51 protein-coding genes, 7 tRNA genes, 1 riboswitch and 1 other annotated feature are annotated in these 50,003 nt (G+C 59.9%); of the genes, 51 read left to right on the forward strand and 7 right to left on the reverse strand.

All coding sequences use genetic code 11. The features are described 5' to 3' along the window. Window positions 1-117: 117 nt before the first annotated feature. From rpmG to HMPREF7215_RS07475, 21 genes are all read left to right on the forward strand, one after another. Window positions 118-267, forward strand: a complete 150-nt coding sequence (gene rpmG / locus HMPREF7215_RS07375; protein WP_009165154.1) for a 50S ribosomal protein L33 — start codon at window positions 118-120, stop codon at window positions 265-267. A 21-nt stretch (window positions 268-288) separates the two neighbouring features. Continuing rightward, window positions 289-365, forward strand: a tRNA-Trp gene (locus tag HMPREF7215_RS07380). 42 nt (window positions 366-407) lie between these two features. Continuing rightward, the gene (gene secE, locus HMPREF7215_RS07385; protein WP_009165155.1) at window positions 408-590 is read left to right on the forward strand and encodes a preprotein translocase subunit SecE; all 183 of its coding nucleotides are present in this window, start codon (window positions 408-410) and stop codon (window positions 588-590) included. A 75-nt stretch (window positions 591-665) separates the two neighbouring features. Further along, the gene (gene nusG / locus HMPREF7215_RS07390; RefSeq protein ID WP_009165156.1) at window positions 666-1,211 is read left to right on the forward strand and encodes a transcription termination/antitermination protein NusG; all 546 of its coding nucleotides are present in this window, start codon (window positions 666-668) and stop codon (window positions 1,209-1,211) included. A 78-nt stretch (window positions 1,212-1,289) separates the two neighbouring features. Next, window positions 1,290-1,715 carry a 50S ribosomal protein L11 gene (gene rplK, locus HMPREF7215_RS07395; RefSeq protein ID WP_009165157.1) on the forward strand — a complete coding sequence of 142 codons (426 nt, stop codon included), beginning with the start codon at window positions 1,290-1,292 and terminating at the stop codon, window positions 1,713-1,715. Between the two features lie 60 nt (window positions 1,716-1,775). Then, window positions 1,776-2,492, forward strand: a complete 717-nt coding sequence (gene rplA, locus HMPREF7215_RS07400) for a 50S ribosomal protein L1 (RefSeq protein WP_009165158.1) — start codon at window positions 1,776-1,778, stop codon at window positions 2,490-2,492. Between the two features lie 62 nt (window positions 2,493-2,554). Then, window positions 2,555-2,719, forward strand: a sequence feature (ribosomal protein L10 leader region). Window positions 2,720-2,730: 11 nt separating this feature from the next. Continuing rightward, window positions 2,731-3,261, forward strand: coding sequence for a 50S ribosomal protein L10 (gene rplJ, locus HMPREF7215_RS07405; protein ID WP_009165159.1), 531 nt, complete (start codon window positions 2,731-2,733; stop codon window positions 3,259-3,261). A 93-nt stretch (window positions 3,262-3,354) separates the two neighbouring features. Beyond that, entirely contained in the window at window positions 3,355-3,732 is a 378-nt protein-coding gene (gene rplL / locus HMPREF7215_RS07410; RefSeq protein WP_009165160.1) for a 50S ribosomal protein L7/L12, read from the forward strand. 104 nt (window positions 3,733-3,836) lie between these two features. Beyond that, window positions 3,837-4,688, forward strand: a complete 852-nt coding sequence (locus HMPREF7215_RS07415; protein ID WP_009165162.1) for an amidohydrolase family protein — start codon at window positions 3,837-3,839, stop codon at window positions 4,686-4,688. Between the two features lie 94 nt (window positions 4,689-4,782). Further along, window positions 4,783-4,857: transfer RNA gene (locus HMPREF7215_RS07420), tRNA-Val, on the forward strand. A 7-nt stretch (window positions 4,858-4,864) separates the two neighbouring features. Continuing rightward, window positions 4,865-4,941, forward strand: a tRNA-Asp gene (locus HMPREF7215_RS07425). Between the two features lie 5 nt (window positions 4,942-4,946). Then, window positions 4,947-5,022, forward strand: a tRNA-Phe gene (locus HMPREF7215_RS07430). Window positions 5,023-5,028: 6 nt separating this feature from the next. Next, window positions 5,029-5,103: transfer RNA gene (locus tag HMPREF7215_RS07435), tRNA-Gly, on the forward strand. Window positions 5,104-5,122: 19 nt separating this feature from the next. After that, window positions 5,123-5,196, forward strand: a tRNA-Cys gene (locus HMPREF7215_RS07440). Between the two features lie 6 nt (window positions 5,197-5,202). After that, window positions 5,203-5,278: transfer RNA gene (locus HMPREF7215_RS07445), tRNA-Asn, on the forward strand. Between the two features lie 208 nt (window positions 5,279-5,486). Then, window positions 5,487-6,323, forward strand: a complete 837-nt coding sequence (locus HMPREF7215_RS07450; RefSeq protein ID WP_009165164.1) for a transporter substrate-binding domain-containing protein — start codon at window positions 5,487-5,489, stop codon at window positions 6,321-6,323. Between the two features lie 35 nt (window positions 6,324-6,358). Then, window positions 6,359-7,177 carry a transporter substrate-binding domain-containing protein gene (locus HMPREF7215_RS07455; protein WP_040550888.1) on the forward strand — a complete coding sequence of 273 codons (819 nt, stop codon included), beginning with the start codon at window positions 6,359-6,361 and terminating at the stop codon, window positions 7,175-7,177. A gap of 99 nt (window positions 7,178-7,276) precedes the next feature. After that, window positions 7,277-7,957 (forward strand): amino acid ABC transporter permease, encoded by a 681-nt coding sequence (locus HMPREF7215_RS07460; RefSeq protein WP_050768890.1) that lies wholly within the window; start codon window positions 7,277-7,279, stop codon window positions 7,955-7,957. Continuing rightward, the gene (locus HMPREF7215_RS07465; protein ID WP_009165167.1) at window positions 7,958-8,704 is read left to right on the forward strand and encodes an amino acid ABC transporter ATP-binding protein; all 747 of its coding nucleotides are present in this window, start codon (window positions 7,958-7,960) and stop codon (window positions 8,702-8,704) included. A 66-nt stretch (window positions 8,705-8,770) separates the two neighbouring features. Beyond that, the gene (locus HMPREF7215_RS07470; RefSeq protein ID WP_050768891.1) at window positions 8,771-9,724 is read left to right on the forward strand and encodes a radical SAM protein; all 954 of its coding nucleotides are present in this window, start codon (window positions 8,771-8,773) and stop codon (window positions 9,722-9,724) included. Window positions 9,725-10,039: 315 nt separating this feature from the next. Further along, window positions 10,040-11,392 (forward strand): sodium-dependent transporter, encoded by a 1,353-nt coding sequence (locus HMPREF7215_RS07475; RefSeq protein ID WP_009165170.1) that lies wholly within the window; start codon window positions 10,040-10,042, stop codon window positions 11,390-11,392. A gap of 194 nt (window positions 11,393-11,586) precedes the next feature. On the opposite strand, the gene hypE is transcribed toward HMPREF7215_RS07475, so the two are convergent. The 3 genes from hypE to HMPREF7215_RS07490 are packed head-to-tail and all read right to left on the reverse strand — an operon-like array spanning window position 11,587 to window position 13,884. Continuing rightward, window positions 11,587-12,582 carry a hydrogenase expression/formation protein HypE gene (gene hypE, locus HMPREF7215_RS07480; protein ID WP_009165172.1) on the reverse strand — a complete coding sequence of 332 codons (996 nt, stop codon included), beginning with the start codon at window positions 12,580-12,582 and terminating at the stop codon, window positions 11,587-11,589. Beyond that, a complete protein-coding gene (gene hypD, locus HMPREF7215_RS07485) occupies window positions 12,579-13,661 on the reverse strand; it encodes a hydrogenase formation protein HypD (protein ID WP_009165173.1) in 1,083 nt (360 codons plus the stop codon). Before hypD ends, hypE begins: the two co-directional genes overlap by 4 nt. After that, a complete protein-coding gene (locus tag HMPREF7215_RS07490) occupies window positions 13,639-13,884 on the reverse strand; it encodes a HypC/HybG/HupF family hydrogenase formation chaperone (RefSeq protein WP_009165174.1) in 246 nt (81 codons plus the stop codon). The genes hypD and HMPREF7215_RS07490 overlap by 23 nt, the downstream gene beginning before the upstream one ends. 239 nt (window positions 13,885-14,123) lie before the next feature. Here HMPREF7215_RS07490 and HMPREF7215_RS07495 point away from each other — a divergent pair, with 239 nt between their 5' ends. The 12 genes from HMPREF7215_RS07495 to HMPREF7215_RS07555 all read left to right on the forward strand — a co-directional run bounded on the left by HMPREF7215_RS07495 (window position 14,124) and on the right by HMPREF7215_RS07555 (window position 25,161). Further along, window positions 14,124-14,450: a thioredoxin family protein gene (locus HMPREF7215_RS07495; protein ID WP_009165176.1), complete on the forward strand. Its 327-nt coding sequence runs from the start codon at window positions 14,124-14,126 to the stop codon at window positions 14,448-14,450. Window positions 14,451-14,798: 348 nt separating this feature from the next. Then, a riboswitch (glycine riboswitch) is annotated at window positions 14,799-14,913 on the forward strand. A gap of 63 nt (window positions 14,914-14,976) precedes the next feature. After that, window positions 14,977-15,366, forward strand: a complete 390-nt coding sequence (locus HMPREF7215_RS07500; protein WP_009165178.1) for a GrdX family protein — start codon at window positions 14,977-14,979, stop codon at window positions 15,364-15,366. Between the two features lie 157 nt (window positions 15,367-15,523). Continuing rightward, entirely contained in the window at window positions 15,524-16,816 is a 1,293-nt protein-coding gene (locus HMPREF7215_RS07505; RefSeq protein ID WP_009165180.1) for a glycine/sarcosine/betaine reductase component B subunit, read from the forward strand. Window positions 16,817-16,875: 59 nt separating this feature from the next. Further along, complete coding sequence (gene grdB, locus HMPREF7215_RS07510; protein WP_083798296.1) at window positions 16,876-18,186, forward strand: glycine reductase complex selenoprotein B; 1,311 nt, start codon at window positions 16,876-16,878, stop codon at window positions 18,184-18,186. Between the two features lie 132 nt (window positions 18,187-18,318). Next, the gene (locus tag HMPREF7215_RS07520; RefSeq protein WP_415752559.1) at window positions 18,319-19,389 is read left to right on the forward strand and encodes an AI-2E family transporter; all 1,071 of its coding nucleotides are present in this window, start codon (window positions 18,319-18,321) and stop codon (window positions 19,387-19,389) included. A gap of 165 nt (window positions 19,390-19,554) precedes the next feature. After that, window positions 19,555-20,124: a HutP family protein gene (locus tag HMPREF7215_RS07525; protein ID WP_009165184.1), complete on the forward strand. Its 570-nt coding sequence runs from the start codon at window positions 19,555-19,557 to the stop codon at window positions 20,122-20,124. Between the two features lie 123 nt (window positions 20,125-20,247). Next, entirely contained in the window at window positions 20,248-20,481 is a 234-nt protein-coding gene (rpmE, locus tag HMPREF7215_RS07530; protein ID WP_009165185.1) for a 50S ribosomal protein L31, read from the forward strand. 129 nt (window positions 20,482-20,610) lie between these two features. After that, on the forward strand, window positions 20,611-21,255 hold the full coding sequence (gene thyX / locus HMPREF7215_RS07535; RefSeq protein ID WP_009165186.1) for an FAD-dependent thymidylate synthase: 645 nt from the start codon (window positions 20,611-20,613) through the stop codon (window positions 21,253-21,255). Then, complete coding sequence (locus HMPREF7215_RS07540; protein WP_009165187.1) at window positions 21,252-22,220, forward strand: DUF1385 domain-containing protein; 969 nt, start codon at window positions 21,252-21,254, stop codon at window positions 22,218-22,220. The genes thyX and HMPREF7215_RS07540 overlap by 4 nt, the downstream gene beginning before the upstream one ends. After that, a complete protein-coding gene (prfA, locus tag HMPREF7215_RS07545) occupies window positions 22,217-23,293 on the forward strand; it encodes a peptide chain release factor 1 (protein WP_009165188.1) in 1,077 nt (358 codons plus the stop codon). Before HMPREF7215_RS07540 ends, prfA begins: the two co-directional genes overlap by 4 nt. Further along, on the forward strand, window positions 23,283-24,143 hold the full coding sequence (gene prmC, locus HMPREF7215_RS07550; protein ID WP_009165189.1) for a peptide chain release factor N(5)-glutamine methyltransferase: 861 nt from the start codon (window positions 23,283-23,285) through the stop codon (window positions 24,141-24,143). Before prfA ends, prmC begins: the two co-directional genes overlap by 11 nt. Before the next feature lie 94 nt (window positions 24,144-24,237). After that, window positions 24,238-25,161 carry an NAD(P)/FAD-dependent oxidoreductase gene (locus tag HMPREF7215_RS07555; RefSeq protein WP_009165190.1) on the forward strand — a complete coding sequence of 308 codons (924 nt, stop codon included), beginning with the start codon at window positions 24,238-24,240 and terminating at the stop codon, window positions 25,159-25,161. A gap of 692 nt (window positions 25,162-25,853) precedes the next feature. On the opposite strand, the gene HMPREF7215_RS07560 is transcribed toward HMPREF7215_RS07555, so the two are convergent. The 4 genes from HMPREF7215_RS07560 to HMPREF7215_RS07575 form a co-directional block, all read right to left on the reverse strand. Next, window positions 25,854-27,320 carry a Na+/H+ antiporter NhaC family protein gene (locus tag HMPREF7215_RS07560; protein ID WP_009165192.1) on the reverse strand — a complete coding sequence of 489 codons (1,467 nt, stop codon included), beginning with the start codon at window positions 27,318-27,320 and terminating at the stop codon, window positions 25,854-25,856. 155 nt (window positions 27,321-27,475) lie between these two features. Continuing rightward, entirely contained in the window at window positions 27,476-28,468 is a 993-nt protein-coding gene (locus HMPREF7215_RS07565) for a pyridoxal-phosphate dependent enzyme (RefSeq protein ID WP_009165193.1), read from the reverse strand. A 7-nt stretch (window positions 28,469-28,475) separates the two neighbouring features. Continuing rightward, the gene (locus HMPREF7215_RS07570; protein ID WP_040550881.1) at window positions 28,476-28,859 is read right to left on the reverse strand and encodes a RidA family protein; all 384 of its coding nucleotides are present in this window, start codon (window positions 28,857-28,859) and stop codon (window positions 28,476-28,478) included. Between the two features lie 248 nt (window positions 28,860-29,107). Further along, the gene (locus HMPREF7215_RS07575; protein WP_009165195.1) at window positions 29,108-29,779 is read right to left on the reverse strand and encodes a helix-turn-helix transcriptional regulator; all 672 of its coding nucleotides are present in this window, start codon (window positions 29,777-29,779) and stop codon (window positions 29,108-29,110) included. Window positions 29,780-30,618: 839 nt separating this feature from the next. Between HMPREF7215_RS07575 and hrcA the strand changes: the two genes are divergently transcribed. The 18 genes from hrcA to HMPREF7215_RS07665 all read left to right on the forward strand — a co-directional run bounded on the left by hrcA (window position 30,619) and on the right by HMPREF7215_RS07665 (window position 49,899). Next, a complete protein-coding gene (gene hrcA / locus HMPREF7215_RS07580; protein WP_009165198.1) occupies window positions 30,619-31,659 on the forward strand; it encodes a heat-inducible transcriptional repressor HrcA in 1,041 nt (346 codons plus the stop codon). 1 nt (window position 31,660) lies between these two features. Continuing rightward, on the forward strand, window positions 31,661-32,248 hold the full coding sequence (locus tag HMPREF7215_RS07585; RefSeq protein ID WP_009165199.1) for a nucleotide exchange factor GrpE: 588 nt from the start codon (window positions 31,661-31,663) through the stop codon (window positions 32,246-32,248). A gap of 71 nt (window positions 32,249-32,319) precedes the next feature. After that, a complete protein-coding gene (gene dnaK / locus HMPREF7215_RS07590) occupies window positions 32,320-34,155 on the forward strand; it encodes a molecular chaperone DnaK (protein ID WP_009165200.1) in 1,836 nt (611 codons plus the stop codon). Window positions 34,156-34,168: 13 nt separating this feature from the next. Beyond that, the gene (dnaJ, locus tag HMPREF7215_RS07595) at window positions 34,169-35,326 is read left to right on the forward strand and encodes a molecular chaperone DnaJ (protein ID WP_009165201.1); all 1,158 of its coding nucleotides are present in this window, start codon (window positions 34,169-34,171) and stop codon (window positions 35,324-35,326) included. A gap of 153 nt (window positions 35,327-35,479) precedes the next feature. Beyond that, window positions 35,480-36,349 (forward strand): 50S ribosomal protein L11 methyltransferase, encoded by an 870-nt coding sequence (locus HMPREF7215_RS07600; protein ID WP_009165202.1) that lies wholly within the window; start codon window positions 35,480-35,482, stop codon window positions 36,347-36,349. Further along, window positions 36,330-37,640, forward strand: coding sequence for a MiaB/RimO family radical SAM methylthiotransferase (locus HMPREF7215_RS07605; RefSeq protein WP_009165203.1), 1,311 nt, complete (start codon window positions 36,330-36,332; stop codon window positions 37,638-37,640). The genes HMPREF7215_RS07600 and HMPREF7215_RS07605 overlap by 20 nt, the downstream gene beginning before the upstream one ends. Before the next feature lie 85 nt (window positions 37,641-37,725). Then, complete coding sequence (locus tag HMPREF7215_RS07610) at window positions 37,726-38,061, forward strand: histidine triad nucleotide-binding protein (protein WP_009165204.1); 336 nt, start codon at window positions 37,726-37,728, stop codon at window positions 38,059-38,061. 38 nt (window positions 38,062-38,099) lie between these two features. Continuing rightward, window positions 38,100-38,279 carry a 30S ribosomal protein S21 gene (gene rpsU / locus HMPREF7215_RS07615; protein ID WP_009165205.1) on the forward strand — a complete coding sequence of 60 codons (180 nt, stop codon included), beginning with the start codon at window positions 38,100-38,102 and terminating at the stop codon, window positions 38,277-38,279. Between the two features lie 6 nt (window positions 38,280-38,285). Next, the gene (locus HMPREF7215_RS07620; RefSeq protein WP_009165206.1) at window positions 38,286-38,741 is read left to right on the forward strand and encodes a GatB/YqeY domain-containing protein; all 456 of its coding nucleotides are present in this window, start codon (window positions 38,286-38,288) and stop codon (window positions 38,739-38,741) included. 104 nt (window positions 38,742-38,845) lie between these two features. Continuing rightward, window positions 38,846-39,358 carry a transcriptional regulator NrdR gene (gene nrdR / locus HMPREF7215_RS07625; RefSeq protein ID WP_040550884.1) on the forward strand — a complete coding sequence of 171 codons (513 nt, stop codon included), beginning with the start codon at window positions 38,846-38,848 and terminating at the stop codon, window positions 39,356-39,358. A 115-nt stretch (window positions 39,359-39,473) separates the two neighbouring features. After that, window positions 39,474-40,046 (forward strand): CDP-diacylglycerol--glycerol-3-phosphate 3-phosphatidyltransferase, encoded by a 573-nt coding sequence (gene pgsA / locus HMPREF7215_RS07630; protein ID WP_009165208.1) that lies wholly within the window; start codon window positions 39,474-39,476, stop codon window positions 40,044-40,046. Window positions 40,047-40,139: 93 nt separating this feature from the next. Further along, window positions 40,140-42,929, forward strand: coding sequence for a preprotein translocase subunit SecA (gene secA, locus HMPREF7215_RS07635; RefSeq protein WP_009165209.1), 2,790 nt, complete (start codon window positions 40,140-40,142; stop codon window positions 42,927-42,929). 9 nt (window positions 42,930-42,938) lie between these two features. Further along, window positions 42,939-44,756, forward strand: coding sequence for a hypothetical protein (locus HMPREF7215_RS07640; protein ID WP_009165210.1), 1,818 nt, complete (start codon window positions 42,939-42,941; stop codon window positions 44,754-44,756). Between the two features lie 35 nt (window positions 44,757-44,791). Next, complete coding sequence (argS, locus tag HMPREF7215_RS07645; protein ID WP_009165211.1) at window positions 44,792-46,471, forward strand: arginine--tRNA ligase; 1,680 nt, start codon at window positions 44,792-44,794, stop codon at window positions 46,469-46,471. A 2-nt stretch (window positions 46,472-46,473) separates the two neighbouring features. Further along, entirely contained in the window at window positions 46,474-46,782 is a 309-nt protein-coding gene (locus tag HMPREF7215_RS07650) for a hypothetical protein (RefSeq protein ID WP_009165212.1), read from the forward strand. 374 nt (window positions 46,783-47,156) lie between these two features. Then, window positions 47,157-48,476 carry an amidohydrolase gene (locus HMPREF7215_RS07655; RefSeq protein ID WP_040550905.1) on the forward strand — a complete coding sequence of 440 codons (1,320 nt, stop codon included), beginning with the start codon at window positions 47,157-47,159 and terminating at the stop codon, window positions 48,474-48,476. 42 nt (window positions 48,477-48,518) lie between these two features. Then, complete coding sequence (locus tag HMPREF7215_RS07660) at window positions 48,519-49,394, forward strand: DUF3100 domain-containing protein (protein WP_040550886.1); 876 nt, start codon at window positions 48,519-48,521, stop codon at window positions 49,392-49,394. Between the two features lie 13 nt (window positions 49,395-49,407). Then, window positions 49,408-49,899 (forward strand): hypothetical protein, encoded by a 492-nt coding sequence (locus HMPREF7215_RS07665; RefSeq protein WP_009165215.1) that lies wholly within the window; start codon window positions 49,408-49,410, stop codon window positions 49,897-49,899. Window positions 49,900-50,003 lie beyond the last annotated feature (104 nt).

Below are 50,003 nucleotides of genomic sequence, written 5' to 3' on the forward strand. Positions count from 1 at the left end.
TTTCCCTGCGTCTTGAAGTCTTTAATAGGTAAGAACTTTTAAAGAAAAAATCCTCCTGCTCTGAACGGCGGGAGGATTTTTCCCGGAATTTTTTTTCATTGAGAGGGGGTGCACGTCATGGCAGACGAGATCGGCCTTACATGCACTGAATGCAAAAACCGCAACTACGTGACCTTCATCAACAAGAAGAACATGGACGGCAAACTTCAGCTGAACAAGTACTGCAAGCACTGCAGAAAGCACACCTTGCACAAAGAGAGCAAGTAGTGTATAATTCCAGGTTGTCGCAGGTCCGTAGCTCCAATTGGTAGAGCGTCGGTCTCCAAAACCGAGGGTTGAAGGTTCGAATCCTTCCGGGCCTGCCATTTATATTGTGACCAAAACAAAAAGAATAGGGGGCCAAGGTTGTGGATAAGCTCAAAAACACGCTTCGCGAAGCGCGCGCCGAACTCAACAAGATCACTTGGCCTGGCAAACAGCAAGTCTGGTATTCTACTCTGGTCGTGATCTTTGTAACGCTCCTTGTGGCGACGTATCTCGGGATCGTCGATCTGATCCTGACGGGAGTTTTTTCAAAGATTCTTGGATAGGATCTTTTTGCCGGGCATCCAATTCCATTGCAGGGAGGTTCAGGGGGCCGATGTTTTTCGGGTCCCTTTTTTACTATGACCGAAAAAAAACACGAATGGTTCACTGTCCAGACCTATTCTGGATATGAAAACAAGGTCAAAGCCAACCTGGACCAGCGGATTGCTTCGATGGGCATGGAGAACAAGATCTTCCGCGTTCTCGTGCCGACGGAAGAACGAGTCGTTGTCAAGGATGGAAAGTCGCGACGCATTTCCCATAAACTCTTCCCCAGCTACGTGCTGGTGGAGATGATCATGGACGAGCAGTCGTGGTATGTCGTGCGTCACACGCCCGGCGTGACGGGGTTCATCGGCGCCGGCAACCATCCGCTGCCGATCACCGACAGCGAGATCGACGAAATCCTCGTCAAGATCGGCGAGAAAGAGGCCGCGCCGGCGCCCAAGGTCGAGATCGACTGCGAAATCGGCGACCGCGTCCGCGTGGCGACCGGTCCTCTGACCGGCATGGAGGGGCCCGTGACGGAGATCTCGCCCGGCAAGGGCAAGGTGAAATTCAGCGCCAACGTCTTCGGGCACGACACTGAAATCGAAATGGATTATGCAGAGCTGGAAAAGCTCTGATAAATAAGTCCGCCGCCGTCCCTTGGGGATGGAAACGGGCTCACTAAATCTGCGCGTTAGCGAGAGGAGTCTTTAAGTATGGCAAAGAAAGTCATTGGCGTGGTCAAACTCCAGCTGCCCGCTGGCAAAGCCACACCTGCGCCGCCCGTGGGACCCGCGCTTGGCCAGTACGGTGTGAACATCATGGAGTTCGTGAAGCAGTTCAACGCGAAAACGGCGTCTCAGCCGGGGATGATCATCCCCGCCGTGCTGACCGTTTACGCGGACAGAAGCTTCTCCTTCATCCTCAAGACACCGCCTGCAAGCGTTCTGATCCGTAAGGCTGCGGGAATCGAAAAGGGATCGGGCGCGCCGAACAAGAGCAAGGTCGCGAAGCTGACGATGGCCCAGGTCATGGAGATCGCCAAGGTCAAGCTGCCCGACATGAACGCCAACGACGTGGAAGCCGCCGCCGCCATGGTGGCCGGCACCGCCCGTTCGATGGGCGTCGACGTCACCGAGTAGCCGCTGCAAAGCGCATCGTGGAAGGCGAAAGCCGTTATCACCACAAGGAGGAAAAACACAATGGCAAAGATTGGCAAGAGACGCGCCGAGCTTCTCAAGAAGCTGGAGCCCCTCAAAGCGTACGGCCTCGAGGAAGGCATTGAGCTGGCCCTTTCGGCCGCGAACGCGAAGTTCGACGAGAGCGTGGAAATCCACGTCCGTCTGAACGTCGATCCCCGTCAGGCGGATCAGCAGGTCCGCAGCACCGTCGGCCTGCCCAACGGCACCGGCAAGACGAAACGCGTCGTCGTCCTGACTTCCACCGACAAGAACGTGGAAGCCCAGGAAGCGGGCGCCGATTACGTCGGCAGCACCGATCTGGTCGACAAGATCAAGGGCGGCTGGATGGACTTCGAAGCCGTCGTCGCGACGCCCGAGATGATGAAGTTCATCGGGCCTCTCGGCAAAGTGCTCGGCCCCCGCGGGCTGATGCCCAGCGCCAAAGCCGGCACGGTCACGGCCAACGTCGGCTCGACCGTCAAGGAGATCAAGGCCGGCCGCGTCGAGTATCGCGTCGACAAGTTCGGCATCCTGCACAACGCCATCGGCAAGGCCAGCTTCGGCAAGGACAAGATCCTCGAGAACGTCAAGGCCTATTACGCCGCGGTGCTCAAATCCCGTCCCGTCGCCGTCAAGGGCGCTTACGTGAAGTCCCTGACGCTGTCCACGTCCATGGGATTGGGCGTGCGCATCGACGCCGCCGACGCGGAAAAAATCTGCGCGGCTGTCGCCGAATAAGGTTGCGCCCTTCGTCAACCCCTCGCGAAAGCGAGGGGTTGATTTTTTTTATCCCTTCGGGTATAATCCACAACTGTGAACTTAAGACAGTGGGTACCTTCGGGTACAAAGGCTTGCCGCCCACCGAGGTTCGGAATGTAAAACGACTTCATGCCGCGCCGCGCGCGCGTATTTGGGCGTTCAATCTTCCCTGCCTGCGGAGGCGGGGAAGATTTTTTATTTGAGGAGGTGAATCGATTTGCCCGCACAGTATAAAGTCGATCAGGTTGCCGAACTGAAAGAGCTGTTCAACGGCGCCGAGGCGGTTTTCGTCGCCGAATACCGCGGTCTGACGGTGGCTCAGGCTTCCGCGCTCCGCAAGGCGATCCGCGCCGCCGGCGGCCAGGCCAAAGTTGCCCGCAACCGGCTTGCCGAGATCGCTCTCGACGAAGTGGGACTGGCCAAGGACGTGAAGATGATGAAAGGGCCCAACCTGTACGTCGTCGCCGCCGCCAACAGTCCCGCCGTCGCCAAGGCCATCAAGGATTTCAGCGAAGTGAAGGAAAACGCCGCGTTCGTCATCAAGGGCGGCGTGATGGGAAAGAACCTGCTGGGGCTCGACAACGTCAAGGCTCTGGCCTCCATGCCCTCCCGCGAAGAACTCGTCGCCAAGGCGGTCGGCTCCATCGCCAGCCCGCTTCGCGGCCTTGTTACCGTTCTGTCCGGCCTGCCCCGCGGCCTCGTTACCGCGCTGTCCGCGATCGCCGACAAGAAAAAGGAAGCCGCATAAACGCAGCGTAAGCGCGTTTTGCGCGCGAACGATTGAAAAACCGGCGGCTTGATGAAAGCCGTCTGAACAAATTTCCCGAGGAGGAAAATTATTATGACCAAAGATGAGATCATTTCCGCGATTGAAAGCATGTCCGTTCTTGACCTGGCTGACCTTGTGAAGGCCCTCGAAGAGAAGTTCGGCGTTTCCGCCGCCGCTCCCGTGATGATGGCCGCCGGCGCCGCCGCTCCGGGCGCCGCCGCTCCCGCCGCCGAGGAGAAGACCGAGTTCGACGTGGTGCTGAAGGAAGTCGGCGCCCAGAAGCTCCAGGTCATCAAGGTCGTCCGCGAAGTCACCGGCCTTGGCCTCAAGGACGCCAAGGATTTTGTCGAGAACCCCGGCAAGCCCATCAAGGAAGGCCTGTCCAAGGAAGACGCCGAAGCTCTCGTCAAGCAGTTCGAAGGCACCGGCGCGACCGTCGTGCTCGCTTAATCGTCCGCTGCGAAAAAAAATACGTCTGAAAAACGGGATCCCGCTGCTGGCGGGATCCCGTTTTTTTTGTTATGATGCGGGCGAAACGGCGAGGAGGAATGCTCATGAGCCCGGTAATCGACGTGCACGTTCACGTGTACCCCGAACAGTTTGTCAGAGATCGGGAACTGATCTCGAAAAAAGAGCCTCACTTCGATCTGCTCACCCACAACAAGGTCCATAAATGGGGCACGGCGGAGCAATTGATCCAGCGCATGGACGAAACGGGCGTCGATCAGTCGTGGATCTTCGGCTTCGCGTTCCGCGACCCGGGACTGTGCGCGATCTGCAACGATTACGTGATCGACGCCGTGCGCCGCTACCCCGGCCGCCTGAAGGGCTTCGCCTCGATCTCGCCGCTGACGCGGGGCTTTGCCGCCGAAGCGGAGCGCTGCGCCGACGCCGGGCTGATCGGCGTCGGCGAACTGTTCCCGCAGGGGCAGAATTTCGACCTCGGCGACCGGCGGCAGACGTGGCGGCTGGCCGCCGTGCTGGAGGAACGCGGGCTGCTGCTCAACGTCCATACCGCCGAACCGGTGGGGCACGATTACGACGGCAAGGGCAACGTCGGGCCGAAAGAGGCGGCGGCGTTCTGCCTGAACCATCCCGGCGTGAAGGTGATCTTCGCCCACTTCGGCGGCGGCCTCTGGCTGTACGAGACCATGCCGGAGATGAGACTTGCGCTCAAAAACGCCCGCTACGACACGGCCGCCTGGCCGTTCCTGTACGACGCGCGCGTGCTTGCCGCGGCGAAGGCCGCCGGCGCGCTGGACAAGATGCTGTACGGCACCGACTGGCCGATCCTGGACCGCGAGCGCTTCGCGTCGCGGCTGCAGAGCTGCGGCCTGGACGAGCGGGAAAAAGAAACGTTCATGGGCGGCTCTGCGGCGCGTCTGCTGGCCGAAAGAGAAGGCTGAGCGCGCCTCGAGCCCGGCGTTTTTGCGAAACCGAACTTGACAGGTCCAAAGCATGATGATAGAATCTTCCTCGTGCTAGCGAGGCGGCATACAGGGGCGGTTAGCTCAGCGGAAGAGCGCCTGCCTTACAAGCAGGTGGTCACAGGTTCGATCCCTGTATCGCCCACCATCCAAACGGGGTTGTAGCTCAGTCGGTTAGAGCGTCGGCCTGTCACGCCGAAGGTCGAGAGTTCGAGTCTCTTCAGCCCCGCCATGCACGGCGAGATAGCTCAGTTGGTAGAGCAGGGGACTGAAAATCCCCGTGTCCCCAGTCCGATTCTGGGTCTCGCCACCATCCGATGCGGAAGTAGCTCAGGGGTAGAGCACAACCTTGCCAAGGTTGGGGTCGCGGGTTCAAATCCCGTCTTCCGCTCCATTTTCGACGTGAAGAGACCGGCGGCATAGCCAAGTGGTAAGGCAGAGGACTGCAAATCCTTTATCCCCAGTTCGAATCTGGGTGCCGCCTCCATAAAATTCCTCGATAGCTCAGTCGGCAGAGCGGGTGACTGTTAATCACTAGGTCGCAGGTTCAAGTCCTGCTCGAGGAGCCAGAACGTTTGCGGGCTTTCAGCGGTTGCTGAGGGCCCGTTTTTTTGTTTTTGCAGCGTGGATGTGGACGGAAGCCAGCCGGCTTCCGTCCACATTTTATCGCGCCGCCGCCCTCCGCTTTTCGAAAAGGACGCCGCTCTTGACAGGCTAACGGCTTTAAACTAGAATTCCTGATAGGAATAAACATCATAAAATATAGAGGAAAAGGCTGTGAAAAAGAAGTTTGTTTCTGTCCTGTCCGTCATGCTGTTCTTTGTCTTCGGCGCTTCGCTGGGCGCTTCCGCCGCGGGAAACGGCGCAGAAGAGCGGGTGATCCGCGTGGCCACGCCCGGCAACTACGCGCCCTTCACCATGTACGAAGAGCTGACTCAGGAATGGTCGGGTTTTGAGATCGAACTGTGGCGGACGATCGGCGAAAAGACGGGTTATCGGATCCAGTTTATCCACATCGACACGCCGGCCGCTTTCGCCGAGGTGGATCTCGGGCGCGCCGACACCGTAGCCAAACAGATCAGCATCACTCCGGCCCGTCGGCAGAAATACGAATTCACGCAGCCCTTTTTCTTCAGTCCCTACTGTCTGACCGTGCGAGAGGACAACAACGAGATCAAATCCTGGAAGGATATGGAGGGCAAAACGCTCGCCCTTCGGGAAGGCAGCGCCATGAACGAGTTCGTCGCCGCGCTCGATCCCGACAACAAGGTGAAAAAAGCCATCTACGAGTCGGGCAACAGCGCGCTGCACGAGACCGCGATGGGGCGCGTCGACGCGTATCCGTTCGCGTACCTGATCCTGCCGTACCGTCTGAAGAAGAATCCCGAGCTGAAGCTCAAGTCCGTAGACGTCGAAAACCCCATTTATACGGAAATCAACGCCTATCCGTTTGCCCGCACCGAGAGAGGGCAGATGCTCCTGAAGCTGACGGACGAGATTCTGACTCGGATGATCGCGGACGGCAGCTACGCGGAGCTGTGCAAGAAATGGTTCGGTCTCGACGTGATGGAGACGAAACCGGCGAAGGAATATCGGGAGACGCTGGCGCGCTAAAGCGCCGCAGTTTTTAGAGAAGGGAAATGATGTTCATGAACAGGAAACTGTTGGTCGCTCTGACGGCTGTCGTGACGACGATTTTGGGCGCCGTCGCCTTCGCCGCGGAAGACAAGGTGATCCGCGTGGCGACGCCTGGAACTTACGCGCCCTTTACTATGTATGATGATGCTACGAAGGAATGGTCTGGTTTTGAAATTGAATTGTGGCGAGCGATTGGAAAAAGATTTGGTTACGATGTTGAGTTTTTGAGGTTCGACATCCCCGCCACTTTTGCCGAGCTCGATCTTGGCCGGGTCGATACGGTTGCCAAGCAGATCAGCATCACGCCGGCGCGCCAGCAGAAATATGACTTTTCGCGGCCGTTTTTCTTCAGCCCATACTTTCTGACCGTGGCCGAATCCAATGAAGAGATCAAATCGTGGAAGGATATGGCGGGGAAAACGATCGCGCTGGCTGAGGGAAGCGCTATGAACGAGTTTGTCGCGGCGCTGGATCCCGACAACAAGGTGAAAAAATTTGTGTACGAGTCCGATAAGAAGATTTTCTCCGAAGTGTCGGTCGGACGTATCGACGCCTGCCCTAGCGCGTTTATCGAGCTGCCTTACGAACTAAAGCGAAATCCCGCGCTCAAGCTGAAGTTTGTCGATCTGGACAATCCCATCTACACCGAAGTCAACGCCTACCCGTTCGCCCGCACCGAGCGAGGGCAGGCGCTTCTGAAGCTGGCAAACGAAGCTCTGACTCAGATGATTGACGACGGCAGCTATGCCGGGCTGTGCAAAAAATGGTTCGGCGTGGACGTGATGGAAACGAAACCGGCCAAGGACTACCAGGCTGCTCATTCGAAGTAGCGTTTTCGTAAAAGATTGTTCCCGGACGATGCGGCAGGCATTCTGAAAAATGACGCCTGCCGCATTTTGGCGGTTTATCGAAAAGAGGGGAAAGCGCGCATGGTTTTTCAGTTCGACTATTTTTTACGGATGTTCACCATCATCTTTTCGGGATTCAAAAACACGGTTTCGATGGCGTTCGTCTCGCTCATTTTCGCGGTGCTGCTCGGCTTTGTCCTGGCGGCGTCGCGATACTACAATATTCCCGTGCTGAAGCAGTTTTCCGTCGTGTTCACGTCGTTTTTCCGCAGCACGCCCTTCATCGCGCAGCTCTTCGTCTTTTATTACGGCTTTGCGCAGATCTCCGCGGCCGTCAGGGGGCTGTCCAGCTTCTGGGCGGTCGTCATCGTGCTCTCGCTCAGTTTCGCAGCCTACATGGGCGAGAACATCCGCGGCGCGATCAGTTCGGTGGACAAAGGGCAGTTCGAAGCGGGAATCTCCATCGGCATGACGCCGTGGCAGACGATCCGCCGCATCGTGATCCCTCAGGCGGCCCGCGTCGCCGTGCCGGGCATGGTCAATTCGTTCGCCAACCTGTTCAAGTCCACGTCGCTGGCCTTCACCGTCGGCGTGATGGACATGACGTCGTGCGCCAAAAACGAGGTCAACCTGACGTACCGCTATCTGGAAGGATTCATCGCCCTGCTGATCATCTACTGGGTCATCCTCGCCCTCGTCTCCTACGCCCAGTCGCTGCTGGAGCGCTACATGAACAGGCCCTACGTGCAGGAGGGGCGGTAGATGAGCCGGCTGCCCATATTGACGGTCTCCGGGCTGAAAAAAAGCTTCGGCGCGCTCGAGGTCCTGAAGGACGTCAGTCTTTCGGTCGCAGAGGGCGAGATCATCTCGATCATCGGCCCTTCGGGAACGGGTAAATCCACCCTGCTGCGATGCGTCAACTATCTGGAACGTCCCACCGCGGGAGTGATCGCCATCGATGGCGTCAGCGTGGACGCTTCCCGGAGCCGCCGCAGGGACGTTTACGCGCTGCGCAGGAAGGCCGCGATGGTCTTCCAGAACTACAACCTGTTCCGCAACAAGACGGCGCTTGAAAACATCATGGAACCCATGACGCAGGTGCAGAAGATTCCCTGCGGCGAGGCCAGGGAAGAGGCTGAGAGGATCTTGAAGGTCATCGGACTGTTCGAGAAGCGCGACGTCTATCCGGCCCACCTGTCGGGCGGACAGCAGCAGCGGATCGGCATTGGCAGGGCCATGGCCGTCAGGCCCAGAGTCATGCTCTTCGACGAGCCCACTTCTTCCCTCGATCCCGAACTGGTCAACGAGGTGCTGGAAGTCATCCGGCAGCTGGCCTCGGAGCATCGCATGACGATGCTCATCGTGACGCACGAAATGCGTTTCGCGCAGGAGATCTCGGACCGCGTCCTGTTCATGGACAACGGGGGAATCGCCCTTGAAGGAACTCCACAGGAGATCTTCGGCGGCGATAACCCGAGAGTGCGCAAGTTCGTAGGCTCCGTGGCCTGAGGCGCGCCGGTGTCAAGCGCAGCGCAAGTGTCGGGGGGCTTCCGCCGGGAGACGGGGCCTGACGGCATGGACCGCAATTTCGTCGAGGCTGCGGCCCGGCTCAGAAAAGAGCTTTACAAAGAGTATGGCGCCTTTTACTACGTGCCGATGGCGGAATCCCGCTCCGTGCAGCTTCCCGTCACCGTGGGGTGCAGCTACGGCCGCTGCCTTTTCTGCGACCTGAACCACGGGCTGGCCTACCGGGAGCTTTCCTGTCCGGAGATACGGGACAAGGTCGGGAAATTGCGTTTTCTCCACAAATACGACCGCCGGCCCGTGCGGCGCTGTCTTTTGTCCGGAGGGAACCCATTCTTTTTGCCCGCGGAGAAACTGCTGTGGATCGCCGGGGAGCTGCGCGGCGCCTTTCCCGAGTGCGAGTCCGTCTCCTGCTTCGCGCGGGCGGACGACGTGATGAAAAAGTCGGCGGAGGAGCTTGAGACCCTGCACGCGGCCGGATATGACCGCCTGTGTCTGGGGATCGAGTCGGGGTCGGAGCGGGTGCTCCGCTATCACGAGAAGGGCGTGGGGCGCGCCGGGAACGCCGAGGCCATGAGGAAGCTCGACGCCGCCGGGATAAGCTATTCAGTCTACGTCATCCTGGGGCTGGGGGGACGGGCTCTTTCCGACGAGCACATTGCCGAGACGGCAAGCCTGCTGAACGGAGCGCGTCCCTTCGAGCTGACGGTGGTGAACCTGGTGCTGTTCAGGGGAGCTCGTCTGGCGGAGCGCGTGCGGGCGGGCGAGTTCAAACGGCTTCGGCCGCTCGAGGCTCTGGGCGAGGGGCGGCGTCTTCTCTCGCTGCTGGAGATACCGACTGTCTACGATGGGACCCACAAGACCAACGCCTTTCCGCTGAAGGGGCGTCTGCCGGAGCACAAGGCGCTCCTGCTGCGCCGGATGGACTGGGCCATCGAGCGTCTGAGCCGCGGGAACGTGCAGGGATACGAGATGCGAAGGTGGCGCAACTGGTTCACGGAGTGACGCCCTGCATCGGGAAAAAAATCGGCGTTTGCCGCGAACGTGAGGAAAAAACGCGCCGGTTCCGTTTTAATGAAATCCGGAAATCCGAATCACTTCAATCGGCGGGGTTCTTGAGGTCGCCCCGGCCGCGCCGCCTTCCGCAGGCGTCGTTTCATTGCCGCTGTTTTTTCGTTATATTCTCGCAATGTGCTGAATTATGAAAAAAATATCCTCGCACGCTCGTCAAGTGTGCTATAATGCCGCTAACTTTTCAGAAAAAACGGCGGGCGCTTTCCCGCCGCGTCTGAAAAACTTGTCGTCTGAGGAGCGAAGGATATGGAAAGAGAGAGTTTCAAGTCGAGGATCGGTTTCATCCTGGTCAGCGCCGGCTGCGCGATCGGCATCGGCAACGTGTGGAAGTATCCCTGGCTGGTGGGGCAGAACGGCGGCGGCATTTTCGTGCTGTTCTACCTGCTGTTTTTGGTCTGCATGGGCATTCCCGTGCTGACGATGGAGCTGGCCGTGGGGCGCGGCAGCCGCAAGAGCGCCGTCAAGGGCTACGAGACGCTGGAACCGGCCGGCAGCAAATGGCACGTGCACGGCTGGTTCTGCGTGGCGGGCAACTATCTGCTGATGATGTACTACACGACGGTTTCCGGCTGGATGCTGTCGTACTTCTTCAAGTTCACTTTCGGCACGTTCGACGGCATGGCGGCCGAGAACGTGAACGGCGTTTTCGGCGGCATGCTCGGCGATCCCGAGGAGATGGCGCTGTGCATGGCGCTGACGGTGATCGGCGGCTTTCTGGTCTGTTCCATGGGGATGCAGAAAGGGCTGGAGAAGGTCACCAAGTGGATGATGCTCGGTCTGCTGGCGCTGATCGTGGTGCTGGCGGTGCACAGTCTGCTGCTGCCGGGCGCCGGGGAAGGGGCGCGCTTTTATCTGCTGCCCAGCGTGACGCGCATGAAGGCTTCCGGGCTCGGCAACGTGATCATGGCGGCCATGAACCAGTCGTTCTTCACGCTCAGTCTCGGCATCGCCTCGATGGAGATCTTCGGCAGCTACATGTCGGATCAGTTCACTCTCACCGGCGAGGCCGTGCGCATCGTGGCGCTCGATACTTTCGTGGCGTTCATGGCGGGGCTGATCATCTTTCCAGCCTGCTTCAGTTTCGGCGTGCAGCCCGACGCCGGCCCGTCGCTGATTTTCATCACGTTGCCCAAGGTCTTCATCAACATGGAGGGAGGCCGCTTGTGGGGCTCGCTGTTCTTCCTGTTCATGACCTTCGCCAGCTTCTCGACGGTGATCACCGTGTTCGAAAATATCCTGGCCGCCTGCATGGACAACTTCGGCTGGTCGCGTGCCAAGTCCGTGTGGTTCAACTGCGCCTTCGTGCTCGTGACCAGCGTTCCCTGCGTGCTGGGCTACAATCTGTGGAGCGACGTGCGCATTCTCGGCTCGCGCGACGTGCTCGACAGCGAGGATTTCGTCGTCAGCAACCTGTTGCTGCCGCTGGGGTCTCTGATCTATCTGCTGTTCTGCGTGACGAAATGGGGCTGGGGCTTCGACAAATATCTGGCGGAGTGCAACAAGGGCGCGGGCATCAAGATGAGCCGCCGCTTCAAACCTTATTTCCAGTTCGTGCTGCCGCTGCTGATCCTGGCGATCCTGATCCAGGGATTGATGTGATCATAAAAAAAGACTCCCTGTGCGCAGGGAGTCTTTTTTGCGGCATAGGAAAAATGAAAGGCAGTCAAAGGCCGATGAAAACTGGATTATCGGCTTTCAGCGGCTTCAATTGTTCCACGTGGAACATCGCGCGTGAAAAATCGTTCACCGGCGCGCCGTTCGCTGTCGGAAGGCGCGCGTCGGAAGGAAATCTGTCAGCAGATTCGCGGCAGGATCTCGCCGACAGGCATGTCGACGATGCGGGAGCCGCCGAGCCGGGTCTTCAGCCCCACGAGTCCGGCATGTTCCGCCGTGACGGCGCCGATAAGGGCGGCGTCGCGCCCCAGCGGGTGACGGCGGAGCCGTGCGAGCGCGATTTCCGTTTCTGCCGGGGCGCAGGCGATCAGGGCGCAGCCTTCGCTGGCGAGGTAGAGCGGATCGAAACCGAGGATGTCGCAGATGGCGGCGACGGATGGATGGAGCGCGAGGCGTTCCTCTTCGATCTCCATGCCGAGGCCTGTGGCTTCGGCCCATTCGCAGAGCACGGTGCCGAGGCCGCCGCGCGTGCAGTCGCGCATGCAGCGCAGGCCGTCGAGCGGCAGCAGCGGTCCCAGCAGGGGCCAGAGGGCGGCGCAGTCGCTTTCCAGGCCGCCGCGGTCGAGCCCGTAGCGCAGCGCGGCGATGACCGCGCCGTGGCGGCCCGGCGGGGTGGAGAGAATCAACGCATCGCCGGGCTGCAGGCGGTTCATGCCCAGCGGCCGGGGCGTGACGGCACGGCCGAGGGCGGTGACGTTGAAAAATACGCCCTCGCAGGCGCCGCGAGGCACCACTTTCGTGTCGCCGGCCGCCAGCGTCGCGCCGAGGGCTTCGCACTGCCGGGCGGCGCTCCGAACGAGGCGCAGCAATTCCGCGCGCGGCAGCCCTTCCTCGATGATCATGCCCAGCGTCAGCCACTGCGGCCTGACGCCGCGCACCGCCAGGTCGTTCGTGGCGCCGCAGACGGCCAGGTGTCCCATGTCGCCGCCGGGGAAAAACCGCGGCGAGACCGTGAAGCCGTCGGTGGTGACGGCCAGATTCCCTTCTATAAACGTGCAGTCTTCGCAGCCGCCTTTCTGGCCGTCGCAGGCGGCGAAGTTCTTTATCACGGAGGCGACGAGATCGGCCGTAAGGCGGCCGCCGCTTCCTTCGCCCAACGAGATCAGTTCGCTCATAGTCTTCCTCCCCGGCGGCCGTAACGGTACCACGCGCCGCAGCTTCCTTCCGACGAGACCATGCAGGGACCGGCGGGTTCCTGCGGCGTGCAGTTTTTTCCAAAAAGGGCGCACTGCGGCGGCGCGAGACGGCCGCGCAGCACCTCGCCGCAACGGCAGCCGGGAATGGGAACGTTGACGGCCGGCGGCAGCGCCAGCTTGGCGCGGGCGTCGCGACACGCATAGGGCGCGCGCAATTTCAGCCCCGACTGCGGGATCGTCCCCAGCCCGCGCCAGACGCTGTCGCAGGGCGTAAAACATTCGTCGATCAACGCCCGGGCACGCGGATTGCCGCGATCGCGCACGCCGCTCGGATAGGCGTTGACGATGCGCGGTTCGCCGCCTACGATCTGCGAAAGCAGCGCGCACAGCGCCAACAGGATCTGCTCTCCTTCGAAGCCTCCCACGGCGCAGGCGACGCGGTACTTTTCGGCCAGGATCCCGTAAGGTTCCAGCCCGATGATGCTCGAGACGTGCCCCGGCAGCAGGAAACCCTTCACGCCGATCTGCGGGTCCTGCGCCAGCAGCTCGAGCGCGGGAAGGACCCTTTTATGCTCGGCCAGTACGGAAACGTTGCCGACGCCGAGGCGTTTCGCTTCTTGAAGAAGCAGGGCCGTTTGCGGCGTGGTCGTCTCGAAGCCGATGGCGAAAAAAACGAATTCGCGCCGCGGCTCGCTCAGCGCCAGCGGGATCACGTCCATGGCGCTCATGACGACGCGCACGTCGCCGCCGCGGCCCGCCGCTTCGCGCAGCGAGCCGCCCCGTCCGGGAACGCGGAGCATGTCGCCGTAGCTGCACAGCGTCACGCCGGGAAGCGAGGCCGCCGCGATGGCCTGGTCGACGTCGGCCTGATCGGTGACGCAGACCGGGCAGCCGGGGCCGGAAAGCAGGGCGACGTCTTCCGGCAGCAGCGAACGCAGGCCGCTGCGGAAGATCGACACCGTGTGAGTGCCGCAGACTTCCATCAGCCTGACCGGGCCCGTGCGCCGGGCCAGTTCCGCCAGCGTCCGCGCGGCGCTAGAAAGGAAGCTGCCCTGCATCGCCGGCGCCTTCCCGAATTTCGGCCCAGAGCGCTTCCAGTTCGGCGCCGTCGCGTTCGTCGACTTTTTCGATGGCGAAACCGGCGTGCACCAGCACGAGATCCCCAACGGCCGGCGCGTCCAGCAGGTCGACGCGGATCGAACGGCGGATCGGGCCGGCCGAAGCGATCGCGCTGCCGTCGCCGCAAAGTTCTTCAATTCTGTGAGGCACTGCGAGACACATCTGTCCGCCCCCCTTTTTCTGAGACTCTTCGTCAATTATACAACGGCGAAACGTTTTCGCCGCACGGCAGCCGCGTCCCGTCCGAAACGTTTTTCCAATTTGTTGCATGTTTGAACTTTGAGACGTTTATATATTGTTCATTTTGCGTCATTGACGTAGCCGATTCTGGCGTTAAAATGAGACGGTAAAGGCCGCATGAACTGCGCGGACAAAAACACCTTTCAAGGAGTGGATTTACTATGGCAGTCGAACTTACGAAAGAGACGTATGAAGCGGCAATCGAAGCCAGCAAAAACAAACCCATGTTTATGGATTTCTGGGGCCCCAAGTGCACTCATTGCCTTGCCCTGATGCCCAGCGTCGAAGCTCTCGCCGAGAAATATGCCGACAAGGTCGATCTGTGCAAGGTCAACATCGCCGGCGGCCGCCGCGTCGCCATGGCCCTCAAGGTCATGAGCCTCCCTTCGTTCCTGTTCTTCAAGGACGGCGCCGAAGTGGCCCGTCTCAGCGGTGACACGGTCACCATCGAGCAGATCGAAGAGAACGTCAAGAAGCTCTGCGAATAACCTTGACCAACGAAAAGGAGCCCGCGCGGGAAAACGCGCGGGCTTTTGCGTTGGCGGGGACCGGAAATCGGCGCGGATGGAGTTTCCGCTGCGGGGATTTTTTTCGTGGATGAGCTTGTATTTTTGAATGAAAAATAAAGGTCGTAAATCTTTATGTTGTGACAGAATGCCGCAAGAAGATTTTCTCTTTCGAGACGTTTGTTTAAATTGCACAAAATAAATTTGCCTTTTTGCGGTTTTAGTGTATTCCTCGTACTTTTAGATCGGCTCCTCTTTCATAAAAAACATTACTGATCGATCGTAAAAAACTTGATCTTTTTCTCGTTGGTTGTAAAATGAACATGGCGAGAGAAATTCGGGAGAGAGATTCCGCCTCGTTTTATGAGGGGCGGACGCCGAAGGGGCAACGCAAAACGTTTTTTCATTGCGGAAACTCTCAGGCACAAAGGATCCCGAGCGGACGCCGCTCTGAATATACGTGCAAATCGTACGACAGAGACTCATGACCACCAAAGAGGTGAGCGTGATGCCCTGTCGCTTTATTTTGCTTACGAACAATCCGCGCTATGAAGACCGCGCCGATTTGCCCGTGCGGTTCGTCGCCGGCGCCGGAAAAGACGTCATCGCGGCCGGGCGCGACCTGATCCACAAAGGATGGGCCCTGCAAAACCATCCTCTGTACGGCAACTTCCGTCCGCACCAGCAGCCGTTCCGCACGCTGTTGCTCAAAAAAGACGAAAACGCGGGTTTCGACGAATACGGCCTGGGTCTGATCGAAGAGGCCGGGCTCGTCTACGCGAACGATCCCCAGCCGCTGACGCCGGCGCAGACGCCGCCCCGGATGGCTGCGGACTGTTCCGAGATCGACTTCGAGCTGATGAAGGAGACGCTTCTCAAGAGCAATCTGATCCACTAGCGTTTTATCCGGGCACGGAGCGGTTCCCTCCGCTGGGCAGAGCGTGGAATCCCTTCTGGCCATGATCTAAACGATACAGGTACCGCGCGCCGCCGGATTTTCCGGCATCAGTGCCCCGAGGAGGGGCATGGGTAACATTTAGAAGGGAGGAGTTATCTTGAAGCTTGAACTCCATAAGGTAAAGATTGACAAGATCGCGTTTGGGGAGGAATTCTCCGTCAAAGGCGGGGTGCTCACCATCAACAAGAAGGCCATCATCGACCATCTGATGGATGACGATCGTCTCGCCAGCGTCGATGTGGAACTGGCCCATCCGGGCGAGAAGACCCGCATCATGCCCGTGAAGGACGTCGTCGAACCCCGCTGCAAGATCGAGGGGACCAACGAGGTGTTCCCCGGCATGATCGGCGACGTCGACACCGTCGGCGAAGGTTCCACGCTGGTCCTCGACGGCGCCGCCGTGGTCACCACCGGCCGCCTCATCGCCCCGCAGGAGGGCATCGTCGACATGTCCGGCCCCGGCGCCGAATTCACGCCGTTCTCCAAGACCAAGAACATCGTTCTGGTCCTGAACCCCGTCGAGGGGCTCGAGAACCACAACCGTGAGACGAGCTGCCGCATGGCCGGCCTGAAGGCCGCCGTCTTCATCGCCCAGCAGATCAAGAAGGCCGGATTCACGGCCGACAAGGTCGAGAGCTATGAGGCTCCCTGCTACAAGGACGCCCTGGCCGCCTATCCCGAGCTTCCCAAGGTCGTCTACATCTACATGCTGCAGACCCAGGGCCTGCTTCACGACACCTACGTCTACGGCGTCGACGCCAAGAAGATCATCCCCTCGGTGATCAACGCCACCGAAGTCATGGACGGCGCCATCTGCTCCGGCAACTGTGTGTCCGCCTGCGACAAGAACAGCACCTACGTGCATCTGAACAACCCCATCATCAAGAGCCTTTACGAGCACCACGGCAAGGATCTGAACTTCATCGGCGTCGTCATCACCAACGAGAACGTGACGCTGGCCGACAAGAAGCGCAGCAGCTCCTACGCCGTCAAGCTGGCCCAGACTCTTGGCGCCGACGCGGCCGTCATCTCCGAGGAAGGCTTCGGCAATCCCGACGCCGACCTGGTCATGAACTGCTGGAAGTGCGAGCGCAAGGGCATCAAGACGGTCCTCGTCACCGACGAGTACGCCAACCGCGACGGCGCCTCCCAGTCTCTGGCCGACACCTGCCCCGAGGGCAACGCCTGCGTCACCGCCGGCAACGCCAATGCCACCATCACCCTGCCTCCGATGGACAGAATCATCGGCGACACCCAGTTCGCCGACGTCATGGCGGGCGGTTTCTTCGGCTCGCTGAAGGAAGACGGCAGCATCTTCGCCGAGATCCAGATCATCACCGGCGCCACCAGTGAAGTCGGTTTCACCAAACTGGGCGCTTACACGATCTAGTTCGCGGCCAAGACGCGCGATCCCTTTTGCCAGGGACAGACTCTTAAGGAGGGGAACTTATGACTTATAAAGTAGTTCATTATATCAACCAGTTCTTCGCCGGCATCGGCGGAGAAGAAAAGGCCGACATCGCGCCCGAAGTGCGCGAAGGCGTCGTCGGCCCCGGTATGGCTCTGAAGAACGCTTTCAAGGGCGAGGCCGAAATCGTCGCCACCATCATCTGCGGCGACTCCTATTTCGCCGAAAACATGGATGCCGCTTCCGACTTCGTGGTCGAGGCCGTGAAGAAGTACAACGCCGACGGCTTTGTCGCCGGCCCCGCCTTCAACGCCGGCCGTTACGGCACCGCCTGCGGCGCCGTCTGCAAGGCCGTGGGCGAGAAGCTGGGTATTCCCACCGTTTCCGCCATGTACGTCGAGAACCCCGGCGTCGATCTGTACAAGAAGTACACCTACATCGTCAGCGCCGCCGACAGCGCCCGCGGTCTGGGCAAGGCCGTGCCCGCCATGGCCAGCATCATCCTGCGCCAGATGAAGGGCGAAAAGCTCGGCACGCCCAAGGAAGAGGGCTACATCGAGCGCGGCGTGCGCGTCAACAAGTTCTACGACGAAGTCGGCGCCGAGCGCGCCGTGAAGATGCTGATCAGCAAACTCAAGGGCGAGGCGTTCGAGACTGAGTACGCCATGCCCGTGTTCGACCGCGTCGAGCCCCGGCCGGCCCTCAAGGACGTCACCAAGGCCACGATCGCGCTGGTCACTTCTGGCGGCATCGTGCCCTTCGGCAACCCCGACCACATCGCCGCCTCCAGCGCCCAGAACTACGGCGAGTACAGCATCGCCGGCGTCGATGACCTGAAAGAGGGCGAATATCAGACCGCTCACGGCGGCTACGATCAGACCTATGCCAATCAGGATCCCGACCGTGTCCTGCCCGTCGACGTGATGCGCAAGCTGGAGAAGGAACACAAGATCGGCAAGCTCTACGATTATTTCTACGCCACCGTCGGCAACGGCACCGGCGTCGCCAACGCCAAGCGCTTCGGCACCGAAATCGGCAAGAAGCTGCACGGCAAAGTTGACGCCGTTATCCTCACCTCCACCTGAGGCACCTGCACTCGTTGCGGTGCAACGATGGTCAAAGCTATTGAGGAAAACGCCAACGTCCCCGTGGTTCACATGCTGACGATCGTGCCGATCTCCCTGAGCGTCGGCGCCAACCGTCTGATCCCCACGGTCGCCATTCCTCACCCGCTCGGCAACCCCGCGCTGAAGCCCGAGGAGGAGTTCGCGCTCCGTTACCGCCTGGTCACCCGCGCCCTCAAGGCCCTGCAGACTCCCGTGACCGAGCAGACCGTTTTCACGGAGGACTAAACGCCTCTCGACGGTCGGAGAAATATTCGAAACCTAAAAAAGAACGCCTTTTTTGTGAAGGCGTCCTTTTTTTTATGAGCGAATATGGATATAATATGAAAAAGATCGGGGATTTTTATTTTCTGAGAAGGGGTGCGAAAGTTGAAAGATCTCAAAATCCTAACGGGGTGTGTCGCCGTACTGACCGTGATTGCCGTGGGGGTCGTGCTTCAGGCGGCGCAAAACGTCTTTCTGCCTCTGGTGATCGCCTGGATCATTTCATATATGATGGCGCCGGGCGTGCGTTTCATGACGCGCCTGAAGGTACCGGTCGAAATAACCACGTTTCTGCTGCTGGCGCTGCTGCTGTACATCACGTCGCAGGCGGGCAGTTTCCTGAGCCAGCTGTTCGCCGGTTCGGCCGACAAGTTCATGAACTATTACGAACAGCTCGTCGCCATCTGGAACCAATTCTCGGCCAAATACAACATCACCGCCACCTATCTGCGGGGCGTGGATTGGGGGGGAGCCCTGCGCTCCTACATCATCGCGCTGTCGGGTTCGATCGTGACGATCCTGTCCAAGACGGTGATGGTGATCGTCTTTCTGATGTTCATCCTCTTCGGCAGTCCCTACGTGGAGTATAAAATGCGCAAGGCGTTCCCGCAGAAGAGCGCTCAGGTCATGAACATTCTCGATTCGATCTCGACGCAGATCGGCCGTTTCCTTTCGGTGATGACGCTGATCAGCGGCGCGACGGGGATCCTGATCTGGCTGGGGCTGAGCTGGATCGGCGTCGATTTCGCGCCGACGTGGGGCGTGCTGGCGTTTTTCCTGAACTTCATTCCCACGGTCGGCTCAATCGTCGCTTCGGTCCCGCCGATCCTGATTTCGATCGTACAGTTTTACCCCGCGGCGGCCAGCGCTGTGTTCGGCATTCCGCCGCAGGTCTTTATGACGATCGGCGTGATCCTGGCGGTGCAGGTGACGATCGGCAACATCATCACGCCCAAGGTGATGGGCGACAGCATGAATCTCAGCCCGGTCATGATCCTGGTTTCGCTGCTGCTCTGGGGCTGGCTCTGGGGCGTGGCGGGGGCGCTGCTCTCCATGCCGATCGCCGGCATCATCAAGATCATCTGCGACAACGTCGATCAGCTGAAGATGGTCGGCGTGCTGATGAGTTCCGGCCAGTCTTTTGAAAGAGAGTTCAAGTCCGAATAGCGTTCCGCCGGGAGCGGCGCGCGGATCTGCGATGGGAAAAAGAGGCGGAGGTGTTTTTTCGAGAGAAAGGAAAGAGGGTGGGTGTGGATGAACTGAAGCGAAATTTTTACGAGAAAGAAGCTGCCTGACGAAAAAGAGCCCGTCGCCTTTTCTGCGGATGCCGGCATGGCGGCCGGCGAAAAGGCGGCGCCCAGTGCCGACGGCGAAGTCGGTCTCCAGGCTGCCGAAGCCGGAGCGGAATGGCGAGGCGGCGCAGCGGAGAATAAAACGGCTCCCGTCGCGCCGGAGCCCCCTCTCTGCGACGTGACAGTGCGCATGCGCATCAACGATACGGGCGACATCGCCAAAGCGGCGCTTTATCTGGCGCTTTCGGAAGGGATCGGCGAAGAACGCCGCATCAAGGAGGCGCTGAGCGCCTGCGGCTGGTGCGGCGTTGCCACCGAAGTGGGCGGCATTTCCGGCGAGCTTGCCGTGAAGGCCAGCCGCGCTTTGGTTGGCGCGGCGCTGAACAGCGGCGTGGTGTGCAAGAGCACCGCGGAAATGCACGCGCTCATGCACGCGGCGCAGGAAGCGTTCAACGTGTTCATTCCCGGCGGCCTGCTTGAAATGAGTATCGGCGCCAAGATCGCCATCGTGCGCAATGCTCAGTGGCTCGCCGTGGCCGTTGCCGGCGATGCGGCCTTCCATGCCGTCGCCCATCACGGGCGCGTCGGCGTCGGCGTCATGCACCTGTGATTTATCCCGGCCTTCGGCGCGCGGAAGATTTTTCGCTTTGCGGCTCTTGCGCGATGGCGCAAGTTGTGTTACATTCTACCAATGTAAATGGAAGATCTTTGTACGCTAGGAGGTGCACAAAGTATGAAAAAGGATATTCATCCCAATTACGTCGAATGTCAGGTGACTTGTGCCTGCGGCAACCATTTCGCGACCCGCGCCACGGTCCCGGAGATCAAGGTCGGCGTGTGCTCGGCCTGCCATCCCTTCTTCACGGGCAAGAAGAGCCGCGTCGTTTCCGAAGCCGGCCGCCTCGAGAAGTTCAACAAGAAGTACGCCGGCATGAACTACGGTCAGAGAGAAGAAAGTTCGGACTAAAAAGACGGGGCCTGTGCCCCGTCTTTTTTCAGCCGTGTTGTGCGCCCCGCCGGGGCGTCGCCGCATAAATATGCCGGGCGTTTTTCGAGCGCTTCTTCCGCGCCCGGCGTTCAAAGGAGGTTTTGAACGATGGAGATCAGAATTATCAACAAGACGCCCGATTTCCTGCGCACGATCTGGACGGCGGGGCGCACCTGCCACAGCGCCATGGCGCCGCAGGAGCTCTTCGATCTGGACGAGAGCGAGAGCAAAATGCTCAAGCTGGTGGACTTCCTGCTGAAAGCCCGCCATCTCAGCACGCTGGAGCACTGCTCCGTGACGTACGCCGTGGCCGGCGCGTCGCGCACGCTGCTGGCGCAGTACAGCCGCCACCGCATCGGCGTGTCTCTGTCGGTGCAGAGCCAGCGCTACGTCTCCGAAGGCACGGAAAAGCGCGGACAGACGTTCGAGTACGTCACGCCGCCTTCGATCGCCGCCGCGCCTGACAAGTTGTCCGCCTATCAGGCCGCCATGGCCGACGCTCAGAGGAGTTACGACGAACTGATCGCCGCCGGCGTCCCCATGGAAGACGCGCGCTTCGCGCTGCCCGGCGGCATCTGCACCAATTTCGTCACCACGCTGAACCTGCGCTCGCTGCTCGACGTCTACGAAAAGCGCGTGCTCGTCTCCGGCGCGCAGTGGGAAGTGCGCGAGATGGTGCGCCGCATGGCCGAGCTTCTGGTGGAGCGGGAGCCGTGGCTGGAGGGCGTTTTCAAAGGAGTTTCGCCAAAGTGATTTTTTCTTCGCTGAAAAAGTTTTTCGCGGCGCTGACCGCCTCGCTGGCGGCTCTCGCCGCGGAAACGGAAGGCGGGGGCCCCGCGCCCATGCCCGTCGGCGGCCAGGCCGTCATCGAAGGCGTGCTCATGAAGGGCTACACCCGCTGGGGACTGGCGGTGCGCCGCGCCGACGGCGAGATCGTCACCGAGCACTGGCCCGCCAAAAACTGGAACAAGACGGGATGGGGCAAAATTCCCGTCGTGCGCGGTTTCCTCAACATGATCGAGATGCTGCGCGAAGGCTTCAAGGCGCTGTCCAAGTCCGCCGGCATTTCCCTCGGCGAGGACGACGAGATGACGCCCCGCGACGTATTCTTGACCGGCCTGGTCGCGGCCGTCATGGTGATCGGCCTGTTCATCGTGCTGCCCGTCTACGCCGCCGACTGGATCCGCCGCGCCGCGGGCCTGTCGGCCTGGAGCGGCCATCTGATCGAAGGCTGCGTGCGCGGAGGAGTGTTTGTCGCCTATCTGGGCATGATCGGCCTGTGGAAGGACATGGCCCGCGTGCTTGCCTACCACGGCGCCGAACACAAGACCATCAATGCCTACGAGTCCCGCCGCCCCATGACGGTGGAGTCGGTGTGCCGCTGTTCGCGCCTGCACCCCCGCTGCGGCACGTCGTTTCTGCTCATCGTCGTGATCGTCAGCATCGTCGTCTTCTCCCTGGCCGGGCCCGGAGGCGTCGTCTGGCGCGTCGGCTCGCGCATCTGCCTGATTCCCGTGGTCGTCGGCGTATCCTACGAATTTATCCGCGCCATGTCGCGTTTGGGGCGCGCCGGGCGGTTCGTCATGGCTCCGGCCATGTCGCTCCAGTATCTGACGACGAGAGAGCCGGGGCCCGATCAGGTGGAAGTGGGCATCCGCTCCCTCGAAGAAGCTCTCGATTTGAAATTCGATTCTGACCGCACGGAGGCCGTCCGATGAACCTTGAACCAAAACTGCGCGAACTGGAAGCGATTTACGCCGAACTTGAAAAAAAGATGGCCGACCCCGCCGTCGTCTCCGACATCAAAGAGATGCAGAACCTCGGCAGGAAACATTCCGAACTGGAGGAAGTCGTCGGCGACTACCGCCGCTACCGGCAGGTCCGGGATGAGATCGCCGAGGCCAAAGAGCTGGTCGGCGGCGGCGACCACGAGCTGGCGGAACTGGCCAAGATGGAGCTGGAAGAAAAAGAGCCGCTGCTCGGCAAGATCGAGGAGCAGCTGCGCGTCGCCCTGCTGCCCAAGGATCCCAACGACGAGAAAGACGTCATCATGGAGATCCGCGCCGGCACCGGCGGCGACGAAGCCAGTCTGTTCGCGGCCGACCTGTTCCGCATGTACTCGCGCTACGCCGAGCGCGAGGGCTGGAAGCTCGAGATCGTCGACGAGAACGAGACCGAAGTCGGCGGCTATAAGGAGATCGTGCTGCAGATCCACGGTCGCGGCGTGTACAGCCAGCTCAAGTACGAGAGCGGCGTGCACCGCGTGCAGCGCGTCCCCGCCACCGAAGCGGGCGGACGCATCCACACCTCGGCGGCGACCGTCGTCGTCATGCCCGTCGCCGACGACATCGACATCGAGATCCGTCCCGAAGATCTGAAGATCGATACGTACCGTTCCAGCGGCGCCGGCGGCCAGCACGTCAACATGACCGACTCGGCCGTGCGCATCACCCATCTGCCCACCGGGCTGGTCGTCACCTGCCAGGACGAGCGCTCGCAGATCAAAAACCGCGCCAAGGCCCTGCAAGTGCTCAAGACCCGCCTCTACGACGCCGAGGTGGAGAAGCAGCGCAGCGCCGAATCGGCCGAGCGCAAGGGCATGATCGGCTCCGGCGACCGCTCCGAGCGCATCCGCACCTACAACTATCCGCAGAACCGCGTCACCGACCACCGCATCGGCCTGACGCTCTACAAGCTCGAATACATGATGGACGGCGACCTTTACGAGATGATCAAAGCGCTCGTCATGGCCGAACAGGCCGCCAAGCTCGAAGCTCTCGATGGCGTATAAGCCCGGCACGCTGGGCGCGCTGCGCGCGCTTTTGGCCGCCGAGCTGAAGGATCTGGATTCGCCGCGCCTCGAAGCCGAGCTGATTTTGGCGCATTGTGCCGGCAAAGACCGCGCCTGGGTCCACTCCCGCCTTCCCGACGCCGTCCCCGCCTCCGTGGCGGAAGCGGCGCTTTCGGCCTGCGCGCGGCGCAAGAAGCGCGAACCGCTGCAATACATCCTGGGCTGTTGCGATTTCGACGGACTTTCGCTGCTCGTCGAAGCGGGCTGCCTCGTGCCGCGCCCCGAGACGGAACTGCTGGTGGAATGCGCGGCGGAAAACTTCGACGGCGGCGCCTTTCTCGACTGGGGCACGGGGACCGGATGCATCGCCGTGGCGCTGCTGAACCGATTCCCCGCGGCCCGGGCGCTGATGGTGGAAAAAAATCCCGCCAGCCTGAACTGCGCGCGCCGCAATCTGGAAAAATTCGGCTTCTCTCCTCGCGCCCGCCTGATCGCCAGCGAGACGCCCGAAGACATTCCCGCCTGCGAAGTCTCGCTCGTGGTGTCCAATCCCCCCTACGTCCCTTCCGGCGAAATAGAACGTTTGATGCCCGAAGTGTCGCAGTACGAACCGCGGCTGGCCCTCGACGGCGGTCCCGACGGGCTGGAGCCGTACCGCCGGCTTTTTGAGCTTTGCGCGCGCGTGCTGCGCCGGGGCGGCTTTTTTTGCGTCGAGTACGGCGGCGGCGCGCAGACGGAAGCGCTGCGCGCGCTCGCGCCGAAGGCTTTTCGTGAAACGGTTCTCTTGCGCGATATCGCTGGTTGTGATAGAGTGATCGGGTGGCGATTTGCCGATGTTTTGCCGCAATGAAAATTTTCTTGAGTTTGATATAATCTCGAATATGTTTCTTGTTTACACCCGCTGTTCGTCAGCGGAGATCTCCGTGCAGAGAGGAAGATTTTAGATGGAAGAAAGAGATGTTGTCATTATTGGCGGAGGCCCTGCCGGAATGGCCGCGGCCGTTTACTGCCGGCGCGCCGGACTGAAAACGGTCGTGCTGGAGCGGGGCAACTGGGGCGGCGCGATCAACCGCACCGAAGAGATCGAGAACTACCCCGCCATCAAGCACAGCAGCGGCCCCGAGATCGGCAAGATGTTCGTCGAGCACGCCAAGGCTTTCAACGCCGAGATGGTCGACTGCACCGTCAACAGCATCAAGGAAGACGGCAAGTTCAAGGTCGTTAGCACCAGCAAGGGCGATTACAAGGCCAAGGTCGTCATCGTGGCGACCGGCGCCGAGTTCCGCAAGCTGGGCTGCCCCGGCGAAGCCGAATACACCGGCAAAGGCGTGAGCTACTGCGCGACCTGCGACGCTGCTTTCACCGAAGGCGTCGACGTGGCCGTGGTCGGCGGCGGCAACACGGCCGTCGAAGAGGGCTGCTACCTGACTCAATTCGCCAATAAAGTCTACATCATCCATCGCCGCGACCAGTTCCGCGCCGACGAGATGGCCGTCGAGCGCATGCTCAAGAACCCCAAGGTCCAGCCCGTCTACAGTTCGGTCGTCGAGTCCATCGAGGGCGACGGCGACTTCGTGCAGAAGGTCGTGCTGAAGAACGTCAAGACCGGCGAGATCAGCGACCTGCCCGTCGAGTTCGTCTTCATGTTCGTCGGCACCGAGCCCAACAACGAACTTGTCAAGGATCTCGTCAAATGCACCGAAAAGGGCGGCTGGGTCGTGGCCAACAGCAACATGGAAACCAGCGTCCCCGGCATCCTCGTCGCCGGCGACGTGCGCGACACGCCCCTGCGCCAGGTCATCACCGCCGCTGCCGACGGCGCCGAAGCCGGCATGTCCGCTTACAAGTACATCGCCGAAAACTTCTAGCTTTTCCGAGTAACCGGACAAAATCCCGCGAACCCCGTTTCATCGGTTCGCGGGATTTTTGCGTTCGGCGAAGATCCTGCAAAAAGGGAGAGGCAAACGTTCTTCGTTTGCCTCTCCCCATGCTGTCTCCGTATCTCTCCGTATCCCTCGCCTGTTCCGGATAAAAGCCCCCTGGGCTGCTCATGCCCCGCGTTTTTTCCGCCGGAACCGAGCGGAACGGAAACGTGCGGCGTTCGTTTGAGGAGCGTCCGCGGCGGCCGGAAAAAGATTCTCTGTTTTATACTGATTCTTGCTAGAAAGTATCAGCATAGTTTTCGAGCGGCTGAACTCCCCGGCAACCCCTTGCGTTCGGCATTTTAATTAATACTATTTCTTTATAGAAAGTATTAACATGGTTTTCTGGGCGCTGAGGGGAGTTCAGTCGCTCAGGACTACCTCGACCGCTGCGCGGTCCGTGCAGCTCGCTTTGTGAATCTCCCCCGCAGCGCCTCTGTGCTCGGCTTTTTTATTGAGAAATAGTATAAGTTGCACTGTCTATAAATAGAATCCGAAATTCCATATAGTTTATGATTGAACCAACAAAAAACAGAAGCTTCTCTTGCAAAAAAGGGGCTTCTGTTTTTTTACAGCGTCATGTTCCCAAACGAAGAACCTTAAAAGGAACTGCTGTCCTTATATTGTTTTAAATAGCTTCATATTTGCTTAGCGGACACGATATCTTTCTTTAGGTGCACTTGAGGCTCTGAAGGCAGACCAAACAGAGGAATGAAACGATCCCAGCCAGTGATGGTGAGTATCATCATGGAAAACACGGCGATCAAGCAAAGATAATTCTTGGAAATGATTTCCATGGGCGTGAATTTGTGAAGTGGATAAACGGCCATGGCAAGTCCTGTGTAGAAAATCATATAGCCGTGCCAGGGGATCAGCTGAGAACCCAGTACGCCGAAAGCGTCGGAGAGAGTGGCGTTGCGTAGTCTCAGTTTGTAGAGGTCAGAGTCGCTGCCTTCCACGTTTTCCTCTACCATCTCGCGAATCACGGGGCCTACAGTGACGATTTGACCGGTGCAGTCACCCAAAGCGGCGTTGCAAAGCAGGCAGAGCAGGCCGTTATTGAACAGCAAGGTACGTACGTTACGTGCTGTAGCGAGGATTAAGCGCGAAATTGGTTCGAAGGCGTTCATAAGCTTCATGATCCCGCCGAAGGCCCCAGTCCACATGGACATCGCCACCGACCAAGAACCTGCGTCGGCAAAACCTTTCTGTACGAGGTTCAGGAACAGATCCACAGACTGCACGGTGCCGGCAAGTAACCCCAACACCAGCGCGGAAAAGAGCCCGGCGAACAAACAGGCCATGGTTGAAACGCCGTACACCGCGAGGGCAACCACCAATACAAGAGGAATGATCATATATAGGGGCACACCGCTCTGGACTTGCTGAAGCAACGCCACAGCAGAAGCTCGCTTCGTCCTGAGCACTTCCCAAATCTCCGGAGGAATAGTGGCGATAGCCTTGGTAGCGTCGGAGGATTCGCTGGGCAGCCCCATGTTGGAAGCCGCCACGTAGAAAAGCGCCGAGGCCAAGATAAGGCATAACAATGACCATACTCCCTGATGGCGCACGCGGTCGACTACCTCCACGTTTTGGATGCCAGAACTGAGCACAGTGGTGTCGGAGATCAGTCCGATGTTGTCGCCGAAGCAGGAGCCTCCGGCAATGGCGGCTACTGTAAGCACGGGATCTCCGCCAGTGATGTGGCTAAGCCAAACGAAGACGGGAACACAGGCGGCAAAAGTCCCCCAAGAGGTTCCCGTAGCCGTAGACAAGACAGCCGTGAGAAGCAGAGCGACCACGGCGACAGTTTTGCCTGAAACGCCAAGGTTCATGGACAAGCTGATTATGGAAGCGCCAACGCCAGTGGCCATAAATATCTCACCCATGGCATAGGCAACCATAAGCAGGAAAAGAATCAACATCAGTTCCTTGGCATTGTTGATTGCAGCATCGGTGATTTCCTGCAGGCTTTTGTGATCCAGCAGAAAGGCCAGCAGCGCAGCTAAAACGGTAGCGAGCGGAGCTGCAATGAGGATATCCATGCCCCTGAGAAGCATAGCTACAAGCGAGATAATCGGCGTTAATTTCAAAAAAGCGATCATGAAAGTCCCTCCTTCTTGTTCGACAGTTTGAAAAGGGCCCATGCCCTTGTACTACTCTAATCAAGGAACTGCTTTAGTGCGTTGTTTCAAAGATATGAGTTGCCTGAGCCACGGAGCTGTGCTGTTGTGTTTTCTAATCGGTGGTTCCCTAAAACTTAAAAAACTTCTTCTATAAAACCCTGCTGAGCGAAAAGGGCCGGAACTCCGCCCGTGTGGATAAAGCACAGACCATCGTTGGAAGGGAGACTGTTCCGGCGTGCCAGGTCAATCAGACACGCAAAGGTTTTGCTCGTGTAGATGTTTTCCAATACCATTCCCTCAAGTGAAGCGGCAAGGCGAAGTGCCTCCAGAGAAGCGTGTGTCGGCACGTTGTAGCCGTCGCCAAGATAGTTGTCGTAGATAACTGCGCTGTTCATACACTGTGCGACCGTACAGTCGAGCCCTGACCAGGCGATGGACTTTTCGCAAATCGCGCTGATTTTCGCTTCAAGCTCATGTCGGTTATATTCCACGCTTGGCAGGTGGACTGTGAAGGGATTGCCTAAAACTGCGTTTCCCATGAGGAACCCCGCTTCGGTGGTTCCCATGGAACCGGGCAGGAAAACGTGACGGATTGGCAAAGCCCTTGCTTTGACCTGATCGTGGAGTTCCAAGGCCCCCGTGAAATATCCCAGGGCGCCTACGGTAGGGTCGCCGATCAGGTACGGATGCAGGCCTTGACGTTCTAACTCAGCACAGCTTTCTCGAGCGATGCGGCCTCGTTCCTCCTCATCTACGGGGCCGATAAAATGGATTTCCGCGCCGAAAAGCTGATTTAGCAAAAGATTGCCTTCGTATTTTGCAGGGCGCTCAGAACTGTGCAGAATGAGGAGCTTCATCCCAGTTTTTGCCGCAGCTGCTGCGGCTAGCCGGCATTGGTTTGAAACGGGCGCGCCGGCCACTACCAACACATTTGCTTTTTTCTCGAGAGCGGCTCCTAGCCAAAACTCTAAGCTACGAATTTTATTGCCGCCCAGCCCCAAGGGCATACAATCGTCACGCTTGGCATAGATATTGGGCCTACTCAGATAAATCTCCAGACGTTTTAACTCTTCCAGCGGAGTAGGCTGCTCTATAAGAGGCAGCCGAGGGATCTGAGACAGTTTCATGGCGGCCTTAGCGCTTCAGAGCGATAGCTTCTATTTCCAAGAGACTTCCCTTCGGCAGTTTGTTCACTTCCACACAGGAACGGGCAGGGGCTTTGTCCGTGAAGTACTCGGCATAGAGCCTGTTGACTTCGGCAAACTGCGCCATATCGGCAATGAAAACTGTAGTTTTCACCACCTGGGCCAATGAAGAGCCTGCAGCCTCCAAGACAGCTTTTAGATTCTTTAGAGCCTGATGGGTTTGCGACGTAATGTCCTCGCCTGCTAAAGTTCCTGTTTCCGGGACCAGAGGGATCTGTCCCGAAGCGAAGACAAAGGAATCCGCGGTGATTGCTTGGGAATAAGGACCGATGGCAGTCGGAGCCGCCGATGTGCTTACAACGCTTTTTTTCATGGGGAACCTTCCTTTTATTATGCTGATTTTTGATAGAACGGCTTGGTCGTGAGTGCTTAGCGCCACAAGGGATTCCCGCGCGGGGTTATCCCGCCTGCCGCGCAAGGCTGCGTGACTCACTTTGGGATCTCCCACGGGGTGTTCTTGCTATTCGGTGTTTCAAGCAAGAATAGTATCGGATAGAGCGGCGCTTCCCTTTTCACAAAAAGATGCCGAATAAACCAATAGGACGGATAGAAATGCCCCGTTCACTTTTGGATTTTGCCGTTTTTCGAGGCTTTTTTCGTCTCATCAATATAGGTATAAAGAGTATATTTGGAAACATCAAGGCGATCTGCCACAATTTCAACAGCGCCTTTCACGAGGAACAAACCGCGGCGATCCAATTCTTTCACAATAGCTAGTTTTTCCGCTCGGTCAGTCTGAGAAAAGGGGAGGACATGTTGATCCAGCACGGATTTCATGATGCCTTCCGCTATTTCTGTGATGTCGTTACTGTAATGCTCTTCCTGTTCGGATTCTGCTTCCGGTACTGAGCAAAGATCTTCTACTATTTTGCTGATGTAATAATAGTCATCAAGGCAATAATTGACGCATAAACATCCTCTTATATGACCTTGCTCATCCCTAAGAAAAGTAGTCGATGATTTCAGCTTTCGCCCGTTTTGCGTTGAGGAAGAATAAATATATCTGTCCTTGACTGCGTCGCCATAAGTCTGAAGAAGACGGAGCACATAATCGGTGATCGGCGCTCCTACGACTCTTTTTGTTAAATTCCCCGATATGGCAATGAGAGATGATTGAGGCTGCCGTAAATCATGCAAGGCCACTTCACAGCCCCTTCCGAATTGAAGGGCTATGGTATCGACGATGGGAACGAAAGGACGAAAAAACAAATCGATGTTTTCTTTACACTGCACTTTTAAGCCTCCCTTTTAACGATATTGTAGCTTAGGTAGGTTTATAAGTCAACAAATTTTTTTTGAACAAAAAATTTTGTGTTTAAATGAGATATTCTGTTGAAAAAAAAGCTCGATCGCAAACGTTATGAAATTTCGGATTCCAGTTATAAACAGAGCAGCTCACATTTGAAGTATTCGTGCTGCCGTAATGGCATGCCTCGTTCAAAAACGTCATGTTGTCTCGAGGGTAGAAAACGTAAAACTTTTGCTATGAAAAAGGGAAGGCATGAACTGGCTTACAGCGTATGGAATGGAATTGAAGACGTGCTGTCGCCAGAGCATCCAAAGTCGGGAAAAAGAAACGCTTTGTCCCCGAGCAGCGCTACACGGTGCCTCCCTCTTGTACGGAATAGTGCCTTCTACGGCTGCGTTTTTCACACGCGTTGTCCTCTGGCCCAAAAACGATGCTTTGCGGAAACGCCGCCGCTGCGCCGCCTCGAAAGCGGGCGGCGCGTCGCCTGCCATCTGGCGGAATGAGCCTCCGCGCCCACATAACGAAAAATCGCCGCCGCGCCGCAGAAGAATCCGCGCGAGGCGGGGCGAAAAGCTTGATGATTCCGGGATCATCAAGCTTTTTTCATGGAAAACATCCCGCGCGGATCGCGTTCCATGGAAAGAACGTTCAGGGTATTTCGAGCCCTGCGACCGTGTGTGTTTTGATCATTTGTTTGAACAAATAAAAAATATGTCTGACCAGACTTGACATTAAATCTACTTCCTGCTATTCTCTCATGCGTAATAGATGCGTTAGCACTCCTTTTGCTTGAGTGCTAATAACTGGAAGGAGGTGCGAGGCTGTGTTGACCGAACGACAGCTTGAAATCATTTTCGCCGTGGTGTACGAGTACATCAAGACCGGCGAACCGGTGGGATCGCGCACGATTTCGCGCAAATTCCTCAAGAGCCACAGCGCGGCGACGATCCGCAACGAAATGTCCGATCTCGAGGAGATGGGCTATTTTTCCCAGCCGCACTCGTCGGCGGGGCGTCTGCCCACTTCCATGGCCTACCGGGTCTACGTCAATTCGATTTTGCACCGGCCCTCGTCGCCTCCGCCGGAGATCAGCCGCTGGGTGCACCGGGTCGCGGATCAGCTGCAAAGTCTGGACGAGCGTCTGGCCGAAGCGGCCCGTTTTTTGGCGCGCTTCACGCGCTGTTTCAGCGTCGCCGCGGTTTCCGCGCTCGAAGGGCTGAAGCTGCGCAAAGCCGATTTCATCCGGCTGGCGCCGGAGATCCTGCTGATCCTGCTGGTGGTGGAAAACGGCGCGGTGCATCACAGCCGCGTGCGCGTTTCGCCCGACGTGACGCAGGAGCAGCTGGAACGGCTGGCCTCGGTGATCGATCACATCGCGGGAGGGGTGCCGTGGAACGGCGCGCGCGGCGAACTGCTCGAGTATCTTTCGAGGGCGATGGCCGAACGCTGGCGGGATATCGAGGATATCTTTATCGCCATCGACGAGATGATGAGCGACGACGGTCTGACCCTTTCCACCGGCGGCATGCGCGAGGTCTTCATCGCCGACGGCGGCGAGGCGTCCGACGAGCGGCGCGGCCGCATCCAGGCCATCTCTTCGCTGATGGATACGCGCGAGGACCTGGAAGACTTCATTTCCGATTACGCCGCTTCCGAAGGGCTGAAAGTGACCATCGGCGACGAAAACGAACGTCCCGCCATGCAGAACTGTTCGGTGATGATGTCTACCGCCACCGGCGGCGGGCGCAAGGCCGTGGTCGGCTTGGTGGGGCCGCTGCGCATGAATTACGAGAACTCGATCGCGGTGCTGGAAGCCGTTTTGAACGGCCTGAACCGTCCCGTGACCGAGAAGGAGGAACCATGATATGGAAGACGATTTGAAGAAAACGACGGCGGAGAACCCCGCAGCGGAAGAGCAGGCCGAGAAGCAAAGCGCGCCCGAAGCGGAAACGTCCGCGGACGCGGAGCAGCGGAAAATCGACGAGCTGACGGCGCAGTATCAGCAGATGCGCGAGCTCGCCGCCCGCGCGCAGGCCGACGGCATCAACTACCGCAACTGGGCCGAACGCGAGATGAAGCGGCTCAAGGCTTACGGCAGCGAACGCGCGATTCTCGCCATGCTGCCCGTTTTCGACAACCTCGAACGCGCTCTCGATTCGGCCGAGGCCGATCCGGCTTCGATCAAGGAAGGCGTGCGCATGGTCCGGCAGCAGTTCGCCGACGCGCTCAAGGATCTTGGCGTGACGGAGCTGGATCCCGCGGGCAAACCGTTTTCGCCCGCGGAGCACGACGCCATGGGCATGGTGCCGGTGAGCGACAAATCTCAGGACGGGCTCGTCCACACGGTCGTGCGCAAGGGGTTTCAGATGGCCGAAAAAGTCATCCGTCCGGCTCTGGTCATGGTGGCCCGTTACGCCGAAAACAAGCCGGAAGGGAACGGGGAACAACAGTAACAGGGTAATAAGCGGGAAAGACCGCAGCGACATATAAAAGCAGAACAAAATTTTTCATGAGGTGATTTATTATGAGTAAAGTCGTAGGTATCGATCTTGGCACCACCAACAGCTGTATCGCCGTGATGGAGGGCGAAAACGTCACGATTATCCCCAACAGCGAAGGCGCGCGCACCACGCCCTCCGTCGTCGCCTTCACCAAGGACGGCGAGCGTCTCGTCGGGCAGCTCGCCAAACGTCAGGCAATCGTCAACGCCGACAACACCATCATGTCCATCAAGCGTCACATGGGCAGTGATTACACCGTGACCATCGAGGGCAAGAAGTACACGCCCCAGGAGATCAGCGCCATGATCCTGCAGAAGATGAAGCACGACGCCGAGGATTATCTCGGCACCGAAGTGAAGAAGGCCGTCATCACCGTGCCCGCCTACTTCACCGACGCCCAGCGCCAGGCCACCAAGGACGCCGGCGCCATCGCCGGTCTGGACGTGCTGCGCATCATCAACGAACCCACCGCCGCGGCGCTGGCTTACGGCGAGAACAAGAGCGGCGACCACAAGATCCTCGTCTTCGACCTCGGCGGCGGCACGTTCGACGTCTCGCTGCTCGACGTCGGCGACGGCGTCTTCGAAGTGCTCGCCACGCGCGGCGACAACCATCTGGGCGGCGACGACTGGGACATGAAGATCGTCCAGTGGATGGTCGCCGAGTTCAAGAAAGAACAGGGCATCGACCTGTCCGCCGACAAGATGGCCATGCAGCGCCTGCGCGAGGCCGCCGAGAAGGCCAAGATCGAGCTGTCGTCGATGATGGAGACCACGATCTCGCTGCCTTTCATCACCGCCGACGCCACCGGTCCCAAGCACCTGGAGATGAAACTCAGCCGCGCCAAGTTCGAGGACCTCACCGCCGACCTGCTTGAGCGCGTCGTAGCCCCCGTCAAGAACGCCCTTTCCGACTCCGGCCTGAACGCCTCGCAGATCGACAAGATCCTGCTCGTCGGCGGTTCGTCGCGTATGCCCGCCGTGCAGGCCAAGGTCAAGGAACTGCTCGGCAAGGAACCCACCAAGGGCATCAACCCCGACGAGTGCGTCGCTTCCGGCGCGGCCATTCAGGGCGCGATCATGAGCGGCGACACCGACAAGAACATCGTCCTCGTCGACGTCGCGCCCCTGTCGCTGGGCATCGAGACCCTCGGCGGCGTGTGCACCCGCATCATCGAGCGCAACACGGCCATCCCCGTGTCCAAGAGCCAGATCTTCTCGACCGCGGCCGACAATCAGCCCTCCGTCGAGATCAAAGTCCTCCAGGGCGAGCGCTCCATGGCCGCCGACAACGTGCTGCTGGGTACCTTCTCGCTCGACGGCATCGCCCCCGCGCCCCGCGGCATCCCGCAGATCGAAGTGACCTTCAACATCGACGTCAACGGCATCCTCAACGTCTCCGCCAAGGACAAGGGCACCGGCAAGGAGCAGAAAATCACCATCCAGTCTTCCAGCCTCACCAAGGACCAGATCGAGAAGATGAAAGCCGAAGCCGAGGCGCACGAAGCCGAAGACACCAAGAAGAAAGAATTGATCGAAGCCAAGAACATGGCCGATTCGATCATCTACCAGTCCGAAAAGACCCTCAAGGACCTCGGCGACAAAGTCACGCCCGAGGAGAAGGGGGCCGTCAACGCCAAGATCGACGAGCTGAAAAAAGCCAAGGACGGCGCCGATCCCGAGGCCATCAAGAAAGCCGTCGAGGCGCTGAACACCGCCATGCATCCTATCGGCGTGCGTCTGTATCAGCAGAACTCCCAGCAGAATCCCGGCGGCGGCGCGGGCAATACCAACGCCAGCGGCGGCACCAACGACACCAAGAAAGACGGCGACACGGTCGACGCAGAATTCAGCGAATAATCGGGCGTAGGCAATGGCTGGAACGCATCGGGACTACTACGAAGTTCTTGGCGTCGCCCGCGACGCGACGACCGTCGAGATCAAGCGGGCCTTTCGCCTGAAAGTCCGCGACTGCCACCCCGACACTCATCCTGACGATCCCGAAGCGGAACAGAAATACAAGGAGATCAACGAGGCTTTTTCCGTCCTCGGCAATCAGGAAAAACGACAGCGTTACGACCGCTTCGGCACCGCCGACGACACCGGCAATCCCTTTGCCGGCGCCGGGCCCGAGGACATCTTCGGCGACCTTTTCGGCAGCATGTTCGGCGGCTTCGGCGGTCCCCGTTCGCGCCCCAACGCCCCTGCCCGCGGCAGCGACCTGCAGATGGTCCTTTCCATCACCCTCGAAGAGGCGGCGACCGGCGTGGCGAAGAGAGTCGCCATTCCCCGCTGGGAACCTTGCGACCATTGTCACGGCAGCGGCTCCGAGCCGGGGCACGAACCGCGGGAATGCCCCACCTGCCACGGCGCCGGCGAGGTCCGGACCCGCGTGCGCACCCTCTTCGGCGACACGCTCAGCGTCAGCACCTGCCCCACCTGCGGCGGCCGCGGCACCGTGGTGGAAAAAGCCTGCACCGAGTGCGGCGGCGAAGGCCGCATCCACCGCCGCCGCGAGCAGGAGATCAAGATCCAGCCCGGCGTCGACACCGGCACGCGCCTGCGCGTTCCCGGCGCCGGCGAACTGGGAGCCAACGGCGGCCCCCCCGGCGACCTGTACATCGTCATGCAGGTCAGGGATCATCCGCTGTTCCAGCGCGACGGCAACGACCTGCACCGCACCGTCTCCATCCCCTTCCCGCTCGCCGTCATGGGCGGCCCGTCGACCGTCGGTACCCTGATCGACGGTGACGTTTCCTTCGACATCCCCGAGGGAACCGCCCCCGGCCAGACCATCCGCGTCAAAGGCAAGGGCATGCCCCGTCTGCGCGGATCCAGCCGCGGCGATTTGTTTCTGCACGTCACCGTCGACGTCCCCAAAGGCAGCGTTCTGTCCGAGCGCGCCGCCGAGCTGGTGAAACAGCTCGCCGAGGAAATGGACGTCGCTACCGGCGAAAAGGAAGGCTTGTTCGACAAACTCTTCGGCAACAAGAAAACCGCCGCCAAAAAGAAAAGCGCGAAAAAGAAATAAACGGACGATATGGATCCCGAAGCAGTTTCTTTCTGTTTCGGGATCCTTTTTCTGTGGATTCGTTTTTGTCGTCTTGCAAGAGCAGCTGCTGTCCTTTAACGATGTTTTTGCTATAATGTTTTAGGGGATTTTTTCAGGTCGGGAGGCAGGAAAATGGCGAACAACGACAACTTCTGGTGGTACATCACGCTGCGCGGGCCGGCGGGGCTGGAGGACGTGCTCAGCTCGGCGGCGGAGAGCACGGGCTGCATCGGCTCGACGGTGACGAACGAGGGCGACGCCGTCGATCTGCAGGTTTATTACCGCGCCAATCAGGATCTGGGCGAGTGGCTGAAGATGCTGCAGCCGTATCTTGAGCCGTGGAACGAGATCGAGATCAAGGACATGGGGCGGGTGGAGAACCGCGCCTGGAACACGGAGTGGATGGACGCCTTCCCGCCGCTGAACGTGGGGGAGAAGCTGGTCGTCATGGCGCCGTGGCACGCCGGCAAGGAAGATCCCGGCCGTCTGCCCATCTTCATCTATCCCGGTTCGGCGTTCGGCACGGGCTACCATCAGAGCACGCAGGCGGTGCTCGAACTGATGGAGCGCTGGCTGAAGCCGGGCGACGTGGTGGCCGACATCGGCTGCGGCACGGCGATCCTTTCCATCGCGGCGCTGAAGATGGGGGCGGAGCGCGCCTACGCCCGCGATCTCGATCCGTCCGTCGTGCGCGAGGCGGTGCGCAACACGCTTGAGCTGAACGGCATCGCCGGGGAGAAACTCGACATCGCCGTCGGCGATCTGCTCAAAGGCTTTGAACATAAAGTCGATCTGCTGCTGGCCAACATCCTTTACGAGTCGAACGTGGCCCTGCTGCCCGACGTGGCGGGCGCGCTCAACCCCGGCGGGCGGGCGATCTTTTCGGGGTTGGTCGTCGAAGAGGGCGAAAAGTTCAAAGCCAAACTCGAAGAGAACGGCTTGCGTCTCGTCGACGAGGTGCGGCTGGACGACTGGTGCGGGCTTGCCGTCGCCAAAATCTGAGCCGCTGCGGGGGCGCCGCGTTGCCATACAGGCGCTGGGCTGCCGCACGAACCTTGCCGAGGCGGAAGCGCTGGCTTCGGCCTTTCAGCGCCGCGGCGCGCTGATCGTGGACGAGCCGCCCTACGACGCGGCCGTGATCGTGACCTGTTCGGTGACGGCCGTGGCCGACCGCAAGAGCCGCCAGCTGATCAACCGCTGCCGCCGCGCGGGCGAAAACGTCTGCGTCGCCGTGTGCGGCTGCTGGGCGCAGGGCGTCGGCGAGAAAAAAGCCGCGGCGATGGGCGTCGATCTGCTGATCGGCAACCGTTTCAAAGGCGAGCTGCCCGACCGCGTCGCTCGGTGGCTGGAAGATCGCGCCCGCTCCTTTGAAGCCGTGCGGGGCGACATGGGGCGGCGCTGGGACTCTTTGGAGCTGGATCGTTCTCCCTATTTCGGCCGTGCGTTCGTGAAAGTGCAGGACGGCTGCGACCATCGCTGCACCTACTGCATCGTCCCCGTTCTGCGCGGCCCGTCGGTCAGTCGGCCCGTTGCCGACATTCTTGCCGAGGCGCGCCGCTGCGCGGCGGCCGGCCAGTTCGAACTGATCCTGACGGGCGTGCATCTGGGGCTTTTCGGCCGCGACAGCGGCGAATCCTTTGCGGCCCTGGTCCGCGCGCTGGACAGCGTCGAAGGGATTCAGCGCCTGCGGTTCGGTTCTCTGGAACCGTTTTCCATCGGCGACGACCTGCTCGAAGCGCTGGCGCAGTCGCCGCGGTTCTGCCGTCACCTTCATCTGCCCGTGCAGTCCGGCGACGACGAAATCCTGCGCCGCATGGGGCGCGGGCACACGGCTGCGGATTATCTGAAGCTCGTCGAACGTCTTCGCGCGGCGCTGGGAAGCGACCTGCACATCTCCACCGACGTGATGTGCGCGTTCCCCGGCGAGAGCGAGACGGCCTTCGAGAACACGCTGGCGCTGCTGAAAGCCGCGCGCGTCGGCCGCGTGCACGGCTTCCATTATTCGCCGCGCCCCGGCACGCCGGCGGCGGCCATGTCCGGGCAGATCCCGACGGAGATCGCGCTCGCCCGCGCCGAACGCCTGAAAAAAGCCGGGCGGGAATGTTTGGCCGCCGAGGCGCGGCGCTGGATCGGCCGCGAAGTGGAAGTGCTTTTCGAAGGGGCGCACCGCGGGCGGGCGCAGGGATATACGCGCGGCTATTTCGAATTCCGTCCCGAGAGGGAAAGTATTTATGACGAACTGCGAAAAATGACGGTAGTATCGAGCAAAAACGGGGTTCTTTGGGGCCGTTAGGAAGAAAAAGACCGGCTGTCGATAATTGCCTATTGTCGGAAGCAGTTCAAGAGTGATAAAATAATCGCTATGCGAGGTGACGACGATGGAATCCTGTCCGTTTTGCGCAATCGTGCAGAAGCGGCTTTCCGCGGAGATCGTGTACGAGGATGAGAATGCCTTGGCTTTTCGCGACATCAGGCCGCAGGCGCCCGTTCACGTGCTGATCGTGCCGAAGGAGCATGTCGATTCTGTCGACGAGGTACAGGATCCCGCCCTCTGGGGCCGGCTGATGCCGGCCGTCAAGGCGACGGCGGCGAAGCTCGGCGTGTCCGGCGGATACCGGCTCGTCGTCAACTGCGGCGAATCTGCTGGTCAGACAGTCCCCCACCTTCATATCCATTTACTAGCGGGGCGAGGGCTCCAATGGCCCCCGGGTTAAAAGTTTGATGCAGGTGGAGCAGAAAGGAGGGAATTGTTTTGACGACAGTCGTTAGAAAAGACAACGAATCGATCGAAGACGTCCTTCGTCGTTTTAAGAGAGACGTCTCCAAAGCGGGAGTCCTTCGCGAGGCCCGTAAGAAAGAACACTACGAGAAACCCAGCGAGGCGAGAAAGCGCAAGCGCCAGGAACTCTCTCGCAGAAAAGTCAGGGGATAAGCAGCCGTGAGCGCGTTAGCCGATCGGGTCTCCGCCGATCTGAAAGCGGCCATGAAAGAGCATCGGGAGCTCGAGCTTTCCGTGTTCCGCATGCTCAAGGCCGAACTTCAGAAATTTCAGGCTGACAAGGGCGTCAGCTACGAACTGAGCGACGACGACGTGATTTCCCTCGTCGGCCGCCTGGTGAAGCAGCGCCGGGAAGCGGCGGAGCAGTACAAGGCGGCGGGCGCGGACGACCGCGCCGAGAGCGAGCTCGCCGAGATCGAAGTCCTTGACGCCTACCTTCCTGCCCAGCTCAGCGCCGAGGAAGTGGAGGCGCTCGTCCGCGAAGCGGCCGTCGAAGTCGGCGCCGCCACGCCCAAGGACATGGGCAGAGTGATGAAGGCTGTCATGCCGAAGTTGAAAGGCCAAGCTGACGGCACGCTTGTCAAGGACGTGGTGATGCGCGTCCTGCAAGGTTGAGTATTGCTTGAAACGGGTCTGGAGTTTTCCTCCGGATCCGTTTTTTTTGAAGGCGTTGCAAAACGAGTTTCGGATTGATCGAAGGAAAGGAGTTGTCGGAATCGATGAGATGCCCTCAGTGTGGTTCCATGGAGACCCGCGTGATGGAAACGCGCACCGCCGAAGAGGGGCGCACGATCCGCCGCCGCCGCGAGTGCACGGCCTGCGGGTTCCGCTTCACGACCTACGAACGCGTGGAAGAGCGAAAAGTGCTGTGGATCTCCAAGAAAGACGGCCGCCGCGAGGCCTTCGACCGCAGCAAGCTGGTCCGCGGCATCAGCCGCGCCTGCGAGCGCCTTCCCATTTCCCTCGACACCATCGAGGACATGGCCGCCCGCATCGAAACGCGCCTGCGCGAAAGCGGCGACGAAGTTTCCAGCATGGCGATCGGCGAACTGGTCATGAAAGAGCTGGCCGAGATCAACAAAGTGGCTTACGTGCGCTTCGCTTCGGTATACCGCGAATTCACCGACCTCTCCAGCTTTCAACGGGAAATCGCCAAGCTGGTCTCCCGCGCCGGGCAGCCGGAAACAGCCGGCGAAGAGAAAGAGGAGAAGAAAAACTCCCCGAAGAAGTGAAATTTTCCGTCCTTAATGCGCACAGATCGGTCTTTATGTGAGATAATGAACCGGTTACACCGACAAAAACGTCGTCGCGGCTTTTCCTGCGGCGAAAAGGAGAGAGAGTCCTGCTATGCGTTCTCTGAACGTTCCCAACCTCTTGAGCCTGTCGCGCATCTTTTTGGCTCCGTTCGTGATGGTTCTGCTGCTGTACACGCGCATCGGCCGGGGCATTCCTTTTCTCAGCGCTTACGGCCTTGACCTGACCTACAGCGACCTGCTGGCCGGTCTGGTCTTTATTATTGCGGCGCTGACCGATACGGTCGATGGTTACATCGCGCGCAAGAAAGGGCTGATCACCAATCTCGGCAAATTCATCGACCCGCTCAGCGACAAGGTGTTGGTCATGGCTGCCCTGATCGCGCTGCTGGAGCTGCACCGCCTCAGCGGCTGGATGGTGATGATCATCGTCGCCCGTGATTTCATGGTCAGCGGCCTGCGCATGGTGGCCGCGGCCGAAGGGCAGGTTATCGCCGCGTCGCGGCTCGGCAAGCTGAAAACTGTTTCTCAGATCGTCGCCATCGTGATGATGATCTTCAGGATCCCCTATGCGATCTACGTGATGTATTTCAGCATCGTGCTCACCGTCTGGTCGGGCGTCGTCTACGTGGCCAACGGCTGGGAACTGATCACCGACGCTGACTGATTTCGCAAATATCAAGGCTTGCCTGTGCGGCCTTTGTGAAAAAATACGTTCCGGACTCGCGTCACCCGGTCTTTTACGAGAGGTGGAAAGTTTATGTTCGAATCACTGAAACGCGCCATGGGGCTCGATCCCAACGAAAACGCCCTGAAGCGCTACCGCAGGAAAGTCGAAGAGATCAACGCTCTGGAGCCGAAGATCCAGGCCATGAGCGACGAACAAATCCTGGCCCGCGCTTTGGAGATCAAGTCCGACATTCGCGGCGGCGCCGAACTTGACGGGCATTTGGCGGAAGTTTTCGCGATGGCCCGCGAGGAAGCGAAACGCAAATTGGGGCTGCGCCCCTTCGACGTGCAGCTGATCGGCGCCATGGCCCTGAACGACGCCAACATCGCCGAGATGAAGACCGGCGAAGGCAAGACGCTGGTCGCGCCGATCGCCGTGATCCTCAACGCCTACAAGGGCGAGGGCGTGCACGTGGTCACCGTCAACGACTATCTGGCCCGCCGCGACGCCAACTGGATGGCGCCGCTGTACGCCGCCATGGGGCTGAGCGTGGCCGTGATCTACGCTTTCATGGATCCCGAAGAGCGCAAGAAAGCCTACCGCGCCGACATCACCTACGGCACGAACAGCGAGTTCGGCTTCGACTACCTGCGCGACAACATGGTGCTTCAGGCCGACGAGATGGTGCAGCGCGGCCATTCCTACTGCATCGTCGACGAAGTGGACTCCATCCTCATCGACGAGGCCCGCACGCCGCTGATCATCTCCGGGCCGTCAGAGGACGACACCGGCGCCTACATGAAGGCCGACCAGATCGCCACGCAGCTCAAGGGCGTATTCAAGGACCCCAACGAAATCGAAGTGCACAGCTTTCTTCTCGACGACAAAGACCGTCCCGAGCCGGACGGAGATTTCGTCGTCGACGAAAAGGAAAAGACCGTCGTGCTCACCTCGAAGGGCATCGCCAAGTGCGAGCAGCTTCTCAAGACGCCCGGGCTGTTCTCCGACATGGCCCATGCCGACATGGCCCACAAGATCAATCAGGCGCTCAAGGCCCATTATCTGTTCAAGAAAGACGTGCATTACGTCATCAAGGACGGCGAGATCGTCATCGTCGACGAGTTCCGCGGCCGACTGATGTTCGGCCGGCGCTTCTCGGACGGGCTGCACCAGGCCATCGAGGCCAAGGAACACGTCAAAGTCGGCAAGGAAAGTCAGACCCTCGCCACCATCACGATCCAGAATTACTTCAGGATGTACAAGAAGCTGGCCGGCATGACCGGGACCGCCGCTACCGAGGCCGAAGAGTTCAAGGACATTTACCATCTCGGCGTCGTCGTCATTCCCACCAACAAGCCGGTGATCCGCAGGGACTGGCCGGATCAAGTCTACCGCACCATGGACGAAAAGTTTACGGCCGTGGTCGAGGAGATCGAAAAGATCCACGCCGCCGGTCGCCCCGTGCTGGTCGGCACCGTCTCCGTGGCGGTCTCCGAGCACGTCAGCAAGCTGCTGCGCGCCCGCCGCATTCCCCATCAGGTGCTGAACGCCCGCTACCACGAGAAGGAATCGGCCATCGTCGCTCAGGCCGGACGCTTCAACGCCGTCACCGTCGCCACCAACATGGCCGGCCGCGGCACCGACATCCTGTTGGGCGGCAATCCCGACTTCCTCGCCCGCGAGGAGTACCGCGCCAAGAATCTCGACCCCGCGAAAGACGCGGAAAAGTGCGCGCTCATCCTCGAGCAGATGAAGGCCCTCTGCGCCGCCGAAAAGGAAAAAGTGCTCGAACTGGGCGGACTCTGCATCCTCGGCACCGAGCGCCACGAGTCGCGCCGCATCGACAATCAGCTGCGCGGCCGCGCCGGCCGTCAGGGCGACCCCGGCAGCTCGCGCTTTTATCTGTCCCTCGAGGACGACCTGCTGCGGCTGTTCGGTTCGGACCGCATCGGCGGCATGCTCGACAAGCTCGGCATGGAAAAAGGCGAGTCCATCGAGCACCCGCTCCTGACCCGCGCCATCGAAAACGCCCAGAAGAAAGTGGAAATGATGCACTACGACGTGCGCCGCCAGCTGCTGCTCTACGACAACGTCATGAACCAGCAGCGCGAGGCCGTCTACGCCGAACGGTCGACGATCCTCGGCGATCCGGAGATCCTCGAGCACGCCCGGGAGATCGCCGTCAGCAACGTGGACGACATCATCGACGCGGCCTTCCCCGAGGACAAGGAAGCCAACCCCGTCTACGCCGCCAACAAGCTGCGCGGCATTTACTGGCCGGGCATCGAAAAGGCGCTGGCCGGCGCCGACGACCGCCGCAACGTCATGCCCGCCGTCGAGAAGATGAAGGAAGAGATCTCCGCCCGCTTCGACGAACGGGTCGACAGGCTCGAACCGGCCGTGGCCGAGGGGCTGTTCCGTTTCATCGCCCTGCACGTGCTCGACGGCGCCTGGAAAGAGCACCTGCTCGGCATGGACGTGCTGCGCCAGGGCATCGGCCTGCGCGCCGTCGGGCAGAAGGACCCGCTCATGGAGTACCAGTTCGAGTCCTTCAATCTCTTTCAGGAGACCATGGCCCACGTGCGCGAACAGATCACGCAGCTGTTTTTCCGCGTCGCCATCGTCTCCGACGAAGACCGCCTGCGCCGCGCCGCTCCCGCCGCGATGAGGGAGCACCGCGGTTCCGCTCCCGCTCCGTCGAAGGCGGCGGCCGAGGAACTGGATTTCAATCCGCAGAACTCGCGCGGCAACTACTTCGCGAACTACGGCGCAGGCGGCGAACGTCCCCAGCCGGTGCGCGTCAAGAAGGTCGGACGCAACGATCCCTGCCCCTGCGGCAGCGGCAAAAAGTACAAAAACTGCTGCGGCAGAAACCTCTAGGAGGCGGTCATGAAAAAGTTTGCTCTCGCGTTGCTTCTGGCGCTCTGCCTGCCGGCGGCGTCCCTGGCGCTGCCCCTGACCTCGGCGGACATCGCCAAAATGGTGCAGGATTGTCCCACGCTCGAGGAGTACAAAGGCGTCGAGCCCGCGGTGATTTGGAGCCGCAAGCAGCTCTATACGCAGGATTCGCAGGGGCGTGCCGTCAAAAGCACGGCCTATGTGATCCTCTGCGGAGCCACGGCTCGTCTCGGCTGGATTCAGGATCAACTCGTCGCTCCCAACGGCGGGCATATCGAACTCGAACAGGCGGCGATCTTCGATCCCGGCACGGCGGAGCTTTTGCATAACCTTCCTTATGACCGGGATGAACTGGCCGAGCACGGACGGCTTATCGTCAATTTCCCGAAAATGGACGACGTCTATGTGCTCGTGCTCAGCTATCGCCAGACCTTTGCCGAACCGAACGTGATGGAAGACATCGCCTGGCTCGGTTCCGAATATCCCACCTGGGAGGGCAGCGTGCAGATTCGCGTTGCCAAGGATCAGGCGCTGGACTGGGAGTCGAGCACCGACGCCATTCCCACGATCGACGTGGACGAGACGTTTCGCCGTTACGGCTGGTTCTATTTCAAACAGCCGGCCAATCGCGGCATGCGCGGCATGCTTGAAAGCTCCGACCCCTATGTGGTCTTCAGCCTTACGACCGGCCCTGCCACTGCCGTGGCCATGATGCACACCCTTGAGGAGCGTCGCTGGCCCGATCTCCCGGCGAAGTATGTGGTCGGTGAAAGCAGCTCCCGCGACAACGTTCTGAAGACCATCGAGAAGTTCTGGCGCAGCGCCGACCGGCTTCCCGGCCGCGGTACGTGGCGCAGCGCCCGGATGATTCCTGCCGGCGGTCCCTGGACCACGTGGGAATCCATGTACCTTCTGGCGTCCTGGCTGCAGAAACAGGGCTGGAAAGCCGAAGTCTGGTTTCAGCACGTGCTGCCGCAGGACCGCGAATCCATCTCCTGCGCGCCGGCGCTGACCCATCCGGTGTTTCTGCTCAGCGAGCCGGGCGCCCAAAAAAGCTGGTACTACGTGCCCGGACAGCCGGGGGAACCCGGCAAGCTGCCCGTGTCGCTGCGCGGCAAAACCCTTTACGCCGCCGGCGCGAAAAAACTGCGCCGCCATTCGATCGGCGGTACCCGTTTGGAGAAAAACCGCCTTTCCATCGCCTGGAATCTTGACGTCGACGCCGACTGCATCGTCTCCGGCACGGTCGATATCCGCGTGCGCAACAACTGGGTCGAGACGTGCGAGTCGCTGGCGGACGGACGCAAGGATCAGATCTATTCGCTGTTCCCCGGGCTCGAAGGTTGGATCGACCTCGATCAGGATCTCGATATCTCGCCGCTGGGCAGCCAGGGTTTCAAACTGGTTCTGCCCGTCAAGGCGCGGTCCGGCATCGAAGGACAGCAGGGGCTGATGATCGGTCTGCCCTCGATCGCTCCCGGCCCGATGATGCGCCTGCTTGACGTGGCCAGCAGCGCCGTGCTGAAGTATCCCTTCGTGGTGGAGCAGTCCTATCGGGTGCAGCTTCCAAAGGGCTATCGTTCCATGGGGGCGCCGCTCAAAATGGAGCAAGGAAGCATGGTCAGCAGCTACACGAGCCAGTACCGCATCAATCAACGCAAGAATCAGCTCGAGGGCGAAGAGAAGTTGATCCAGTCCTCTGCGCGAGTCGATGTGCCGTATCTGGGCGGCTTCAAACGCGTGATCGAAACGTGGGGCACCTGGAAGGCCGCCGGCCTGGCCTTGATGCCTGTCGGCCGCTCGAAGTAAAAAAATGCATGAAAACGATGGGAGTATAAATTATTATGTCAGACAACACGAGTGCGCTGAAGGCTCTTGTTTGGGGAGCGCTTGAAGCGATCGCAAGGGAAAAGGGCAAGGATCCCGCTTCGCTGGGCGAGCTCCATTTCGAGCGCCCCAAACAGGAGAACCACGGCGACTGGGCGACGAACGCCGCCATGCAGAATTGCAGACCGCTGGGCTGCAAACCGCGCGACCTGGCCGAGGACATCGCGCGCCGCATCGGTTCGGACAGGCGTATCCGCCGCGTTGAAGTGGCCGGTCCCGGTTTCATCAATTTCTACCTGTCGAATCTGTGGATGGGCGATATCGTCAGAGACGTGCTGGCGGCCGGCAGCGATTACGGGCGCGTCGATCTCGGCAAGGGACGCAAAGCTCAGGTCGAGTTCGTCAGCGCCAATCCCACCGGACCGCTCCACGTCGGTCATGGCCGCGGCGCGGCGGTCGGCGACGTGACGGGCAACATCCTTTCGTTCGCCGGCTGGAACGTGGAGAAAGAATACTACGTCAACGACGCCGGCCTGCAGATGAACATTCTCGGCCGCTCCACGCAGTCGCGATATTTCGAGCTGCTCGGGCGTCCCGAGAAGTTCCCTTTTCCCGAGGAGTCCTACAAGGGGCGCTACATCTACGATATCGCTCAGGAAGTGGTCGACGCCCGCGGCGAGGAGTTTCTCGAACGTCCGCTGGAAGAGTCGTTGCCGTTTTTCAGGACTTACGCGGCCGGGCGCATCCTCGAGCAGATCAAGAACGAGCTGGGCGAATTCGGCGTCACGTTCGACAATTTTTTTTCCGAGAAGTCGCTGTACGATCGCGATCTCGTGGCCGCCGCCGTGCAGACGCTGAAAGAGCGCGGACATCTCTACGAGCAGGACGAGGCGCTTTGGTTCCGCAGCACCGAGTACGGCGACGACAAGGACCGCGTGCTGATGCGCTCCAACGGCGTGCCCACGTACTTCACGTCGGACATCGCCTATCACAAGGAAAAGTTCGACCGCGGCTTCGAGCGCGTCATCGACGTGTGGGGCGCCGACCATCACGGTTACGTGCCGCGCATGAAGGCGGCCATCGAGGCGCTGGGCTACGATCCCAAAAAGTTCACGATCCTGCTGATTCAGTTCGTCAACCTGCTGCGCGACGGCGAGCAGGTGAAGATGTCCACGCGCAGCGGACAGTTCGTGGAGCTGCAGGAAGTGGTCAGGGAAGTGGGCGTCGACGCCGCGCGCTATTATTTCCTGATGCGCCGCAGCGACAGCCATCTCGATTTCGATCTCGAGCTGGCCAAGAGCCAGTCGGCGGACAATCCCGTCTATTACGTGCAGTACGCTCATGCCCGCCTGTGCAGCATCCTGCAGAAGGCGGCCGAGAAGGGAATCGCCGTGCCCGGCGTTTCGGCGTTCGATCCCGACGTCATCGCCACGCCCGAGGAAAAACGCCTGTTCACCAAGCTGGCCCAGTTCCCCGAGGAAGTGGGGCGCGCCGCGGCCGACCTCGAACCCCATCGCATCGTCAGCTACGTTTACGAACTGGCGGGCGATTTTCATTCGTATTACAACAACGGCGGCCGCATCCTCGAGGAGTCCGGCGCGCTTCGGGACAGCCATCTGCTGATGGTCGCCGCCATCCGCACGGTGATCGCCAACGCCCTGCGCCTGCTTGGCATCAGCGCGCCCGAGAAAATGTAGCCATGAAACTGCGCTGGGTGGCCTTTTGGGCAGTGGTCGTCATGTCGGCGGCCATGCTCGTCACGTCGGTGCTGAACGAATTCCGCCGGCAGCGGCGCATGGCCGAGCTGATGCAGGAAAAGGTCGAAGCGCTGCGCCAGGCGCAGGACAAGCTGAGCCGCATGCGCGACCGCGTCGAGTTTTTCAAGACCGAAGAAGGTCAGGCCTGGATCGCGCGGGAAAAATTGAACATGGCTTTCAGCGGCGAAGAAATTTATAAGATCGAAGGAGAACTCCCGGACGATGAAAAGTCGGCGCCGGAATCAAAATAGGATTCCCCTTCCCGATCGGACATAAGGGCCCCCAAAAGTCCTGAACGTCTCTCACACGTTCAGGATTTTTGGGGGCCCTTCATCGTATGTGGCTTTCGTTAAAAGCCCTACGGTCTTTCGGCCTTTGGGGAGCGGTAAAGGTGCGTCGAAAATTGATATTATATAAAAATCGATGATCAAAAAATATTAGCGCTTTACAAAATCGTTTTCATGAATATAATATAGCCCAACGCGATTTATTTATTGCGCATGACGGCGGGATCACAATGATGTATGGTTCAGGAGGGGGGATGAACCGAAAATCGGTCCGGCTGGAGCGACGCGCAGCGGAAAACCGCGTTCGCGGAACGCGTGAGGAAAGGGGATTAAATTTCATGACGAAACAGGAACTGAAAGACTTGGCGTGCGGGATCATCGATGGGAATCGCGACCGGATCACGGCGCTGAGCGACAGCGTTTTCGCCGAGCCCGAGACGGGCTGGAAGGAGTTCAAGACGGCGGAGAAGATCAAAAAAGTTTTCGAATCCCTGGGGTACCCGACGGCCGACAAACAGTGCATCACGGGCGTGATCGCGCAGGTCCGCGGCAAGGAAAAGAAGCTGAAGATCTCGGTGATGGGCGAGCTGGACGCACTCGGCGTGCCCGACAGCCCCTTCGCCGATCCCAAGACGGGCGCCGCGCACATGTGCGGGCATCACTGCATGATCGCCGCGCTGTCCGGCGTGGCCTACGCGCTGCACGACCGCCGCGTCATGGACGAACTGAGCGGCGACGTGGCGCTGATGGCCGTGCCCGCCGAGGAGTTCATCGAGATGGGCTACCGCGGCCGGCTGCGCCGCGAGGGGAAGATCAAAATGTTCGGCGGCAAACAGGAGTTCATTTACCGCGGCCTGATGGACGACGTCGACATGATGGTCATGCAGCACACCACGCCGACCGAAGGCGAGCAGGAGACGCCGATCAAGGCCAACGTTGGCGGCACGTCGAACGGCTTCGTCAGCAAGGAAGTTTTTTACGCCGGCAAGGCGGCCCACGCCGGCGGTTCGCCCCACAACGGCGTCAACGCGCTCAACGCGGCCAAGATCGGTCTCGTCGCCATCGACGCGCAGCGCGAAACGTTCCGCGACGAGGACCATATCCGCGTCCATCCCATCGTCACCAAGGGCGGCGATACCGTCAACGTCGTGCCGGCGGACGTGCGCATCGAAACGTATGTGCGCGGCGCCTCCGTCGAGGCGATCCTGGACGCCTCGCGGAAGGTCAACCGCGCGCTGAAAGCCGGCGGTTACGCCGTGGGGGCGGAAACGGTCATCGACGAAGTGCCCGGCTATCTGCCGATGAAGCCGTGCGGCGCGCTTCAGGATCTGATGTACGCCAATCTTGTTCAGCTTTTGGGAGAAAATGCCGTCGGACATTCTGCGCCTCACAGCGGCGGCAGCACGGACGCGGCCGACGTGGCGGCGCTGATGCCCGTGGTCCACGCCTACATCGGCGGCGCGGCCGGAGTGGCGCACAGCAAGGATTATCATATCGTGGACAAGGAACTGGCGTACATCGTCGCCGCCAAGGCGCTGACGATGACGGTGATCGACCTGCTGGCCGACGGCGCCGAGATCGGCCTGAAGATCAGGGCGGACTTCAAGCCCCAAATGACCAAGCAGGAATACATCGACACGTGGGTCAACATGAAATGAGCGCGAGAGGGCGGCAAAATTTTACGTGACGGGGTGAAAAGAATGCAGGATTTCTTCAAGGATTGGAAAGTACATGCGCTGTGCGTCGTCATTGCACTGATCGCCGAGGCTCTCGGCGTAAGGAAGCTGCAGATCACGCCGGCGGTCGGTTTCAGTCTGTTCCCGATGCTGTACGCCATGGCCGTCGGCATCGTCATGGGAGCGTGGAAGCTCTTTTCGCTGGAGACGATGAAGCAGGCGTCGGCCTATACCACGATTTCGGTCATGTTCCTGACGGCGAAGGTCGCCTCCGACATCGCTCCCGGGCTTTATAAAATTTATGCGGAAGGCAAACTTGGCGGAACGGCGCTGGCTTTGATCCTGCAAGAGTTCGGCAACATGGGCACGGCGATTCTCGGCGTGCCGGCCGCCGTCTTTCTGTTCAAAATGGGCCGCGCCGCCATCGGCTGCACCGTCTCCACGTCGCGCGAAGGCACCATCGCCATTATCGGCGAGCTGTACGGCCTGGACAGCGACGAGGGGATCGGCGTCATGGGCGGTTATGTGACCGGTACCGTGCTGGGCACGATTTTCTTCGGGCTGATGGCCTCTCTCTGCGCCCGTTCCGGCCTGTTCCATCCTTACGCGCTGGGAGCCGCCTGCGGCGTCGGTTCCGCCTCGATGATGTCCGCCTCGCTTGGCGCTCTGCAAGTTGAATTTCCCGAGATGGCGAAGGACATCCAGACTTACGCCTACACTTCCCAGGCGCTGACGAACGCCGACGGCATGCTGATGAATCTGCTTCTGACGCTGCCCATGACGAATTGGCTGTATGAAAAGTGCGCCGGAATCCGCGGCCTGGAGATCAAAGCGCGGCCTTTGCCCGACCTTGGCGGAGCGGAAGAAAAGATCGAAGCGGAAGACATCGAGGAAAGCTGAGGAGGCGATCGTCATGACCAGAATGTGGATGCTTATGAAAGGCTGGATCGTATCCGGCGTCGTCGCGGCGTTCTGCAACTATGTCTACACGCTGAGGCTGAACGATCCCGCCAGAGTGGTCAGGCCGCTCGAAGCCGCTCCCGGACTGTTGATCTTCCTGGGCATCATCGTGCTGGCCCAGTTGATCTATCAGGGCATGAAGGCCGCCGCTCCGCGCGTGAAGTCCCCCGCGGTCCTGTACATCACGTTCATCGGGATCCTCGTGACGTGGCCGGGGCTGCTTCCCTGCGCCGATTTCGTCAACAGATCGGTCGGCAAAATCTATCTGCTGCCGCTGTGCACGCCGATTTTGGCCTATTCCGGCATCGCCGCCGGCAAGGATCTGAAGACTTTTAGGGAACAGGGCGCCGCCATCGTCCTGACCACGCTCGTCGCTCTGGTGGGCACGTTTGTCGGCTCTGCGATTATCGCCCAGCTGGTCATGAAATGGACCGGCGTGTTTTAAAGAAAATGCTTTTTGGAAAAACAGCCCGCCGCCCGATGGAATTTCGGACGGCGGGCTGTTTCGACGGGACGGATTTTTTATCCCCGTTTTCGCGGAGACGAAAG

The sequence above is a fragment of the Pyramidobacter piscolens W5455 genome (assembly GCF_000177335.1).
Lineage (GTDB): Bacteria > Synergistota > Synergistia > Synergistales > Dethiosulfovibrionaceae > Pyramidobacter > Pyramidobacter piscolens.

Bases quoted from the DNA above. Each gene is read 5' to 3' on its own strand.
- rpmG (WP_009165154.1), top strand. From the start codon at position 118: ATGGCAGACGAGATCGGCCTTACATGCACTGAATGCAAAAACCGCAAC.
- nusG (WP_009165156.1), top strand. From the start codon at position 666: ATGACCGAAAAAAAACACGAATGGTTCACTGTCCAGACCTATTCTGGA.
- rplK (WP_009165157.1), top strand. From the start codon at position 1,290: ATGGCAAAGAAAGTCATTGGCGTGGTCAAACTCCAGCTGCCCGCTGGC.
- rplA (WP_009165158.1), top strand. From the start codon at position 1,776: ATGGCAAAGATTGGCAAGAGACGCGCCGAGCTTCTCAAGAAGCTGGAG.
- rplL (WP_009165160.1), top strand. From the start codon at position 3,355: ATGACCAAAGATGAGATCATTTCCGCGATTGAAAGCATGTCCGTTCTT.
- HMPREF7215_RS07415 (WP_009165162.1), top strand. From the start codon at position 3,837: ATGAGCCCGGTAATCGACGTGCACGTTCACGTGTACCCCGAACAGTTT.
- HMPREF7215_RS07455 (WP_040550888.1), top strand. From the start codon at position 6,359: ATGAACAGGAAACTGTTGGTCGCTCTGACGGCTGTCGTGACGACGATT.
- HMPREF7215_RS07460 (WP_050768890.1), top strand. From the start codon at position 7,277: ATGGTTTTTCAGTTCGACTATTTTTTACGGATGTTCACCATCATCTTT.
- HMPREF7215_RS07465 (WP_009165167.1), top strand. From the start codon at position 7,958: ATGAGCCGGCTGCCCATATTGACGGTCTCCGGGCTGAAAAAAAGCTTC.
- HMPREF7215_RS07470 (WP_050768891.1), top strand. From the start codon at position 8,771: ATGGACCGCAATTTCGTCGAGGCTGCGGCCCGGCTCAGAAAAGAGCTT.
- HMPREF7215_RS07475 (WP_009165170.1), top strand. From the start codon at position 10,040: ATGGAAAGAGAGAGTTTCAAGTCGAGGATCGGTTTCATCCTGGTCAGC.
- hypE (WP_009165172.1), bottom strand. From the start codon at position 12,582: ATGAGCGAACTGATCTCGTTGGGCGAAGGAAGCGGCGGCCGCCTTACG.
- hypD (WP_009165173.1), bottom strand. From the start codon at position 13,661: ATGCAGGGCAGCTTCCTTTCTAGCGCCGCGCGGACGCTGGCGGAACTG.
- HMPREF7215_RS07490 (WP_009165174.1), bottom strand. From the start codon at position 13,884: ATGTGTCTCGCAGTGCCTCACAGAATTGAAGAACTTTGCGGCGACGGC.
- HMPREF7215_RS07495 (WP_009165176.1), top strand. From the start codon at position 14,124: ATGGCAGTCGAACTTACGAAAGAGACGTATGAAGCGGCAATCGAAGCC.
- HMPREF7215_RS07500 (WP_009165178.1), top strand. From the start codon at position 14,977: ATGCCCTGTCGCTTTATTTTGCTTACGAACAATCCGCGCTATGAAGAC.
- HMPREF7215_RS07525 (WP_009165184.1), top strand. From the start codon at position 19,555: ATGGCGGCCGGCGAAAAGGCGGCGCCCAGTGCCGACGGCGAAGTCGGT.
- rpmE (WP_009165185.1), top strand. From the start codon at position 20,248: ATGAAAAAGGATATTCATCCCAATTACGTCGAATGTCAGGTGACTTGT.
- thyX (WP_009165186.1), top strand. From the start codon at position 20,611: ATGGAGATCAGAATTATCAACAAGACGCCCGATTTCCTGCGCACGATC.
- prfA (WP_009165188.1), top strand. From the start codon at position 22,217: ATGAACCTTGAACCAAAACTGCGCGAACTGGAAGCGATTTACGCCGAA.
- prmC (WP_009165189.1), top strand. From the start codon at position 23,283: ATGGCGTATAAGCCCGGCACGCTGGGCGCGCTGCGCGCGCTTTTGGCC.
- HMPREF7215_RS07555 (WP_009165190.1), top strand. From the start codon at position 24,238: ATGGAAGAAAGAGATGTTGTCATTATTGGCGGAGGCCCTGCCGGAATG.
- HMPREF7215_RS07560 (WP_009165192.1), bottom strand. From the start codon at position 27,320: ATGATCGCTTTTTTGAAATTAACGCCGATTATCTCGCTTGTAGCTATG.
- HMPREF7215_RS07565 (WP_009165193.1), bottom strand. From the start codon at position 28,468: ATGAAACTGTCTCAGATCCCTCGGCTGCCTCTTATAGAGCAGCCTACT.
- HMPREF7215_RS07570 (WP_040550881.1), bottom strand. From the start codon at position 28,859: ATGAAAAAAAGCGTTGTAAGCACATCGGCGGCTCCGACTGCCATCGGT.
- HMPREF7215_RS07585 (WP_009165199.1), top strand. From the start codon at position 31,661: ATGGAAGACGATTTGAAGAAAACGACGGCGGAGAACCCCGCAGCGGAA.
- dnaK (WP_009165200.1), top strand. From the start codon at position 32,320: ATGAGTAAAGTCGTAGGTATCGATCTTGGCACCACCAACAGCTGTATC.
- dnaJ (WP_009165201.1), top strand. From the start codon at position 34,169: ATGGCTGGAACGCATCGGGACTACTACGAAGTTCTTGGCGTCGCCCGC.
- HMPREF7215_RS07600 (WP_009165202.1), top strand. From the start codon at position 35,480: ATGGCGAACAACGACAACTTCTGGTGGTACATCACGCTGCGCGGGCCG.
- HMPREF7215_RS07610 (WP_009165204.1), top strand. From the start codon at position 37,726: ATGGAATCCTGTCCGTTTTGCGCAATCGTGCAGAAGCGGCTTTCCGCG.
- nrdR (WP_040550884.1), top strand. From the start codon at position 38,846: ATGAGATGCCCTCAGTGTGGTTCCATGGAGACCCGCGTGATGGAAACG.
- pgsA (WP_009165208.1), top strand. From the start codon at position 39,474: ATGCGTTCTCTGAACGTTCCCAACCTCTTGAGCCTGTCGCGCATCTTT.
- secA (WP_009165209.1), top strand. From the start codon at position 40,140: ATGTTCGAATCACTGAAACGCGCCATGGGGCTCGATCCCAACGAAAAC.
- HMPREF7215_RS07640 (WP_009165210.1), top strand. From the start codon at position 42,939: ATGAAAAAGTTTGCTCTCGCGTTGCTTCTGGCGCTCTGCCTGCCGGCG.
- argS (WP_009165211.1), top strand. From the start codon at position 44,792: ATGTCAGACAACACGAGTGCGCTGAAGGCTCTTGTTTGGGGAGCGCTT.
- HMPREF7215_RS07650 (WP_009165212.1), top strand. From the start codon at position 46,474: ATGAAACTGCGCTGGGTGGCCTTTTGGGCAGTGGTCGTCATGTCGGCG.
- HMPREF7215_RS07655 (WP_040550905.1), top strand. From the start codon at position 47,157: ATGACGAAACAGGAACTGAAAGACTTGGCGTGCGGGATCATCGATGGG.
- HMPREF7215_RS07660 (WP_040550886.1), top strand. From the start codon at position 48,519: ATGCAGGATTTCTTCAAGGATTGGAAAGTACATGCGCTGTGCGTCGTC.
- HMPREF7215_RS07665 (WP_009165215.1), top strand. From the start codon at position 49,408: ATGACCAGAATGTGGATGCTTATGAAAGGCTGGATCGTATCCGGCGTC.